The 57,671-nt window shown below is 42.5% G+C and carries 48 protein-coding genes and 1 pseudogene (1 of these 49 only partly in view); 18 read left to right on the forward strand and 31 right to left on the reverse strand.

Annotation, left to right across the window (positions count from 1 at the left end; translation table 11 throughout):
* Positions 1-511 carry the 3' portion of a hypothetical protein gene (locus ACEN9X_RS05895; RefSeq protein WP_413669514.1) on the forward strand. 635 nt of this gene lie to the left of the window's left edge, so 511 of the gene's 1,146 nt are visible here — the last part of the coding sequence; the start codon falls outside the window, past its left edge; it ends in the stop codon at positions 509-511.
* 518 nt (positions 512-1,029) lie between these two features.
* Here ACEN9X_RS05895 and ACEN9X_RS05900 read toward each other — a convergent pair.
* The 9 genes from ACEN9X_RS05900 to ACEN9X_RS05940 form a co-directional block, all read right to left on the reverse strand.
* Positions 1,030-1,827 carry a prolyl oligopeptidase family serine peptidase gene (locus ACEN9X_RS05900; RefSeq protein WP_413669515.1) on the reverse strand — a complete coding sequence of 266 codons (798 nt, stop codon included), beginning with the start codon at positions 1,825-1,827 and terminating at the stop codon, positions 1,030-1,032.
* 101 nt (positions 1,828-1,928) lie between these two features.
* On the reverse strand, positions 1,929-3,281 hold the full coding sequence (locus tag ACEN9X_RS05905; RefSeq protein WP_413669516.1) for a glucoamylase family protein: 1,353 nt from the start codon (positions 3,279-3,281) through the stop codon (positions 1,929-1,931).
* A 20-nt stretch (positions 3,282-3,301) separates the two neighbouring features.
* On the reverse strand, positions 3,302-4,966 hold the full coding sequence (locus ACEN9X_RS05910; protein ID WP_413669517.1) for a glucoamylase family protein: 1,665 nt from the start codon (positions 4,964-4,966) through the stop codon (positions 3,302-3,304).
* Positions 4,967-5,030: 64 nt separating this feature from the next.
* On the reverse strand, positions 5,031-5,906 hold the full coding sequence (locus tag ACEN9X_RS05915) for a LamG-like jellyroll fold domain-containing protein (protein ID WP_413669518.1): 876 nt from the start codon (positions 5,904-5,906) through the stop codon (positions 5,031-5,033).
* A 19-nt stretch (positions 5,907-5,925) separates the two neighbouring features.
* Complete coding sequence (locus ACEN9X_RS05920; protein ID WP_413669519.1) at positions 5,926-7,410, reverse strand: RagB/SusD family nutrient uptake outer membrane protein; 1,485 nt, start codon at positions 7,408-7,410, stop codon at positions 5,926-5,928.
* A gap of 11 nt (positions 7,411-7,421) precedes the next feature.
* Positions 7,422-10,448 carry a SusC/RagA family TonB-linked outer membrane protein gene (locus ACEN9X_RS05925; RefSeq protein WP_413669520.1) on the reverse strand — a complete coding sequence of 1,009 codons (3,027 nt, stop codon included), beginning with the start codon at positions 10,446-10,448 and terminating at the stop codon, positions 7,422-7,424.
* Between the two features lie 261 nt (positions 10,449-10,709).
* The gene (locus ACEN9X_RS05930) at positions 10,710-13,604 is read right to left on the reverse strand and encodes a triple tyrosine motif-containing protein (protein ID WP_413669521.1); all 2,895 of its coding nucleotides are present in this window, start codon (positions 13,602-13,604) and stop codon (positions 10,710-10,712) included.
* A gap of 118 nt (positions 13,605-13,722) precedes the next feature.
* Positions 13,723-14,679 (reverse strand): rhodanese-related sulfurtransferase, encoded by a 957-nt coding sequence (locus ACEN9X_RS05935; RefSeq protein ID WP_413669522.1) that lies wholly within the window; start codon positions 14,677-14,679, stop codon positions 13,723-13,725.
* A 173-nt stretch (positions 14,680-14,852) separates the two neighbouring features.
* Positions 14,853-17,333, reverse strand: a complete 2,481-nt coding sequence (locus ACEN9X_RS05940) for a DUF5686 and carboxypeptidase regulatory-like domain-containing protein (protein WP_413669523.1) — start codon at positions 17,331-17,333, stop codon at positions 14,853-14,855.
* Between the two features lie 130 nt (positions 17,334-17,463).
* On the opposite strand from ACEN9X_RS05940, the gene kbl reads away from it, so the two are divergent.
* From kbl to ACEN9X_RS05970, 6 genes are read left to right on the forward strand one after another with little or no spacing between them, the layout of a single operon-like run.
* Positions 17,464-18,654, forward strand: coding sequence for a glycine C-acetyltransferase (kbl, locus tag ACEN9X_RS05945; protein WP_413669524.1), 1,191 nt, complete (start codon positions 17,464-17,466; stop codon positions 18,652-18,654).
* Positions 18,655-18,694: 40 nt separating this feature from the next.
* Entirely contained in the window at positions 18,695-18,967 is a 273-nt protein-coding gene (locus ACEN9X_RS05950) for a DUF6364 family protein (protein ID WP_413669525.1), read from the forward strand.
* Positions 18,964-19,374, forward strand: coding sequence for a type II toxin-antitoxin system VapC family toxin (locus ACEN9X_RS05955; RefSeq protein WP_413669526.1), 411 nt, complete (start codon positions 18,964-18,966; stop codon positions 19,372-19,374). Before ACEN9X_RS05950 ends, ACEN9X_RS05955 begins: the two co-directional genes overlap by 4 nt.
* The gene (gene pheS / locus ACEN9X_RS05960) at positions 19,374-20,408 is read left to right on the forward strand and encodes a phenylalanine--tRNA ligase subunit alpha (RefSeq protein ID WP_413669527.1); all 1,035 of its coding nucleotides are present in this window, start codon (positions 19,374-19,376) and stop codon (positions 20,406-20,408) included. Before ACEN9X_RS05955 ends, pheS begins: the two co-directional genes overlap by 1 nt.
* Positions 20,405-20,818: a Rieske (2Fe-2S) protein gene (locus ACEN9X_RS05965; protein ID WP_413669528.1), complete on the forward strand. Its 414-nt coding sequence runs from the start codon at positions 20,405-20,407 to the stop codon at positions 20,816-20,818. Before pheS ends, ACEN9X_RS05965 begins: the two co-directional genes overlap by 4 nt.
* Positions 20,818-21,399 (forward strand): TetR/AcrR family transcriptional regulator, encoded by a 582-nt coding sequence (locus tag ACEN9X_RS05970; RefSeq protein WP_091220479.1) that lies wholly within the window; start codon positions 20,818-20,820, stop codon positions 21,397-21,399. The genes ACEN9X_RS05965 and ACEN9X_RS05970 overlap by 1 nt, the downstream gene beginning before the upstream one ends.
* On the opposite strand, the gene ACEN9X_RS05975 is transcribed toward ACEN9X_RS05970, so the two are convergent.
* On the reverse strand, positions 21,396-21,836 hold the full coding sequence (locus tag ACEN9X_RS05975) for a hypothetical protein (protein WP_413669529.1): 441 nt from the start codon (positions 21,834-21,836) through the stop codon (positions 21,396-21,398). The genes ACEN9X_RS05970 and ACEN9X_RS05975 overlap by 4 nt on opposite strands.
* 181 nt (positions 21,837-22,017) lie before the next feature.
* Between ACEN9X_RS05975 and creD the strand changes: the two genes are divergently transcribed.
* The 4 genes from creD (at position 22,018) to ACEN9X_RS05995 (ending at position 26,304) form a co-directional block, all read left to right on the forward strand.
* Positions 22,018-23,352, forward strand: a complete 1,335-nt coding sequence (gene creD, locus ACEN9X_RS05980) for a cell envelope integrity protein CreD (protein WP_413669530.1) — start codon at positions 22,018-22,020, stop codon at positions 23,350-23,352.
* Positions 23,353-23,688: 336 nt separating this feature from the next.
* Positions 23,689-25,095, forward strand: a complete 1,407-nt coding sequence (gene rlmD / locus ACEN9X_RS05985; RefSeq protein ID WP_413669531.1) for a 23S rRNA (uracil(1939)-C(5))-methyltransferase RlmD — start codon at positions 23,689-23,691, stop codon at positions 25,093-25,095.
* A gap of 192 nt (positions 25,096-25,287) precedes the next feature.
* Entirely contained in the window at positions 25,288-25,683 is a 396-nt protein-coding gene (locus ACEN9X_RS05990; RefSeq protein ID WP_413669532.1) for a hypothetical protein, read from the forward strand.
* Positions 25,684-25,791: 108 nt separating this feature from the next.
* Complete coding sequence (locus ACEN9X_RS05995; RefSeq protein ID WP_413669533.1) at positions 25,792-26,304, forward strand: phosphoribosyltransferase family protein; 513 nt, start codon at positions 25,792-25,794, stop codon at positions 26,302-26,304.
* Positions 26,305-26,428: 124 nt separating this feature from the next.
* Here ACEN9X_RS05995 and ACEN9X_RS06000 read toward each other — a convergent pair whose 3' ends face one another.
* The 4 genes from ACEN9X_RS06000 to ACEN9X_RS06015 all read right to left on the reverse strand — a co-directional run bounded on the left by ACEN9X_RS06000 (position 26,429) and on the right by ACEN9X_RS06015 (position 29,723).
* Positions 26,429-26,929 (reverse strand): shikimate kinase, encoded by a 501-nt coding sequence (locus ACEN9X_RS06000; RefSeq protein ID WP_413669534.1) that lies wholly within the window; start codon positions 26,927-26,929, stop codon positions 26,429-26,431.
* Between the two features lie 9 nt (positions 26,930-26,938).
* Entirely contained in the window at positions 26,939-27,997 is a 1,059-nt protein-coding gene (locus ACEN9X_RS06005) for an ABC transporter permease (protein WP_413669535.1), read from the reverse strand.
* A gap of 1 nt (position 27,998) precedes the next feature.
* Entirely contained in the window at positions 27,999-29,165 is a 1,167-nt protein-coding gene (locus tag ACEN9X_RS06010) for a BT_3928 family protein (protein WP_413669536.1), read from the reverse strand.
* 66 nt (positions 29,166-29,231) lie between these two features.
* Positions 29,232-29,723: a DUF1599 domain-containing protein gene (locus ACEN9X_RS06015; RefSeq protein WP_413669537.1), complete on the reverse strand. Its 492-nt coding sequence runs from the start codon at positions 29,721-29,723 to the stop codon at positions 29,232-29,234.
* A 168-nt stretch (positions 29,724-29,891) separates the two neighbouring features.
* Here ACEN9X_RS06015 and folP point away from each other — a divergent pair, with 168 nt between their 5' ends.
* Positions 29,892-30,743, forward strand: coding sequence for a dihydropteroate synthase (folP, locus tag ACEN9X_RS06020; protein WP_413671114.1), 852 nt, complete (start codon positions 29,892-29,894; stop codon positions 30,741-30,743).
* 178 nt (positions 30,744-30,921) lie between these two features.
* Here folP and ACEN9X_RS06025 read toward each other — a convergent pair whose 3' ends face one another.
* From ACEN9X_RS06025 to recJ, 3 genes are all read right to left on the reverse strand, one after another.
* Positions 30,922-32,466, reverse strand: coding sequence for a GH3 auxin-responsive promoter family protein (locus tag ACEN9X_RS06025; RefSeq protein WP_413669538.1), 1,545 nt, complete (start codon positions 32,464-32,466; stop codon positions 30,922-30,924).
* Between the two features lie 7 nt (positions 32,467-32,473).
* Complete coding sequence (gene lptB, locus ACEN9X_RS06030) at positions 32,474-33,214, reverse strand: LPS export ABC transporter ATP-binding protein (RefSeq protein ID WP_413669539.1); 741 nt, start codon at positions 33,212-33,214, stop codon at positions 32,474-32,476.
* Positions 33,215-33,367: 153 nt separating this feature from the next.
* The gene (gene recJ, locus ACEN9X_RS06035; protein ID WP_413669540.1) at positions 33,368-35,071 is read right to left on the reverse strand and encodes a single-stranded-DNA-specific exonuclease RecJ; all 1,704 of its coding nucleotides are present in this window, start codon (positions 35,069-35,071) and stop codon (positions 33,368-33,370) included.
* 83 nt (positions 35,072-35,154) lie between these two features.
* Between recJ and ACEN9X_RS06040 the strand changes: the two genes are divergently transcribed.
* Complete coding sequence (locus ACEN9X_RS06040; protein ID WP_413669541.1) at positions 35,155-35,928, forward strand: MBL fold metallo-hydrolase; 774 nt, start codon at positions 35,155-35,157, stop codon at positions 35,926-35,928.
* Here the strand turns inward: ACEN9X_RS06040 and ACEN9X_RS06045 are convergent.
* From ACEN9X_RS06045 to gcvP, 3 genes are all read right to left on the reverse strand, one after another.
* On the reverse strand, positions 35,925-36,344 hold the full coding sequence (locus tag ACEN9X_RS06045) for a response regulator (protein ID WP_091220449.1): 420 nt from the start codon (positions 36,342-36,344) through the stop codon (positions 35,925-35,927). The genes ACEN9X_RS06040 and ACEN9X_RS06045 overlap by 4 nt on opposite strands.
* A gap of 201 nt (positions 36,345-36,545) precedes the next feature.
* A complete protein-coding gene (locus ACEN9X_RS06050) occupies positions 36,546-36,887 on the reverse strand; it encodes an antibiotic biosynthesis monooxygenase family protein (RefSeq protein WP_413669542.1) in 342 nt (113 codons plus the stop codon).
* Between the two features lie 192 nt (positions 36,888-37,079).
* The gene (gene gcvP, locus ACEN9X_RS06055) at positions 37,080-39,971 is read right to left on the reverse strand and encodes an aminomethyl-transferring glycine dehydrogenase (protein ID WP_413669543.1); all 2,892 of its coding nucleotides are present in this window, start codon (positions 39,969-39,971) and stop codon (positions 37,080-37,082) included.
* A gap of 210 nt (positions 39,972-40,181) precedes the next feature.
* Here gcvP and ACEN9X_RS06060 point away from each other — a divergent pair, with 210 nt between their 5' ends.
* Positions 40,182-42,542, forward strand: a complete 2,361-nt coding sequence (locus ACEN9X_RS06060; RefSeq protein WP_413669544.1) for a gliding motility-associated C-terminal domain-containing protein — start codon at positions 40,182-40,184, stop codon at positions 42,540-42,542.
* Here ACEN9X_RS06060 and ACEN9X_RS06065 read toward each other — a convergent pair.
* Positions 42,532-43,254: a pyridoxine 5'-phosphate synthase gene (locus ACEN9X_RS06065; protein ID WP_413669545.1), complete on the reverse strand. Its 723-nt coding sequence runs from the start codon at positions 43,252-43,254 to the stop codon at positions 42,532-42,534. The genes ACEN9X_RS06060 and ACEN9X_RS06065 overlap by 11 nt on opposite strands.
* A gap of 158 nt (positions 43,255-43,412) precedes the next feature.
* Here ACEN9X_RS06065 and ACEN9X_RS06070 point away from each other — a divergent pair, with 158 nt between their 5' ends.
* Both ACEN9X_RS06070 and ACEN9X_RS06075 read left to right on the forward strand, forming a co-directional pair.
* On the forward strand, positions 43,413-43,853 hold the full coding sequence (locus ACEN9X_RS06070; protein ID WP_413669546.1) for a hypothetical protein: 441 nt from the start codon (positions 43,413-43,415) through the stop codon (positions 43,851-43,853).
* Entirely contained in the window at positions 43,834-44,832 is a 999-nt protein-coding gene (locus ACEN9X_RS06075) for a polysaccharide deacetylase (RefSeq protein ID WP_413669547.1), read from the forward strand. The genes ACEN9X_RS06070 and ACEN9X_RS06075 overlap by 20 nt, the downstream gene beginning before the upstream one ends.
* An 83-nt stretch (positions 44,833-44,915) precedes the next feature.
* On the opposite strand, the gene ACEN9X_RS06080 is transcribed toward ACEN9X_RS06075, so the two are convergent.
* The gene (locus ACEN9X_RS06080) at positions 44,916-45,512 is read right to left on the reverse strand and encodes a hypothetical protein (protein ID WP_413669548.1); all 597 of its coding nucleotides are present in this window, start codon (positions 45,510-45,512) and stop codon (positions 44,916-44,918) included.
* 480 nt (positions 45,513-45,992) lie between these two features.
* Positions 45,993-46,094 (reverse strand): annotated as a pseudogene (locus ACEN9X_RS06085) (adenosylhomocysteinase); the annotation flags it as partial.
* Between the two features lie 110 nt (positions 46,095-46,204).
* Between ACEN9X_RS06085 and ACEN9X_RS06090 the strand changes: the two are divergent.
* The gene (locus ACEN9X_RS06090; protein ID WP_413669549.1) at positions 46,205-48,211 is read left to right on the forward strand and encodes an NACHT domain-containing protein; all 2,007 of its coding nucleotides are present in this window, start codon (positions 46,205-46,207) and stop codon (positions 48,209-48,211) included.
* A gap of 162 nt (positions 48,212-48,373) precedes the next feature.
* On the opposite strand, the gene ahcY is transcribed toward ACEN9X_RS06090, so the two are convergent.
* From ahcY to ACEN9X_RS06120, 6 genes are all read right to left on the reverse strand, one after another.
* Positions 48,374-49,690, reverse strand: coding sequence for an adenosylhomocysteinase (ahcY, locus tag ACEN9X_RS06095; RefSeq protein WP_413669550.1), 1,317 nt, complete (start codon positions 49,688-49,690; stop codon positions 48,374-48,376).
* A gap of 186 nt (positions 49,691-49,876) precedes the next feature.
* Positions 49,877-49,933 carry a hypothetical protein gene (locus tag ACEN9X_RS06100; RefSeq protein ID WP_413671115.1) on the reverse strand — a complete coding sequence of 19 codons (57 nt, stop codon included), beginning with the start codon at positions 49,931-49,933 and terminating at the stop codon, positions 49,877-49,879.
* Entirely contained in the window at positions 49,930-50,265 is a 336-nt protein-coding gene (locus ACEN9X_RS06105) for a hypothetical protein (protein ID WP_413669551.1), read from the reverse strand. The genes ACEN9X_RS06100 and ACEN9X_RS06105 overlap by 4 nt, the downstream gene beginning before the upstream one ends.
* Positions 50,258-50,491 carry a UPF0175 family protein gene (locus ACEN9X_RS06110; RefSeq protein ID WP_413669552.1) on the reverse strand — a complete coding sequence of 78 codons (234 nt, stop codon included), beginning with the start codon at positions 50,489-50,491 and terminating at the stop codon, positions 50,258-50,260. Before ACEN9X_RS06110 ends, ACEN9X_RS06105 begins: the two co-directional genes overlap by 8 nt.
* Before the next feature lie 38 nt (positions 50,492-50,529).
* Positions 50,530-50,913 (reverse strand): bactofilin family protein, encoded by a 384-nt coding sequence (locus tag ACEN9X_RS06115; protein WP_413669553.1) that lies wholly within the window; start codon positions 50,911-50,913, stop codon positions 50,530-50,532.
* A gap of 120 nt (positions 50,914-51,033) precedes the next feature.
* Entirely contained in the window at positions 51,034-51,903 is an 870-nt protein-coding gene (locus tag ACEN9X_RS06120) for a M23 family metallopeptidase (RefSeq protein ID WP_413669554.1), read from the reverse strand.
* A 201-nt stretch (positions 51,904-52,104) separates the two neighbouring features.
* On the opposite strand from ACEN9X_RS06120, the gene ACEN9X_RS06125 reads away from it, so the two are divergent.
* A complete protein-coding gene (locus ACEN9X_RS06125) occupies positions 52,105-52,515 on the forward strand; it encodes a BrxA/BrxB family bacilliredoxin (protein WP_413671116.1) in 411 nt (136 codons plus the stop codon).
* A gap of 217 nt (positions 52,516-52,732) precedes the next feature.
* Here the strand turns inward: ACEN9X_RS06125 and ACEN9X_RS06130 are convergent, their stop codons facing one another.
* Complete coding sequence (locus ACEN9X_RS06130; protein ID WP_413669555.1) at positions 52,733-55,126, reverse strand: ABC transporter permease; 2,394 nt, start codon at positions 55,124-55,126, stop codon at positions 52,733-52,735.
* 92 nt (positions 55,127-55,218) lie between these two features.
* Positions 55,219-57,579, reverse strand: coding sequence for an ABC transporter permease (locus tag ACEN9X_RS06135; RefSeq protein WP_413669556.1), 2,361 nt, complete (start codon positions 57,577-57,579; stop codon positions 55,219-55,221).
* Positions 57,580-57,671: the final 92 nt, after the last annotated feature.

Genomic DNA, 57,671 nt, shown 5'->3' on the forward strand with positions numbered 1-57,671 from the left:
TCAAAGCCCCGCCGCAGAAACACCGGCACCTAAAATGGGCTTCAAGCCGCGCTTCAATCCGGCTATGGTCAAACCAAAGCCCGTAGAAAGCGAAGCAGCTGCTGAAGAAGAAAAACCTGCTGAAGAGCCAAAACCACAGGCATCCCAAGCACCTGCACCTAAAATGGGGTTCAAACCACGCTTTAACGCGGCTATGATGAAACCCAAACCGGCAGAACCGGAACAACCGGTTGAAGAGGTAAAATCATCAGCCGAATCTTCGCAGCCAGCCGTTGAAGAAGAAAAGCCTGCTTCTGAAACTCCTGCACCAAAGCTTGGCTTTAAGCCGCGATTTAACGCAGCCTCAAAGCCCAAAGCCCCTGAAGCTGAGGCGTCGCCGGAAGATAAAAAAGAGGATAAGCCAACTGAGGAAACTCAGTCGCCGGCAACGGAAGCACCTGCACCTAAATTGGGATTTAAGCCACGCTTCAACGCCAAGAACCTTCCTAAGAAATCAGAGGGGGAAGAATAGGCCGTTTCTTATCAACAAGCTTATTGTCATTTCGATACGAGGAACGAGTGAGAAATCTTATACGCCCTGCAGAGTCCGCGTGCTGATCGGACTTGCTTGGCGTATAAGATTTCTCACTCGCCCCAAAGCTATTGCCTTCCCCTGCTCAATCGAAATGACATTTTTATTTAAGACAACTTCGTTTAGCATAATTATAGCATAGCCGCCCTGTACAGCATGGATTGCTTTATCGTTTCTCCATAAGTGTTCGGAAGAAAATAAAAAGTTCAGGATTGTGCGATTCCCTCCCCTGGGAGGTGTAGGGAGGGGTTTCGCCGATATGTTTATTCGATTAAAATAGCGCATAAACCCCTCCCTGCTACTACACAACTCTGCCGCACCCCTCCCGAAGGAGGGAATTAAAAAATCTTCCGAACACCTGTGGTCGTTCCTCCTCGCAATGACATGGTTTTCTGTATTCCGCCACCGCCCGGCTCCTGCCGGGTGGTAACTATCCCCCGGCCTCTGGCCGAACCCTCCTACTTACTATGAGAAAACAGCCAGTGCAACAGATCAGGCTCATTAAAAGCGTTATCCCAGCTGTTGTGCCCGACACCGGGATATAAGGTAAACCTTGGTGTCCCTCCTGCTTCTTTAATAGCATCAACCATTACCTGCGAATGATCTGCCGGTACTACCGGGTCATTATTACCGTGGAAGATCCAGAGCGGAACTTTCCTGGCATATTTTTTTGCATTCAGGGTATTATCACCACCGCAAATGGCAAAAGCTGCTGCAAATACCTTCGGTTCGCGACCTATGATTTCAAAAGTACCCATACCGCCCATACTAAGCCCACCTACGTAAACCCGGTGTTTATCTACAAAAGGCTTATCTAAAAACTGGTCCACCAACCCCATCAGCATGATCATAGCCATGGTTGGCGGGGCATCTTCCTGGAAAATGAATTTGCGCTTATTGGTGGCCGAATCGGTAACCTGCTTCACATTACTCCAGTAGCTTTTTGCCGGGCACTGCGGGAAAACTACAATGGCCTCATAAATTTCGCGTACACTATCCTGTAAAAGCCTTTGTGCTCCGTAAGCAAGCTGCGATTCGTTATTGTTTCCACGTTCACCCGAGCCATGTAACACAAACAACAAAGGATACTTCTGTCCCGGGTTAAAATGTTTTGGGAATAATATACGATATGGCAACGTATCCACCTTAAAGATAAAGCTGCCCCTGTCAAACGAGGTCAAATTTTGGGATTTGGCTAAAAAAGAGAATGCTAAGAGCAAGCTTAGCATTCCTGTAATTCGTATTGTTTTGATCATGGGTTAAAATGTCTTCGTTTTACAACCGGCGTAAATATCGCCGTTGCATCAAAACAAATTTAACCTCTTTAACGGCCTTTTGTTTATTTTTTTATGCCGAATTAATTTTTTGCGATTGCCGGGCTCTCAAAACCAAGCTTTTTCAAGCCTCCTTGCACTTCAGGACAACTCATGAAAAGTTTCCACAACAGGCCGGTGCGATAATTTTCAATCATCACGACGATCGGCCCCTGATCAATAGCTAAATAGGAGTTTGCATACCAGTTATGCGATTCGCTGAAAGCATCGGTAAAACCATATTCGCCCCAGATCTTATCACCCAGGTCGTAATAAAAATGGCGTAATGCTTTCATCGAATATTCCGGAGTATATGGAAATGCCGAGAGCGCCGCCGTTGGTGTAATTACACCCAGGTCGTTAGTTGGCGAATGTGCGTTATATCCTTCAAAGTTATCGCTGGCAGTCAATCCCCAGCAATTTTCGCCGTAGCCTTTAAATTTCTTAGGATTATCAACACAGTACGCATGATTGATCAGCGTATGATTTTTGTTTTGTTCCCAATAGTCTGCATATTGATCTCTTAAGCCTTTAGGGTTTAAGCCAAGGAACGAGTACTGAGAAAAGAACAAGGGACCACCATAGTCAAATCCCAATGGCAATTTAAAGCCATAAAAAGTTCTTCCGTTTTTGAAGAAATCGCTTTGCGCCCAGCCATTATGGTAAACATTGGCACCAACCGGGTAACGCTCGGCAGATGCAGCAAGTACGTAAGTGATCAAACATTCGTTAAAACCGTGGATTGGGAAATTCATGGCCCAGCCATTGTTAGGGCTCCAGTGCCAGTAAAGGTAGTCGCGGCCATCACGGGTAAACCAACTCCATTCCATTTCGCCCCACATCCAGTTAATCACGTCACGGATCCGGCGTTCTTTGGGGTCATCGGCAGTAAAGTACTGCCTTGCACATAACAAACCCTGAAAAAGATAAGCCGACTCCACAATATCAGCCCCATCATCCTTACGGCCAAAGCGGATCACTTTACCGGTTTCACCGTTTAACCAGTGCGGGAAAGCACCATGAAAAGCATCGGCTTTGTATAAAAAGTTAACGATCTTCACCATACGGTCAACCGCCTGCTCATGGGTGATCCATTTGCGGCTATCAGCCACAATAAGCGACATGATACCGAAACCAGAACCTCCCGTAGTTACCACCTCATTTCCGTAGTCAAAAGAAGTGTTACTGCGCTCACGGGCCAGGCCGCTAACCGGGTGTCCAAAATCCCAAAAATAGCGGAAGGTTTGGCGCTGCACTACATCAAGCAGGGCGCTGTCTGTAAGGTTTTTGATAATGCCAACCGGCTTAATGCCATCTTCTGCTTTTTTTGCCGCCTTTTGGGCAAAAGCGCTCAGGGCAAGTATCATTAGCAAAGAGGGTAATATTAGTTTTTTCATTTAAGATATCATTAATCACATTATAAGTTCGGCCCGCTAAAGCCTAAATTTTTCATTCCCTTTTTTATTTCAGGCGCGCTCATAAACAGCCTCCAGAGCAGGCCGCTTCTGTAATTTTCGGTCATAACCACAATAGGTCCCTGATCAATCGCCAGGTATGAATCGGCAAACCAGGGATTGGTTAAATTAAAAGCATCGTAAAAGCCGTATTGTCCCCATAACTTATCGCCAAGTGTGTAGTAAAAAAAATGCAGGGCCGCCATTGATTGCGTTGGCGTATAGGGCAATGAAGCAATAGCAGCAGTAGGTGCAATTACTCCCACATCATTGGTTGGAGAGCTTGCTGTATATCCACCTTCAATATCACTTGCTGTTAGTCCCCAGCAATTAGCGCTGTAATCGCCATTACCAAGGGGATTTGCCACACAATAATTATAATTGATCATGGCGTGAGCTTTGGTTTGCGTTTCGTAATTGGCATATGCATCTGTTAAACCTGTTGGGTTAATACCCAAAAAAGAGTAATGCTCAAAAAACAACGGCCCGCCCCTGTCAGGCCCGAGCGGAAGGGTAACGCCATAAAAGCTTTTACCATTTTTAATACTGCCGCTACCCGCCCATCCCTGGTCATAAACTGACTTTGGAATGCTGTGTTTTGTTGACGAGGCACCAAGTACATAAACGATGAGGGCCTCATTCCAACCGGTTATTTTCATATTGATGGCCCAGCCCTGATCGGGGCTCCAATGCCAATACAATACATTCTGGTCATTTTGCCTGAACCAATCCCATTCCACACCGCTCCATAAGGTATTGATATCCGTACGTAATTGTGTTTCGGCTGTGTTAGCCGAACTGAAATACTGACGGGCAGTGATCAGTCCCTGCATCAGGTATGATGTCTCCACCAAATCGGCACCGTTATCCTGTGCGCTGAAAGGCACAACAGCACCGGTAGCCCCGTTTAACCAGTGTGGGAAAGCACCATGAAATTTTTGCGCTTTGGTGTTTAAAAAGCCTACTATCTTCTGCATCCGGGCCAAACCATCGGCATAAGAAATATAACCCCGGCTTATACCGGCAACGATAGCCATAATACCAAAACCCGAACCGCCCGAAGTAACTACATCGCCCGACGAATTACGCTCGCGGGCAAGGCCGCTGGTGGGATGCCCAAAATCGTAAAAGTACTTGAGTGTTTGCCTTTCAACCAGATCAAGCAGCTGTTCATCGGTTATGACAGGAAACTTAGCCGTGCTGTCAATAGCAGTGGTGAGCTGCACCTCAAGCGCCGATTGCAGGTTACTGCCTTTTGCAGACTTTAACGCTGTTGAAACTTTAAGCGAATATTGCGTAATGGGCTGAAGACCTGTTGGCGTTATTACAACTGTGCTGTCGTGATGCTGAAAAGTCACACTATAAGCTGCCGCTGCTCCGCCTTTGGTAGCAACGCTAACACTGCCCGTTACCGAAGTTTGGCTAAGCGGAGTTGAAAATGAAATGGCGATAGCCGGCTTTGTATTTACATTGGAATAGCTAAAACCATTGGACTGGCCGTTAACTTTAAGCGCGCTAAAGGTAAATGGCACAGGCGTAACCGGATCAGGATTATTTTTTGAACTTTTACCACAGGTAAAAAACAAAAAAACTGCCCCCAACGCCCAACTGTTCTTAAATTTCCTCATTCCGGTGCTTAAAAAAGGTTGCCTGCCTTTTGGGCAGGACAACCTAAATCAAATCAACTGTGTATTATCTTCCTAATTTTTCGAGATTATATAGAGCCGAGACCTGTGAAGCAGAAAGCGCTTTGTTATAAAACCTGATATTATCTAAAGTACCGGTAACAAAGCCTGCCCAATCCTGTGCGCCCGTGCTAATAGTAAGCGAGGGCGTTGTTTGAAATTGCAGTGTTCCGAAAACCATTTTTGATGCTTTACTCCAATCTATAGGTGCAAAACCTGCAACTGTATTTTTACCGGCCTGTGCGCCGTTATAGTAAACATATATTGTTGAGCTTGGTTCATCAAAAGTTACAGTAATATTGATCCATTGATTCCAGGGATTGTCAACACTATAGCCGCCTTCCCAGCCATCAATACCGGTTGAAACCCCCGGTTTGTTATAAGCGTGCACCTTAAGTACCCCTTTGGTTGAAGAACCGCCATTATCAAAAAATATGGCAAGGCTGCCCCAGAAACCGGGGTCACCGGCCTGGCTATTTTGAAGATCCAATAATCCGATAGCAGCAGTATTTTGAGGCATATTTACCCACAAGCTGGTAGTAAAGCTTTTTAATCCTTTAATTCCCGCTGGCGTATCATAAAGTGCATAAGCTTTATCGGCTCCTTTAAGGCCGTTACCGTTAAGCCCTTTAGCAAAGCTTGTTCCGGTAGCAACACCTGTAGCGCCTGTAAGACTATCAGCTAAACTACTGGTAAACGGAAAATAAGCAACAAGACTTGAAGGTTCAATATCCTTACTACTGCTGTAGCCACCAAACGTTGGCAATGGTTTTGAAGGTGCATAGGTTTTAGGATCAAAACCTTTATGACATGCTGTTATAGTTAAACTCGCAGCTGCACCCACCAGGAGCATAACTTTAAGTGATTTGTTAATTTTTTTCATCGCTGTTGAATTTGATAGATTAATAACCCGGGTTTTGTGTCAATGTACCTGCGCTCAAATCAATTTCGGTTTGAGGAACCGGCCATACTTCGTTTTTACCTGCTTTCCAGCCACGCGAACCGAATACTTCAGTACCACGTCCCTGACGGATCACATCAAAATAGCGATCAAACTCCATAGCAAACTCAACCCGTCTTTCTTTGTAAATAGCGGTGCGTAAAGCAGCCTGCTCTGTTGTGGTAACTTTTGGCAGTATAGCTGCATTGCCGCCCCTTGCCCGTGCACGTACCAGTTCAAGCGATGTTAACGCCGCCCCCGAATTACCCAACTCATTATTGGCTTCCGCATTCATCAACAATACTTCTGCGTAGCGCAAAACAATTTTATTTTGCTGACAGCCCTCATTAAAACCTGATACATACAATGCAAATGGTACGTATGATTTCTGGTTATACATCGGATTGTCACCATCGGCCGGGATCTTATCACCTTCGGGTGTTGTTTCGCCCCTGAATATAATAGTAGCATCACGGCGCGGATCACCGGTTTCATAGGCAGCAGCCAAATCGGCCGAAGGCACATTAAAGCCCCAGCCGCCACCGGTTACCCCCCGCACACCTTGAACTTGTGAATATTGGGAGTTAGAAGCCGCAGGATTATTAGGGATAAGCATACATTGGATCTCGAAGATTGATTCCTGGTTGTTTTTGTGCGTTGTGCGGAACATTTGCTCATAATCAGGATACAATGAATAACCCATGCCCATCACCTGAGTTGTGTAGGTAACTACATCGTTCCATTTTTTCTGATACAAAGCTACTTTTGCATGCAGAGCTAAAGCAGCCCCCTTGGTAGCATGACCTATATCTGCCGAGCTGTATGATTGAGGCAAAACACCGGCGGCATCATTCAGATCGGTTTCAATAGCAGCCCAAACCTGAGCCTTGGCTGTACGCGGCAAATTATAATCAGTAGCGCTTTTTGGCAGGCTTAAACGCAATGGAACATCACCAAAAGCCCTAACCAGCCTGAAATAAGCATAGGCCCTGATAAACTTTGCCTCGGCAAGATACCTTGCTTTCAACGATTCATCCATGTTGATACCTGGTACATTGCCCAGGATCTGGTTGGCGAAGTTGATAGTTTGGTATTGCCCCGCCCAAAAATCAGCAACCTGACCTTCACCGGCTGTAGCCGAAAAGTTATGAAAGTTATTCATAAAGGTAGCATCAGTAGGACTACTCCCTTTTTCAACGTCATCTGCTCCCATGCTTTCAACAGCAATTGGTGCAAAGGCAATGTTTTTCCACTCGTGCAGGTTAGCATACATAGCACCTACCGCGGCAGTAGCATCTGCCTGTGTTTTCCAGAATTGTGTGGCGGCCTGATTACCCGCCGGGTCCACATTTAAAAAGCTTTTTTTACAGCTTTGAAATGATATAGCAGTTGCAATAAAACCTAAAATAACGGCTTTGTGCAATATAGTTTTTTTACTGTTTTTCATCTTTATATTGATTAAAAAGTAACGTTAACACCAAAATTATAAGTAGCGTAAAGCGGATACACGCTGGCATCGATCCCCATGCTACCAACCGAGCCACCTACTTCAGGAGTAAAGCCCTTATAACCGAAGAAATTGAGCGCATTTTGTGCATTGGCATACAACCTTACGCGTTGTATTTTCCATTTGCTCAACAGGCTGCCAGGCAGGGTATAACCTAACTGAGCATTTCTAAGCCTGAAATAAGCGCCGCTTTCTACATAAAATGAATTTGGTTTAGCGTTATCAGTAGCACCAACGTTTACTGACGGGTAGGTATTTGAAGTACCCGGACCATGCCAGCGGTGATCATAAAAATCTTTAGTGAAGTTTTCGTTACCAAAGCGATAGGCTATGTTGGCATTATAAACACTAACATCTGCCGTTCCCTGAAAATCTAAAGCCAGGTCAAAGTTTTTGTAAGTGAACGAAGTGTTGATACCGTAATTATATTTTGGAAGCGGGCTGCCCAATACCACACGGTCTTTACTATCAATTACACCATCATTATTAGTGTCCTGGTAAATAAAGTCACCAGGATGTGCTGTTGTTTGTTTAGAGGCAGCTACCTCCTGCGCAGTTTGGAATATACCGGTAACCTTGTAGCCATAAAACTCGCCTATTGGCTCACCAACAACGGTACGTGTAGCCAGCTGGCCGTTTGCTATGCCGTTACCTCCCTGATAAATCGGGTTTTTACCACTCAATACGCTTAACACTTTATTGTTGTTGATGCCAAGGTTTGCACTTACGCTGAAGTAAAAATCTTTATTGACTTGTTGTTTCCAGCCTACCAGGAACTCAAAACCGCGGTTACGGATGCTGGCCTGGTTACCTATCAGGTTACTTCCGGTAGTACCTAATGATGAAGGGATAGGAATAGCGAATATTGCATCGCGGGTTTCCCTGTTATAATAGTCGGCCTCAAACGATAATTTGTTATCTAAAATTGCACCTTCGATACCAAAATCTGTAGCTACCGCTTTTTCCCAAACAATGGTTGGAGGCACTACGGTATTGATACTTGAACCCTGGGCGGCTGTTTGCGGGTTACCGAATATATAAGTCAGATAAGGATCAGATGATACCGTTTGCTGAGTAGGGTTAATAGGCACTACAGAGTTACCCACCTTACCCCAGCTTCCGCGAAGCTTCAGATTACTAAACACTTTTTGATTTTTCATGAAATCCTCGTTGGTAATAACCCAGCCGGCGCCCACCGAAGGGAAATATCCATAGGTATGGTTACCATAAAACTGCGAAGCGCCGTCACGACGGATAGATGCATTAAGCAGATACCTATCGTTAAATGAATAATTAACACGGGCAAATTGTGATACCGCACGGGTATGGATCTGTTGCGCAGGATCGCGGTAATAGGTTACGTTTGTAGTATCAGGAAACGAACTGTGCTGACTACCGCTGCTTGCATAAGGTACATTTTGTGCATGTGCATCCAATTGTTTTGCCCGGTTATTTTGCGCACTGTAACCTAATAACGCAGTGATCTTATGTTGTTTTATTTTAACGTCATAAGTCAGCGTGTTTTCCCAGATCCAGTTGCGGGTTTCAGTGTGGTTCACATCAAGGTTTGAATTCAGGCTTTTTTGAGCCAGTGTAGCGTAATAAACCGGAGTGTAACCTCTTACCTCAGCTTGGCCTATATCGCCGCCAAAGCTTGTTTTGAATTTAAAGTTTTTAAGAAACGATACCTCGCCATAAGCATTGTAAGTAAGGCGCAGGTTACGCGATTTCTGATTATAGAAATCAAGTGTTGCCTGCGGATTGTAGTTGTTACCATCACCTGTGTGGTAATCATTCGGATCGCCATAAGCACCATCTTTATAAAATACAGGCAATGTAGGCGCAACACCAAATAACTCATGAAAAATGCCGCCGTCTACGTCGTTTGATTTACCGGCAAGCCCGTTCAGTGTGTATCCAAGTTTAAGCGCTTTTACCGGCTTAAAATCATTTGATAAGTGAACGGTATAACGTTTGTAGTTGTTTGTTTTTGCCAAACCATCCTGGTCAAGGTACCCGAATGAATAGTTATAGGTCATTTTATCGGTACCACCGCTAACTGCTACCTGGTGACTGGTTACAAATGCATCACGCAAGATCTGAGCATACCAATCGGTACCCTTACCAAAGCTTGCAGGATCGTTGAATAATACCGGTGTGATGTTGTTGTAAGTATACAACTCGTTTATAGCAGTTGCGTATTCAGTTGCGTTGGCCATCTTAACCTGGTTTGTAACAGACTGCCAGCCGGCATATCCGTTATAGTTGATAACCGGTTTGCCTTTTGAACCTCTTTTAGTACTTACCAATACAACACCGTTTGCAGCACGGATACCATAAATTGCCGTACTTGATGCGTCTTTAAGGATAGATATATTTTCAATATCCTGCGGGTTAAGGAAACTGATATCGTTATACCAAACGCCATCAACAACAAACAACGGGCTTACATTACCATAAACAGTACCCAAACCACGAATGCTAACTGATGGTGATGAACCTGGCGCGCCGCTGTTGGTAATTTGCACACCGGCAACTTTACCCTGTAAACCACTTAATGGGTTAACAGAAGCCTGCTTTGCTATATCAGCACCTTTTACTGATGCAACGGAGCCCGTAACATCAAGCTTACGTTGGGTACCGTAACCAACAACAACAACCTGCGCCAGTTCATTGGCTTGTGCCTGTAATGTTACATTCAATGTGGTTTGTCCATTTACGGGTACAGACTTGGTTGCATAACCGATATAAGTAATGGTTAAGATTGCATTTTTTGATGCCTTAATGGAGTAAAGGCCGTTAACATCTGTTTGGGCTCCGTTAGTTGTTCCTTTTTCCTGAACCGATACGCCTATCAGGGCTTCGCCGGTGGCGGCGTCGGTAATTTTTCCTTTTACTGTAACGTTTTGTGCAAACGCAGCGTCAATGGAAAAAAGAAGCAATAACATCAACCCTGAAATAGTAAAAATTCTTTTCATAGTGGTTAATTAAATAAAAAGCGGATTAGAAATAATTGGTTTATTATTCTACAAAGCTGAACAGATAATGCTTTCTTAACAAATATTGATACTCAACATTAATACATCATCATAAAAATACTTTCTCAAAAGTTATTTTATTATTTTATAAAATATTGAAAATAAGATATTTATATACATAAAATGTATATATGACATACTACACAAACCGCTATGCCGGGCTTGTGCAGAAATAGCATCATGAGAGGTAATGATGTAGTGTTATAACTCGATGAGAAACTCGGTAAGGTTTTTATCATGCTCCAGATTGAGCTTTTTACGGAGCCTGTAACGCCGGATTTCGACACCACGCAATGAAATATTAAGCAGCGATGCCATCTCCTTACTGCTCATGTTCATGCGCAGGTAGGCGCATAATTTAAGGTCATTTGGCACCAGGTCGGGATGACCCGCTTTGAGTTTCTTAAAGAAATTTTCGTGCGCTTCGTTAAAACTGTTCTCAAAAATATTCCAGTCGCGGTCATCGCTCATGCCTTCATCAATCACTTTCTGGATGCGGCGCAATTGCTCGTCGGCAAGTTTTTTTCCACTGCTGTCTTTAAGGTGCCCGAGTTCATCGCTTATTTTTTGCAGCAGTTCATTTTTATAAACAATGTTCATGGCCGAGTTTGCCAGCTCGCGGCTTTTGCTTGCGAGATCAGCCTGTAGCTGTTCATTTTTTATATTGATGATGTGCTGCTCGTTAGCAATGGCTTCCTGCTTTAAAAACTCTTCTTTCTCTTTCTGAAGCTTTTGGTGGATGTGCTGCTGATGACGCTTTAGTTTAAGGCGATAATAATGCCTGATGATGTAATATGACAGTACGATCAACAGCAGATAAAAAACCATGGCTATCTTGCCGGCATACCATGGAGGTAATATGGTAAAGGTAAACACAGTTTCGGCCGATACCTGCTGATCATTGATCTTGGCGCGTACTTTAAAATGGTAGGTTCCCTGATCGAGGTTGGTAAACTCTTTTTGGCTTTGCGATGTCCAATCGCTCCACTGGTGCGAATAACCGTCGAGATAATATTGGAATTTGATCTTAGCCTGCCTGAAATACGGCAACGAATAAGCTATACGGATGTTGTTTTGGGCGTAGGGTATTTCAATTGCATCTTTGCTAAAACCATCCTCGCTTATTAATGATACCTTATCGGTCACATTCTCAACCCGCCTGATGAGTACGCTGGGGATATTGATACTACTACCGCGCAATGCATCATCATCATTGAGTATTACAAAGCCGTCATCAACACTAATGAGGTAAGTTGAGTTATTAATGCGGTTTATGGTTTCATAATGCTGCACCATTTGCCCGCTTAGTATGGTGAAGCGATTGGTATCGATAGTTAATTTCCCCGGCACCGAAAGATCGGCAAGGGCAACCCTGCCCTGGTTAATGAACCAATACTTTTTGCCTATAGCTTTTATGATTTTGCTTGAAGTGGCAAACGTACCCAGCTTTTTATTCAGCTGCTGGTATTTGTAAAAACGATCAGTAATATCATCATACACATAAAATCCCGAATCGGATGAAAAAACGATGCGGTTGTCCAGGTCAAATACATTGATATTATAGCTACCAGGCAGGCCATAACTTTTATCATAATAAACACGTGATACAGCCTTTTTTTGGTCGGCGCTGAGGGAAAGCTTATAGATGCCTTTATAAGCATGGCTTACCCAGATCTGCCCTTTACTATCTCGTTCAACGTAGCGCGAGGGTTCGCCGAAATCGGCCAGTTTATGGTTAAAATGCCAGTTCCCCGCCGCATCTTTTTTATAGATGACCAAGCCCGTGTAAGTACCCTGGATCAGCATATCCGGAGCTATTTTTTTGATGGTCCAGCCGCCCGTGATATCCGAGATCTTAGTTATTGAGCTACCGGTTACCTGGTAAGTACCATCGTTGTGGCCGCACAGCAGTCGCCCATCCTGCAGGGAAAGGTCCCACACCTGCCCCTGTGAACCGGGGATCAGCTTAAAATCAAATGACTGAAAAGGCCCTTTGTTACTCTCGGGTAGCCAATCGCTGTAAAACAAGCCCTGGTTAGTGCCGAGGTAGATCTTCTTATCAAAAATAATACTGGCGTAAACGGTACCGAACTTGCCTGTTTTATCAAAATAAAAATACAATGGTGAGTTAACCTCAATACGGTCGATGCCATTATCAAGCCCTGCCCAAAGATTTTGCTCTGTATCGGTATATAAACTCAATACCGTATTGTTTTGCATGCCGCTGGCTTTGTTAATGTGTTGTACTACCCTACCCGCGGTATCAACTATTACAATGCCGTTAAGAATGGTTCCGTAAGCAAGATATCTGCCTGCAATAGCCACCCCGTTATTAAGCTGATAAGTTTTTAAAAAGTCGTTACATTGATTGGCCCAGGGTTTAATAGTTTCCCCATCGTAAATAAACAAACCACTTTTGGCCGTACCAATAATGTATTTATTATGCTGAAAAGGCAGGATAGACAATACGCCACTTCCACCAAGAATATCGCTGCCCTTTACATACTCTAACTTTGAGCCCTTAAGCTCAAACAGTCCTTTTAACAGCTGCTCTATAAAAAAGCGGTTGCCCGCTTTAAAGAGAAAGAGGTAAGGCTGTCGCGTTTTTACAACTTCGATCTTCCCTTTTGAGTAAATATAGATGGAGCCGAAAGCCTGGAACAAGATCCTGTCTTTTTCGCAGTAGATCTTCCAAACCTCCTCATTTATGGGCAAAAACTTTTTAGGTACCAGGTTTACGAGCGATGTATATTTTAAAAAACCTTTGTCGTCATTTTCCCAGTAGCCAAATTCACCATAACCGCCTGCATAAATTTTTCCTTTACCATCGGCAGTTACCGCCCGCACTATTAACCCGTTAGGCATATGGTACTGCTGCCAGTATTTACCGTCAAAAGCAAGCAGGCCCTGTGCATTACCAAAATACATAATGCCATGCTCATCGCGCGTTACCGACCAGTTTTGATTACCAAACTGGTAAAGAGCCTTGGTATAATTTTGCACATACGGAACCCCTATGCTCTTAATATCAACCGCAAATGTTTGCCAAACCGAAAAACAAAGCAGGTAAATAAAAACTAACAGGGGTTTACGCATGGTTAAAATAAAATGATGCTAATGTAATCAAGTTACGAAAGTAATGTTTGAGCCCGATAAAAGAAAAAAGCCTACCCTTGCGGATAAGCTTCGTATCATCTATTGGATTTAGCTAATTTCAATCGGCCAGTTGCAACTTGCTTTTGCTCACGTTTACTGGTTGAGGTACTTTTACATAATACCCGGTGCCATCATAAACACGTTTGCGCGGATGAGATTTACATTCTTCGCTGCAGCAGCCATCCATAGCGGTTCCGCATTCGTCGCATTGGGTAAAATGCTCATTACACTCCGGGTTGGCACAATTGATCATTTTAGGCGTGGTTTTACCGCAATTTAAGCAGGTTGAAATAACAACCGGGTTAACGCTGTTCACATCAACCGAAAGGCGGTTATCAAACACATAACATTTGCCTTCAAAATCCTCGCCACCTGCTTCTTTGCCATATTTAATGATACCGCCGTGCAGCTGGTATACTTCAGGGAAACCTTCGTGCAAAAGCAATGCCGAAGCTTTTTCACATTTGATACCACCGGTGCAGTAAGTAAGGATCTTTTTATCCTTGTATTGCGCCAACTCATTGATCATAGCCGGAAAATCACGAAAGTTATCGATATCAAGGGTTACGGCGTTTTTGAATTTGCCTAAAGAATGCTCATAGTTTGAGCGAACATCCAATACAACAACATCATCCCTGTCCTTCATCGCCAAAAACTCTTTCGGCTCCAGGTGTTTGCCTGTTTTTTGTTTTGGGTCGATAACGTTAGGATCACGCAAGCCTGAGTGTACGATCTCTGATTTATAACGTACGTGCATTTTCACGAACGATGGTGTATCTACCTCATCGATCTTAAACTCGGTTTTGGCGAAACGTTCGTCGGCGTGTACGGTATCCATATAGGTTTTACAAGCCTCAACAGATCCTGAAACAGTACCATTAAGACCTTCATCGGCTACAATAATGCGCCCGGTTAAACCTAAGCTTTTACAAAATTTTAAATGATCGGCAGCAAATTGCTCCGCATTAGCTATTGTTGAATAACAATAGTATAGTAGGGTATTATACATTTCCATAAAATCATTGATACTGCTGCAAACAGTGTTAAATGAGCGGCGCAAAGATACGAACTTTGTTCGTAGTCCGAAAGTCTGAAGTCAGAAAGTCCGTAAGTAGAATTTCAGCAATTAAAATGGCTACTCAAAAACTTTCGGACTTATGCGGACTTTCCGACTTCCAGACTGAAATACTATCTTATCCCGTAAAAGATCCTGAAGCCCTGGATGTATTTTTTATCGCCGGCATAGGAGATACCATAATCAACCCGGAAGATGAGGCGCTGCACACCTACGTAAAACTCGCGGTAATTGCGGTTGTTTTTGGTGGTGAGATAGTTGGCGCCGATGATTTCTTCAAGCTTCAATTTTCTTAACAGCGGGATGCGGTTAAATAACGAACCTGCAAAGTTATGCTGATAATGTGCTTCTAAAAATGCACCGTTGGTGCTGTAGGTATAAAACGGCAGGAAATGGAAGCTACCCACATAGGAAGGATCGAAAGTGGTACCCTGGTTACCTAAAAAGTGATTGTAATCCATATAGTACAGGGTGTTGTTATTGAAAAAACCTCCGCCTGATACTTTGAATGATGAATAGCCGGAAAGGCCCACACGGATATGGTCCTGCGAAAGATCGACAGAGGCAAAATCATAATCTACATCCGAACCAATGATGTTTTTAAATCCTTTACGGTAGTTTACCGTTAACGTTGGATATTTTGATGGCAGATTGAACTTACCTGTAGGCCTGGTTTCGTACCGCTGATCGAACGTAAAAGTAGCCGTCGCATTAAATACTAATGCCTGGTTATCCGGGAACAGGAAGGAATGATCATCGGCCGGGGTACCCGGCGGAGCTAACGGATTATTTGATGTAAACTGGCGATCTTTAATATCCTTTATCTTACTGAAAGATGTATTATACAATTGTGAACGGCTGGAATAAGAAAGCCCCCCTTTTAAAAACACACCATTCAATATTTCGCGCTGATAACCAAAATCGCCATAGTGGCTACGGTAATATTTAACGTAATTGTTCTCGCTAAGAAGGGTACTCAGCGTATTGAAATATAACGAACGCGTACCGACATTATTAAGGTCGAGCACATCGCTCCCAAAATCGGCATAAAACTTAGCATTATGGAAAGGGTCATTCTTATAGTCGATCCCCATGTTGGCGCTGAAGACCTTGTTGGAGAAACCATAACGTAAGGCTGGTGTAATTGTTAATGAATGAAAATCATCAATGGTGCGGATATAACTCACTTTGGCGTTAATGCCGAAACCCTCAACCGTATTATAATAAAAGGTTTGTATAAACGGGAAGATGTATAATGAGTCCCTGGCGCTTTTATTGCTGGCCGCATAGCCAAAAATCAGGTAACCCGGATAATTAATATGATTTTTATGATGCTGAAGCGAATCAAGGTAGGTATCTGTCTTTTTGTATTCTTCAAAGGCATCCTTTTTTTTGTAATCACGATCTTCAAATGCAGTTAAGGGTATAGGCCGCGAGTTAGACCAGTAATCGGGCTTTTTACTGTTTGCTACTGTGTCAATTTTTAAGATCTCGCCGGTAAAAAAATCATCCGGAAAAGTTGGATTGATTTTATAGTTATTATAAACAGCAGCATAATAACCGCCAAATTTAAATCCGAAAACGGCCCCTTTAAAATTGTATTGGGTTGATGCCGGCATCCATACACTATCGGTAATGGCAACATACTGCTGCCTGATCTTTAAAGTATCAACCAGGTTAAGATTGCTTGTTTTATTTTCAACAAATAGGTCAATGCTGTAAATGCGCCAGTCGCCGTCAACAATATAAATATCACCCTGAAAATACTGGCCATGACCGCGTTTAGGGGTTATGTGGATCTTATGGATAGTATGCCCGTTTTCAACAGAGGTTCCCAGCAATTTGTAATTATAAAACCTGGGACCATATGACGCAACCGGCGATACGAAGCCTCTTGTTGCCAATCCGTTGATGATAAATACATTCTGATAAAAATTGGCCTGCAAATCGGAGGCTTTTTTATAACCGAACGCAGTATTCTGGCCTGCCATGCGGTTGGCAATTGTAATTTCCCGAACCTTATTGGGTTTCTGAAAATTGTATTCGGACAGTGATTCGGATTGATAGAGGATACCGCGACCGTTTGTATCCAGATCGAGGGTTTTCCTTACCTCCTGCCCCAACAATGACTTAGGTACGCTCAATAACTTTTGTACCCCTTTAATATAAACTGCGCATGAGTATGACGTGGCTTCCTCGATATAGTATTTTCGCTTTTTTAACACTTGCTTCATGATAGTATCAGCAGCATCACGATTTTTGCGGTAAGTTTCGGCTACCCTGCCGGTGGCAAACACCTCGTCGGCCATTTGTACATCGTGTTCCTGATCATGATCGGCTATCGTAACCTCTTCAATTTTTTCGGTATAACCAACATAGCGATAAATCACATTGTAAGTACCCGGATTAAGCTTAAGCTGGTAAATACCGTTTTCATTGGCGGTGGTGCCGTATGTTGAATTGCGGATATAAACAGAAACAAACGGGATAACCTGTCCATTTTTATCGGTTATCTTCCCTGTTAAAAGTGATTGCTGTGCAGAGGCTGTTATTACGCTGAAAGCAGTGATTAATAGTAGTATATATTTTCTCATATGTTACTTATGGGTAATGTGTTATGGCCTAAAAATGTTTTATTATTCACTTAATAATTATTTAAGGTTTAATAAACCCAACCAAATGCCCGCGAATGCTTAATTTTGTACCCTTTAAAACACGCACGCTATGTACAACACACTAAAGCCGGTTTTACAGCAGGAACTAACCGAAATTGAAAACGCAGGGTTATACAAAAAAGAACGGATCATTACCTCGCCACAGGGTGCCGATATCACGGTGCAAAGCGGTGCCGAAGTAATTAACTTTTGCGCTAATAACTACCTGGGCCTATCGGGCAATGCCAAAGTGATTGAAGCTGCCAAAGCGGCAATGGATACCCATGGTTATGGCTTATCATCTGTACGCTTTATTTGCGGTACACAGGATATTCATAAAGAACTTGAAAAGAAGATAGCCGAATTTTTAGGCACTGAAGATACTATCCTTTACGCAGCGGCTTTTGATGCCAACGGCGGCGTGTTTGAACCATTGTTTAATGATCAGGATGCTATTATTTCTGACGAGTTGAACCATGCCTCGATCATCGACGGTGTACGCCTGTGCAAAGCCCAGCGTTACCGCTATAAACATGATGACATGGCCGACCTGGAAGAAAAACTGAAAGCTACACTGGGATTACGTCACCGCATTATTGTAACCGATGGTGCTTTCAGCATGGATGGTACTATTGCTCAACTGGAAAAAATTTGTGACCTGGCCGATAAATACAATGCGCTGGTAATGATCGATGAGAGTCATTGCTCAGGTTTTATGGGCAAAAACGGTCGTGGTACGCATGAACACCATAATGTTATGGGCAGGATTGATATCATTACGGGTACATTGGGCAAAGCTTTAGGTGGCGCGTCGGGTGGTTTTACATCGGGGCGTAAGGAGATCATTGATATGTTGCGCCAGCGCTCACGTCCATATTTATTCTCTAATACATTAGCACCGGCCATTACAGGGGCATCGATAGCGGTGCTGGATATGCTAAGCGAAACCACCGAACTGCGCGATAAACTGGAAACCAATACGCAATATTTCCGTAAAAAAATGACTGAAGCTGGTTTTGACATTAAACCTGGCGTGCATCCTATAGTCCCAGTGATGTTGTATGATGCCAAGCTGGCCCAGGAGTTTGCTGCGAAAATGCTTGATGAAGGTATTTATGTGATCGGTTTTTACTACCCGGTTGTTCCGCAAGGCAAAGCGAGGATCAGGGTACAGATCTCAGCAGCGCATGATATGCACCACCTGGATAAGGCTATTGCAGCATTTACCAAGGTGGGTAAGGAGCTGGGAGTATTAAAATAAGGTAATTTGTCGTATTTTTGTGTTTTGACAATTGAAAGTTATGGCAAAGTTAATTTTAGATATTGAGCCGGATGTTTTAAAACAGGCAGAGCTTTATGCCGATGAAACGCATACCAATCTGTCTAAGTTAATTGAACGTTATTTAAAAAGGGTTACAACCAGCGTTACTGCTATTGAAGAGCCTAAGACAAACGTAAAAACTATAGAAATAGCAGATTGGGTTAAAAAACTAACACTATCAAAAACGCCGACTCCTGATTTTGACGCGAAAGCAGAGTACCATAAGCATCTCGATGAAAAATACGGCTTATGAAATTGGCCTTTATTGATTCAGATGTTTTGCTTGACGTTATTTTAAATAGGCCGACCTTTTATAGCGCATCTGCACAAATTCTATCGTTACCCATAGATAGCGGATATAATTTTTGCACAGCGGTACATACCCTCATTAATGTTCACTACTTTACAAAGAAACACTTAGGAGCAGAAACCGCGATCGAAGCTATAAAATTACTGTCGAAACAGCTACGGGTGTTAGGCGAAGACGCCACAACTATAAATGATGCGATAGCTTCGGACTTTAAAGATTTTGAAGATGCCGTTCAATATTTTGCCGCCAAAAATGCGGGAGTAGATCTAATCATCACCCGAAATATAAAAGACTATAAAAACTCAACAATACCGGTTTTAACAGCCGAACAATTTTTAAATACATTATAATGCAAGCTCAGATAGACCAATATACCGCCGAGATCAATGCCTTTTCGCCTGCCAATGCCGACGAACTGGAAGCGTTCCGTATTAAATTTTTAGGCACTAAGGGTATTATTAAAGACCTTTTTGAGCAGTTTAAAAGTGTTAGTCCGGAAGAGAAACGCACTTTCGGTAAAGTACTTAATGAGTTTAAACAACTGGCCGAGGCTAAGTATAACGAACTGAAAGAAAACATTGGCTCAGGCCCGCAAAGCAAAGGCAATGATCTTGACCTTACTTTACCCGGCGATGGCTTTACTGTTGGCTCACGCCATCCGTTATCATTGGTTCGTAACGAGATCATCGATATTTTTAAGCGCTTAGGTTTCGTTGTTGCTGAAGGCCCGGAAATTGAAGACGACTGGCATAACTTCTCGGCCCTGAACTTCCCGGATGAGCACCCGGCACGTGATATGCAGGATACCTTCTTCATTAAAAAGAATAATGGCAAAGATGATATCGCCCTGCGTACCCACACCTCATCGGTACAGGTTCGGATGATGGAAGCAGGCAAACCACCGTTCCGCGCTATTATGCCGGGCAGGGTTTATCGTAATGAGGCTATTTCGGCCCGTGCGCATTGCTTTTTCCACCAGGTTGAAGGTTTATATGTTGATGAGAATGTATCTTTCTCCGATCTGAAGCAAACGCTTTACCACTTCGTTCAGGAGCTTTATGGCGAAGGCACCAGGGTTCGCTTCCGCCCGTCGTACTTCCCGTTTACCGAACCATCGGCCGAGATGGATATTTCATGTACCATTTGCGGCGGTGCCGGTTGCAATATGTGTAAGCACAGCGGTTGGGTAGAGATTTTAGGCTGCGGCATGGTAGATCCCAACGTTTTGGAAAACTGCGGTATCGACAGTAAAAAATATACCGGCTTTGCCTTTGGTATGGGTATGGAACGTATTGCCAACCTAAAATATGTGATCCGCGATCTGCGCCTGTTCTCAGAGAACGACGTACGTTTCCTTAAACAGTTCCAAACAGAAATGTTATGAGGAAACTCGCAATAATATTACTGGTAGTTATCAGTTGCTTTTCGTGCGGAAAATCAACTGATAACGTACCAAGTGTACCTGTAAATTTCCAGGCAGCATTGGGTACACCGGCATTGAGCCCATTAAATGTTTCGGGCGGTGCAGTTGCGATTAATGGTTATGGTGTGGCCGGACTAATCATTTACCGTAAAGTGAATGGCACTTATGCAGCTTATGACAGGTGCAGCAGTTATCAGCCCGAAAAAAAATGTGCAGTAACAATTGATAATACGGGCTTTACAGTAACCGACCCCTGCAGCGGTTCAAAATTTAGCCTTGAAGATGGCACACCGGTAAAAGCCCCGGCAACAAAGGCATTAAGATCATATAGGGTAGCCGTTACCCAGTTTGAAATTCAAGTAACTAATTAATGGAAGCCGATAAAATAAAAGATAGTATTAAGCGGGCGGCGCAGGAACTTTTCCGCAAATTCGGTTACCATAAAACCAGTGTTAATGAGATTGCCAAAAAGGCTAAAATTGCCAAGGCAACTATTTATAAATACTTCGACAGCAAAGAGGCCGTGTTACACGTGCTGCTGATGGATTACATCAAAGCCAGTGTTGATGACCTGGTACAAGTCAATTCAAACGATATTGATGAAGAGGCTTACCTCAACAACCTCATCATGAAAACCTGCCGCCTCTCCTACACCGTTTGTAACGAGTTTATCGGTTGGGACTTTATCCGCGAATCAACCAATTCACAGGATTTTTTAAAAAACCTCTCCAACGAACTCGAAGAACTGCTCATGGCATCATTTATCCAGTTACCGGGCATTCGCAAGCACGAAACTTACCAGCAACGCTTACGCTTTTTGATCAAGTGCAGTAAAAGCATTGTATTCAGCTTCGCCTTTACTTCAGTAAGCGACTCGGATGTACGGAAAAATTTTGTCTCTTTCCAGAAAGAGATTTTGCCTTATTTGGTTAAGGCTGCGGTTTCGGTTTAGGGAACTAATTGGCAGCACATTAATAAAATATTATGCAACAAATTATGGTCATAACCATCGTAGGTATGAAACACATACCTGTTGCTTTGTTTATCTGATATTGTCAATTCATCCCAATCTAATTTACTCTTCTTTGTTATCCAAAACGGATAGGTTTCAATCTCAAATATATCCTCAAAATCAATACAGAACACTCTTTCACCCGAATAACCGACAACACGTTTTGTGCAAAGCAAAGTCCATTGATTTGATGGTTTAGAAAAGAAAATTACGGGAATGCCCCTTAAATATTCTTTAAGATCCGTTTTTAAGTGCCCTTTTATTGATTCAGGAAGCTCATCGAAGAAAAATGTGTATCCGTTTGATCTTTTATAAATCCCATGCCTGCCAGCTTTCCATTTAATTCGGTTCAGCATATATTCATCTGTCTTCTTCATCAGGTATAAAACTATCAAAAAATGATAACCTAACATTATTGACATTGCGATTCGCAAATAAAAAACAGAACATAAACTTTGAAATACAAAGTACTTTATATTATATTTGTACAGGCTTAAATCAGGCCTTTCTTTTTAAATAATAACTTTGAAATACAAAGTACTTTATATCTAAACAATCATGATAGAGGAACAAACACCAAAACAAACAACATTAGGCTGGCTCAGGGAGTCGGCAACGTTTAAATTAATCTTCATCGGCTTACTCACCTTACTGCTGTTGATACCTTCGGCGTTTATCCGCGACCTCATTAATGAGCGGGCCAACACGCAAAACGAAACTATTAAAGAAGTATCAGACAGTTGGTCGGGCAGTCAGATCATCAAAGGCCCGGTATTGGTTATCCCTTATAAAAAAGGGATAAATATGACTGATACGGCGAGGCAACAAGCTACGGAAAACCTGTATATACTACCAGATAACCTGCATATCAAGGCTGGTCTTACAACACAGATCCTGCATCGTGGCATTTTTGATGTAGCTGTATATAATACCCAGGTAAAAGTAAGCGGCAACTTTGCCAAACTCGATCTTTCATCTCTCGGTATAAATATCAACCAGCTTATTTTAAACAAAGCCCGGTTTGAATTTAGCGTAAGCGACCTGAAAGGTTTAAAAAGTAACCCTATTATAAAAACAACACAACCAACACTCAGCGCCGAACCTTCGTTTGATTCTGTATTTGGTAATGGCTTACAGGCCGCTGTTGACCTTTCCTCAATAAGCAATAATGAAGTTCCTTTTGATTACACGCTTGATTTAAAAGGTAGCGAGGGGCTAAGCTTTTTACAGCTTGGCAAAACCACTGATGTGCAGGTTAATGGCAACTGGAGCAGCCCCAGCTTTGATGGCAATCACCTGCCCGATGAGCGTAAAATTGATACCGGTGGTTTTAGCGCCAGCTGGCGAATGATGTACTATAACAGACCTTTTCCGCAACAGTGGGCGGGCGCAGAAAAAAAGTTGGATAACGATAAGAAACTTGAGGATGCTACCTTTGGTGTGAAGCTTCGCCTCCCTGTTGATCAGTACCAGAAAACCATGCGTACCAGCAAGTATGCCATATTTATCATACTACTCACTTTCATCTCCCTATTTTTAACCGAAGTTATCCGTAAGCAACCGATACATATGTTTAATTACATACTCATTGGTGCTGCTATGGTTATTTACTATACACTGTTGCTATCGTTTTCGGAACAGGTTGGATATAATTTTGCTTACCTCATCGCATCTGCGTCAACAATAGCACTCATATCTGTATTCATATCGTCCCTGCTAAAAAACGGAAAGGCAGCAGTATTGTTTGCCTTTATTTTAGCGGTGTTTTACGCGTTCATCTTTGTGATCATTCAACTGGAAGATCTTGCTTTAATGGTTGGTAGTATCGCGCTATTCATCATTATAGCTATACTGATGTATTTTTCGCGCAAAATAAACTGGGATAAAAATTAATCACTACGGGCGTTAATCAGCAAAGGTTTCGGCGATCTTTGCTGATTACAAATTAAACCTTATACCAACTTGGTTTTTAGTTTAAAATTTACTATGTTAGCATAGTAAATTTTTTGTTTTATGAGCCGCGAACTAACAGAACTTTCAGACCTGATTGATGAGCAATTTGAGATAGAAGATATTACCGTTGACGATAACATGGTTAATTATCTGCTGAGTTTATTTGCTTAGAAATCCTGCTTCAACATCGTAACGCCTTTGAAAGGCGACCGGCTTTTTTTTGCCTTTCCCTTCCCATTTTCAGGATTAAATAAATAGGGTTAACTTTGCAGCCTGATGAGTAAAGCTAACAAACCAAAGTTTTTTGAGAACGTACAGATCATTGATATTGCCGAAGAAGGCAAAGGCGTAGGCAAAGCAGATGATTTTGTTCTTTTTGTAGACAAGGCCGTACCCGGTGATATTGCCGATGTACAAGTGTACCGGAGTAAGAAAAACTTCGGCGAGGGTAAGATCACCGAATTAAAACAAGCTTCAGAATACCGTACAACTGCTTTTTGCGAACACTTCGGTACCTGCGGGGGCTGCAAATGGCAGCACATGACCTACGAGGCCCAGCTTAAATTCAAACAAAAATCGGTTGTTGATGCCTTAAGTCGTTTAGCTAAGATCAACGTTGACGGCATTATGCCAATCGTCCCCTCTCCTGCTGATAGATATTATCGCAATAAACTTGAGTTTACTTTCTCCAATAAACGCTGGCTTTACGATGGCGAAAACAAGGAAGACGGCACGCTGAATATGAATGCCCTGGGTTTCCACATTCCTGGCCGCTTTGATAAGATATTAGACGTAAATCACTGCTATTTGCAAGCCGAACCATCCAACAGTTTGCGTAACGAGATCCGAGATTTTACCATTCAGCAGGGATATACCTATTATGATCTGCGTAATCACAGCGGCATGCTCCGCAATTTGGTTGTGCGTACCTCTTCAACCGGCGAGATCATGGTAATTGTAGTTTTTTCTTATGCTGAGCAAGACGAGATCGATAAGCTGATGAGCCATATTGATACCCGTTTCCCCAAGATCACCTCGCTGCTGTACATTGTAAACCATAAAAAGAACGATACTATATTTGACCAGGATGTTATAGCCTTTAAAGGTCCTGAATACATCCACGAAGAAATGAACGGGATCAAGTTCCGTATAGGGCCAAAATCATTTTACCAAACCAACTCGGTACAGGCACTTCGCCTGTATGAAATAACCCGCGATTTTGCCGAATTTAAAGGCGATGAGCTGGTGTACGACCTCTACACAGGCGCAGGTACCATTGCTAACTTTGTCGCAGGTCATGTGCGTGAAGTAGTTGGCGTTGAATACGTACCTACTGCCATTGAAGACGCCAAAGTAAATTCAGCCATCAATAACATTACCAATACCAAGTTTTACGCCGGTGATATGAAAGATGTGCTGGTAGCCGGTTTCGTAGCCGAACACGGCAAACCGGACGTGATCATCACCGATCCGCCGCGTGCAGGTATGCACCCGGATGTAGTAGCCCGCCTCATGGAAATTGAAGCACCTAAAATTGTTTATGTAAGCTGCAACGCCGCCACCCAGGCCCGCGATTTGCTGGTGTTAAAAGAAAAATATGACACCGTAAAGATTCAACCGGTGGATATGTTTCCGCATACCCAGCACGTGGAGAATGTGGTGTTGCTTGTTTTGAGAGGTTAGGGATTGGAGATAAGAGGTTAGTTGTAGTTGGCTTATAGTTCATGGTTAATAGTTCATAGCCGAAGCCTCATCAGCGAAATCAACATAATCAAAAAACATCAACGGTCAAAATCGGTGTAATCATCCAAGAATCGGTGAAATCACAAAACAAAAAAATCAACGAAATCATCGTAATCAAAAAAATCAACGGTTATGAACCCTGAAGAACTGCTTAACGAAGGAAACGAACGTAATAAACCGGCGGCTGATAGTCCGCTGATAAGTTTGGAGCGCGACCTGAAATATTTTAATGAATCGATCAAAGAGGTAGCTGAAGAGATCATGAACGAAGGGCTTTCGTCCTATCCTATTTTTATAGCACATCAACATGAATTAAGTCTTGGTGAACTGATCCTTGACCGCCATGATTTAAATTCGGAATGGAGCATTCACGCTTCTACATTGGAAGAATTTGTAGAACGTGACGTTATAAAACCAGTGTTAAAAGAACGCTTTGTAAAAAGCTATAAAGACCCATATCAATATATGTGCGTTTTTGTTGTCGTTCCGGAGGGCGCAAACTTTGTGTTTTTCCCTTACGCTAAGTAAGTTTTATTTATATAAATTTGAGACGTGCGGGAAATAAACCTAATGCAGTTTTATCACTATTCCGCATAAATGCTCTTCTAAAAAGAGCACCAAATAACGCTGATAAAAATGCCTGAAAAAAAGCTTCTCATATTAAATAAGCAACAGATCCAGCAAAAACTCGACAGGATGGCCTACCAGATCCTGGAGGATAATTTTGACGAGGAAGAAATATTAATAGCAGGTATCCTGCCTCGCGGTAACCACATTGCCGAGCGCCTGAAAACGATTCTTGACGGTATTGCACCCTTTAAAAGCCGCATACTTACCATCGAACTCGAAAAACAAAGCAGCAGCCTGAGCGCCAACATTGATTTTGAAGTTGAAGAATGCAGCAACAAAGTAGTGGTACTGGTTGATGACGTGCTGAACAGCGGCAAAACCCTTGCTTATGGCTTTGGGGTATTTTTAGATGTGCCGTTGAAAAAGCTTCGCACCGCGGTGTTGGTTGACCGTAACCATAAAAGCTTCCCGATAACGACTGATTTTGCAGGAGTAGCCCTTTCAACTGTTATTAAAGAGCATGTTGATGTGGTGCTTGATGAAGAAGACGGCGAAGAGGATGCGGTTTATTTGAGGTAGAATAGCTAAATATAAAACTCATGTCATTGCGAGCGTAACGTGGCAACCGCACGTAAGCAAATCCGCCCGGTATAGCATGCGATTACCACGCTGCGCTCGCAATGACATAGTGGAGATTATTTATTTATACCCCCAACGCCTCTTCCAATTTCTCAACCGACATATCTATCCCCTCAACAATATTGCTTGCCTGCAAGTAAAAGCCTTCACGCTCGGCCAGTTTACCAGTTATAAACTCAACAAGCTCTTCACCTTTTTTACCTTGTAGTACAGGACGGATAGTTTTACTGTTCTCCAGCCGGTCGGCAAGTGTTTTGGGCGATAATTTTATATACAAGGTTTTGCCATTGGCGTTCATCCAATCCATATGGTCAAAAAAGCAAGGCAGTCCTCCGCCTGTTGATACCACTGTATTTTCAGGATAATCAGTTTCCTTCAGCACCTGCGATTCCAGCTTGCGGAAGGCATCTTCGCCAAAAGATGAAAAATATTCGGCTATGCTCATACCCGCTTTGGCTTCGAGCACATGATCGAGATCAATAAATTCGTAGCCCCATTTGGCGGCCAGTTTGCGGCTCCAGGTTGTTTTGCCACAGCCCATAAAGCCCACAATAAAGTATTTCATAAAATTTCTTCAGCTTAATTTTACCCGCGGATCAATCCAAACATAGATAACATCCACCAGGATACTGATCACCACAAATATAAACGCGATAAACAATATAGAGCCCATCACCACCGGAAAATCCGACATTTCCAGCGCATCTACAGTAGCTTTGCCTAATCCGTTGTAACCAAAAATGTATTCCACAAAAAATGAACCTGCCAGCAGCGATGCAAACCAGTTGGCTATAGCGGTAATAACCGGGTTCATGGCATTCTTTAACGCATGGCGATAAATGATTGTCCGATTGCTCAAACCTTTTGCTTTGGCTGTACGGATATAGTCCTGCCCCAAAACATCCAGCATAGCATTACGGGTAAGCTGCACAATAATTGCCAGCGGCCGTAAGCCCAAAGTAATAACCGGCAATACAAGGTTTTTCAGTGTAATCACTTCGCCTTTAAAAGGATCATAACTATACAAACTGCCCGACATGTTGAGATGCGTGTAATTACTGAGCACAAAACCAAAAACCCAGGCAATGATGATCCCCGCAAAAAAAGACGGGGCCGAAATACCGAGCGTTGAAAAACTCAGCGCCAGCTTATCAATCCAGGTATCTTTATTCACCGCACTCGCCACGCCCAAAAACACACCGATAATGATAGCAAAGATCATAGCTGCCGCGGCAAGCACTAATGTATTAGGGATCACCTCCATGAGCAATGAAGCCACATCCTTGCGGGTTTGGTATGAACGCCTCAGATAAGGCCATTTCAGCGCCAACACCTTACTTTTGCTCACCGGGAACAGTTTTACATAGCCGTATCGCTGTTGCTCGTCAACCGTATTAAGATGAATACCTACAGGCGAAAGATCATTCAAATAATAGGCAAACTGCATAGGTACTGGTTTATCCAGCCCGAACTCTTTACGTACTGCCTGTAATGATTGCACATCAGCACGCTGCCCCTGGGTCATACGGGCCGGGTCGACAGGCAGGATATTGAACAGAAAAAAAACGACAACCACTACTCCCAGCATTACTGCCAGTCCGTATACTAATTTTCGGAGCAGGTAGGGAATCATTTTATTGTTTCTGCAAATATTGTTTTACGATGTCCTCATACTTAGGTACCGAATGATAATGCCATTTGTTAACCACGGTACCATTCTTCATCAGCAAAACTCCCGGGTTAGAACGCACCATTGATTTCAGCGGAACACCATCAGCATAAAAAATCTCGCTGATCAATTTATGCTCTTTTGCAAACGCCTTGGCATCAGCAGCTGAATTTGAGGTAAGCAGTATGGTACGAATATTATAATTATCGGTAAGATTAATGGCCAATGCGTTTAAGCGATTAATAGCATCCTTGTCTGTTTCGCTCAAATCATAAGCAACAATGAACAGGCTATAAAAAGGGCTTGAAAGCAACTCCTTGGTATAATCGTTCCGTTGCGCATCCTGGATAGCCAGGTCACGGATTTTGGGCTCATATCCTTTTTTCACCAGGCGATTTTCCGGATCGCCGACAACTTCCCAGTCGGCATCTTTCCAAATATTGGATTTAAGATATTCTTTATCATTCATCACCTTGGTGGCGCCTGTCTTTTTATTTTTAAGGTGATAGGTCAACTCAAATTCATCAAGCGGGGCACCCGGCGGAATTTTCATTTCATCGGGCAGGTTAGCGCCTATTTTGTACGGCAGAAAATCAATAACCGGCGAAAAGTTATAGGTGTACACACCAAATCCTATCGAAACAATTGCAGCACAGATTAACCATTTATCGCCAACCTTTGCGTTGAACAAAGGAGCGATCTGCTTACGCTTAACAAACAATATCAGCACCAAAGCCAGCAATACCATATCCTTAATGAACGACTGCCATGGTGTTAGCGGAATAGCATCGCCAAAGCAACCACAGGTTTGCACCACTTTAAAAAAAGCCGAATAAAAGGTTAAGAAGCCAAAAAAAATGATCAGCAATAATAATCCCCAGGCAACTTTGACAGCCCTTGCACCGATAAGCAATGCAAAGCCTAACAACATTTCAAGCGCGCACAGCACTATAGCCATGGTAAGCGCCAGGCCGTTTAGGAATGTGATATGAAATACCTCAAAATACTCAACCAGCTTGTACGAAAAACCAAGCGGGTCATTAGCTTTGATCGCTCCCGAAAATATAAACAGTAAGCCCACCAATAAGCGGGGAATCCATATAACGGCACTATTCGATGATGTATTTTTCATAAGCCCCCTCTAAATCTCCTCCGCCAACCGGCAGATGGACTTAAATTTTATAATTAATAAAGCGTTTTATTTACTATGATGAACATTGAGCTTAATCAACGCAAAAACGGCATAGTTCAGCATGTCCTGATAATTGGCTTTCACGCCTTCTGATGCTTCGGTAAGGCCCTGATTATCTTCTATCTGTTTTACACGCAGCAGTTTCATTAATATCAGATCAGTCAATGAACTGATCCTCATATCGCGCCAGGCTTCGCCGTAATCGTGGTTTTTGGCAAACATCAGCTCTTTGGTCTCGTTCACCTTTTCATCAAACATTTCGCTTACATGGTCAGGATTAAGTTCGGTCGACATCTCCGGGCCGCATTCCAGCTGCATCATGGCTATTACACAATAGTTAACAATGCCAATGTATTCGCCGGTAATATCGTCACCCACTTTAGATATTTTTTTTTCTTCGAGGGTGCGGATACGTTGAGCTTTAATAAAAATCTGATCGGTAATGGATTGCGGACGGAGGATGCGCCATGCGGTACCATAATCGCGGGTCTTTTTCATGAAAAGGCCTTTACATATATTAATTACGCCTTCGTATTCTGCTGCTGTATTAGTCAAAAGATGATGTGTTTGAATGTTGTAAAGTTTAAATGTTGCAGGGTTGTGAAGCCCGTGCTTACAAAGTTAATTAACTTTACCACATTCAAACTTTACAACACCCAACTAACCGTGGTAAAAGATACATTTTTCCGTAAAAAAGTTACTATCAATACAGGTGGCCGATTGTTAGATCTTTCATCGACCAGGGTGATGGGCATCATCAATATTACCCCCGATTCATTTTTTGCAGATAGCCGTAAACCCGGCGTTGAGGAAGCCCTGCTTCAGGCACAAAAAATGCTGACCGATGGTGCAACATTTCTGGATATCGGCGCATATTCGTCGCGCCCCGGAGCTGTTGATATTTCGGCACAGGAAGAAACAGACAGGCTATTGCCTGCTGTTGAAGCCATTGCCGCGCAATTCCCGGAAGCTATTATGTCGATAGATACTTTTCGCGCCGGTGTTGCCGAAGCTGCTATTAAAGGCGGCGCACATATCATCAACGATATTTCGGGCGGTACACTTGATGCTGATATGTTTAGTACGGCTGCCCGCTTAAATGTGCCTTATATCCTGATGCACATGAAAGGCACCCCGCAAACCATGAACCAATTGGCCGAATATGACGATATTTTCAGCGAAGTGTTTGATTATTTTGTATCAAAATACAGCGAATTAAAACGGCTTGGCGTACATGATGTGATCCTTGATCCCGGCTTCGGCTTTGCTAAAAAATCGGAACACAGCTATGAGCTGATGAGCCGCATGGATGAGTTTGATCTGCTGGGTTTGCCTATACTTGCCGGCATCTCCCGTAAAAGGATGATCTATGGTTTGTTGGGCAATACTGCTGCCGAAGCTTTGAATGGTACTACTGTTTTGAATACCATTGCGCTCATGAAAGGGGCGAATATTTTAAGGGTGCATGATGTGAAAGAGGCTGTGGAGGCTGTGAAGATTTGGGAGGCTTGCCATTAAGTTTCGAGTAAACAAAAAACCTTGTCATTTCGACGAGGAACGAGGAGAAATCTTATACGCCCTGTAAACCGGGCTGTGCAAATTCGTTTTGCCGGGCGTATAAGATTTCTCTTTCGCCCCTGCGCTCATTCCCCGCTCGCTCCATCGAAATGACATTGCTTGGTATCTTTCTCGCTTCTTAATTCTTGTAGTCCTGCCTCTGAACCCCTACCAGCTCCATCATCTTCAAAATACCATCAACGTACTCCCGGTCATTTGCCAGCCTTGGTACTTTATGCTGACCTCCCAACTTTCCCTTTTCCCGCATCCAGTTAAAGAAGGTGCCATCAGGTGCGCGACGAACTATCGGGCGGCGCAGGGCAAGGTCTTTGAAACGTTTGGCGTCATAATCTGAATTGATACGGCGCAGGGTTTCATCCAGCAGGTCAACAAAACGTTCAAACTCGGCTGGTCTCTTTTCAAACTCAATTATCCATTCATGAGCACCGCAGTCATCGCCGTTAAAATAGACGGGCGCAGCAGTATATTCCCTGATCACAGCACCCGTTTGCGTACATGCCTCTTCCAGTGCACGCTCGGCATTATCAATGATCACCTCCTCGCCAAAGGCATTAATAAAATGTTTTGTCCTGCCGGTGATCTGGATCCTGAATGGCGAAAGCGATGAAAACTTAATGGTATCCCCTATCATGTACCTCCATAAACCGGCGTTGGTTGAAATGATAAGCGCGTAGTTTTTATTCAACTCAACCTCATCAAGCGTTAGCGTTGCAGGATTTTCGTCATGCAGGTTTTCAAGTGGTAAAAACTCATAAAAAATACCGTAGTCCAGCATCAGCAGCATATCGCCGGGCTCTTTGGTATCCTGTATACCAAAAAAGCCTTCGGATGCATTATAGTTTTCGAGGTAATACATATCCTCGTTCGGAATCAGTTTTTTAAACTGCTCGCGGTAAGGTGTAAAGTTTACCGCGCCATGAAAGTACATTTCCAGGTTAGGCCAAACTTCCAATAAGTTCTTTTTGCCGGTTATCTCCAGGATGCGTTTAAACAATACCAGGTTCCAGGTGGGTACGCCACTGATACTGGTAACGTTCACATCCTTGGTAGCGTGGGCTATCTTTTCTATCTTTTCCTCAAAATTTTCGAGTAAAGCGATATCCAAATGCGGTGTGCGATGAAACTCGGCCCAGTAAGGCAGATTTTTCATGATCACCGCCGAAAGATCACCGAATGAAGTATCCTGACTTAGCTGACTGATCTGGTGGCTGCCGCCAAGCGTAAGTATCTTCCCCGTAAACATACGAGGGTTAGGCTGGTTATTAAAATAAATGGTAAGCAAATCTTTGCCGCCTTTAAAGTGGCATTCTTCAAGCGCTTCCTCGCTTACCGGGATAAACTTGCTCCTGTCGCTGGTGGTGCCCGATGATTTGGCAAACCAGCGGATCTCCGAAGGCCACAGCACATTTTTTTCGCCCTTGAGCATCCGCTCAATAAAGGGCTTTAAAGTATCGTAGTTTTGTATAGGGACCCGCTCCTTAAACTGGCCCAGGTTCTCGATACTTTTATAATGATGTTTTTTGCCCCACTCTGTATTCTCGGCAACTGAAACCAGTTGTTCAAACCATTCTTCCTGCACTTCATTCGGGTATTTCATAAAAAGCTCTATCTGGTGGATACGCTTTTTCATGAACCAGGTAAATACGGAGTTAAAGAGGGTCATAGGGTTGTTATTGAGGAAAAACCTTTCGTTTAAGCACAAAGTTCGACCCAAGATACACTTTCCTCACCATTTCATTCTCAGCCAATACCTCGGGGAAGCCCGATTCTAATATTTTACCTTCAAAAAGCAGGTAGGCACGGTCAGTAATTGACAATGTTTCCTGCACATTGTGGTCGGTAATCAGGATGCCGATGTTGCGGGTACGCAATTTAACCACCATAGCCTGAATTTCTTCAACCGCAATAGGGTCAACACCTGCAAAGGGCTCATCAAGCAGGATAAAGTTAGGTTCTGCAGCCAAAGCACGGGCAATTTCTGTACGACGCCGTTCACCACCCGATAGCAGGTCGCCCCGGTTTTTGCGTACCTTATGTAAGCTGAATTCATCAATCAACTCTTCCAGCTTATCTCTTTGCTTTTCTTTAGACATATCGCCCATTTCAAGCACTGCCTTGATATTATCCTCAACCGAAAGCTTCCTGAACACCGATGCTTCCTGTGCCAGGTAACCTATGCCTTTTTGTGCGCGACGGTACATCGGGTCCTGCGTAATATTTTCATTATCCAGGTGTATAGTACCTTCGTTAGGTTTTATCAAACCTACAATCATATAAAATGAGGTTGTTTTACCGGCACCATTAGGACCAAGCAAACCAACAATCTCGCCCTGCGCCACATCAAACGATACATCGTTAACGACGGTACGCTGCTTGTATTTTTTAACTAAATTATCTGCTCTTAGTATCATTATTTGTCTGAACCATGATTTATGGGATTCATGGATTACCCTGATATTTAACCGTTGATTTTTTTGATTTCGATGATTTCGTTGATTAGGACCTGCCGGCTATGAACCATGATCTATCAACTATGAACCAGACTAATCTCCAATCACTAACCTCTAATCACTAAATCGTATCCCCTTCACATTTAACTGAATCGTTCTTCTTTCGCGCCAAACGTTTTCCTCTATTGAATAGCACATTTCAAACGGAACACCGGGCCGCAATTGCTCCAGGTATTGCCCGTGATTAAAGGCTATGCAATCAAACGCTGCCGATCCCTCTTGCATTACGCTCATTTTTATATGCGAGCCGCCAACCAGGCCGGCGTTACCACTAACATACACATTTTTACTTATGAAAACAGGCGCCATATTTTCGGGGCCGAAAGGTGCAAACTGATTCAAGATCCTGAAAAATTTTGGTTCTATCTGGCTTAAACGTAATTCGGCGTCAATTTGTATTTGCTGTATCAATTGTTCGGGTTTTATAGTTGAGCTTACCACTTCCTCAAACCTTTCAATAAATGCCTCGAGGTTTTCGGGTTCCATAGTCAAACCGGCAGCGTACTTGTGCCCTCCAAACTGGATCAACAAGTCTTTACAACCGCAAAGCGCCTCGTACAAGTCGTACCCCAAAACAGAACGTGCCGAACCGGCCACATGCCCGTTCGAGCGGGTAAGCACAATGGTTGGACGGTAATACTTTTCAGTAAGGCGCGAAGCCACGATGCCGATAACGCCCTTGTGCCAGTCTTCATTAAACACCACGGTTGATTTACGGGCAATCAGGACCTCGTCACTTTCTATCATGCCAAGCGCTTCATCGGTAATGTTAAGATCATGCCCTTTTCGCTCGGTATTACGCACGTTGATCATGGCGCTTTTTTCTTTGGCAACATCCTTATCTGTAGCTATCAGCAGTTCAACAGCGTGTTTGGCATCATCTATCCTGCCGGCTGCATTAATGCGCGGACCAAGCGAAAACACTAAATCCGATATGGTATACGTTCCGGTACGGCCGGCTATTTCCATTAATGCCTTAACACCGATACACGGATCAGTATTGATTTTTTGCAAACCGAAATGTGCCAGTACCCTGTTTTCGCCGGTGATATGAACGATATCGCAAGAGATGCTGATCACCACCAGGTCGAGATAACAATTTACTTCTTCAACCGGGATATTATTCTTTTCGGCGTAGGCCTGGATCAGCTTGAAACCAATACCACAGCCGGACAATTCTTTATAGGGATATTCGCAATCTTCGCGTTTAGGGTCAAGCACCGCTACCGCATTCGGAATAGATGCCCCCGGTAAATGGTGGTCACAAATAATAAAATCGATATTTCTTTCATTGGCATAGTCAATTTTATCAATTGATTTAATACCACAGTCAAGCGCTATGATCAGGGTAATACCATGCTCGGCAGCATAATCAATCCCCTGGGTTGAAATGCCATAACCTTCCTTGTAACGATCCGGGATATAATAATCTATATTATCATAAAGCTTCTTGAAGAAACTGTAAGTTAACGCAACAGCAGTAGTGCCATCCACATCATAATCACCATAAATCATGATCTTTTCGCCAGCCACCATGGCCTGCTCAATACGAAGGATAGCTTTTTCCATATCCTTCATCAGGAACGGATCATGCAGGTGCCGGTAATCGGGCCTGAAAAAATAGCGGGCATCTTCAAAGGTGGTGATACCGCGCTGCACAAGCATAGTGCTTAAAACGGTATCGATATTAAGTTCGGCGGCTAATTTTATTACATCATCATGGTTTGTATTATCCTTTAGCGCCCAACGTTTATTCATATCTTTGCAGCTTGAAACAGTAAATATACTTATGCTCTGTTAAAGAGCCAAAGTTACATTCAAAATCTGATACTACGTTTACTATGGAATTTTTTGCTTTAGGTGAAGGCTCTTATTCGGTTGATGCAACCAAGAAATTTATCCCGTTCAACCCGGAAACTGATAACCCCAAAGATCGTCCGGCTTCGTTGTTCATCCACGTTAACCCCTTCCTCATCAAAACAAAAACCGATTTGATAGTATTAGATACCGGTCTTGGCTTTAAAGATACCCGCGATGAACTGATGTTGCACCAGAACATTCGCAAAGCAGGCTTCGATCCGGATGATGTTACGCTGGTAATGATGTCGCACCTGCATTATGACCATTCGGGCGGTTTGGTAGTTGAGCGTAACGGCAAATTAGTGCCCAGCTTTCCGCAGGCCGAGCATGTAATCAATAAACAGGAATGGGAATTTGGCATAAGTGGCAAGGGCTCATCATATCATGTTGAAATATTTGAAGCTTTACAGGCCAGCGCTAAAATCACTTTTATTGAAGGTAATGGTGAGTTTAAACCGGGTATCAGGTATGAACACTCGGGCGGTCACTGCCCTGCACACCAGGTATTTTGGTTTGATATGGAAGGCGAAAAGGTATTCTTTGGCGGCGATGAGCTTCCTGAACCGGAACAGTTACTAAGAAAATTCATAGCCAAATACGATATGGATGGCCGTAAAGCTATGATGCTGCGCGAAGAGTATGGTAAAAAGGCCGCTGCCGAAGGCTGGAAATGCCTGTTTTACCATTCCAAGTCATTTGCCATTGGAACGGTAGAAACAGAAGGCGATCATTTTAAAGTTAAACCGGTTTATTAATGTTCGGTAGGAACCTCAAATAATTCTTTTATTTTTTCAACATTAAGGGGCTTTGAAATAAAATCTTTCACCAGCGGATATGAACGTGCCTTGTTAATATCGTTGCTGAAAACCGATGATGAAATAATGTAGATCTTGCTTTTGCCCAGTGGGTCGAGGTTGAGGCGCTTATACTCATCCAAAAATTCCCAGCCATTCATAATGGGCATATTAATATCAAGTAAAATATAATCGGGCAGTTTATTAGGATCTTTACGCTGAATATCAGAAAGTTGCTCAATAGCATACTTTCCGTTCAGGCAGGCCATAATTTCAGTATTAAGTAAAGCTTTCTTTATCAGTTTTATGGAGATGAAGTTATTTATCTCGTCGTCATCAACCAGTAATACACTAATGGCTTTATTGTTAATATTCATATCTATAATTTAAGCGCTGTATCTTTATACGAGGCCTTGATTTAAAAAGTTATATTCCCTTTAGTTGTAAATCTATAAATAATATCCCCGCGACACTTAATTAAATAACCATAACAGAGGATATTTATTTTAATCAGGAAATTAAATAAAGATCAGCATACAGGAAACTCCATGTAAAAACTAACCGTTGAATATTATATTTTAAAAAGTATAATCACGCTCAACCCTGCAAATACGTACTTTATAGGCCTGGTACCATTTATCGCGGCCCCGTTGCTGGGCAAACAGGTGGCGGGCATTAGCTTTCCAATTCCTGATCGCTTCTTCCGATTGCCAATAAGACACCGTTATTCCGACATTGTTACGGGCCGACTCAACACCCAAAAAGCCTTCCTGCTCCTTTGCAAGCGCCTCCATTTCTACAGCCATATCACCATAGCCATCATCTCCCGGGGTGCGTACAGAGGTAAATATCACCGCATAATAAGGAGGTTGAGGAGTTGGGGCGATAAGCTCCTCTGATTTTAGATGTGCAGATTCCAAATGTGCAAATTATTAAAGGTGAGACAATAGATTAACGAGACGAAATATGCAAATTATTAACGTACCAGATTTCAGATATAAAAATAAACAAAAGAGGTCGCGTAACAGTTTTCAGACTGCGAAGAAAAAAAATGTGCAGGCAATTATCATCACCTGCACATTTGCACATCTATAATCTGCACATTTTAAAACTTATTCTATCACACTTTCTTCAAACTCATACTCTTCTAACGGAGGGCATGAGCAAATCAGCGTTCTGTCGCCGTAAGTGTCATTCACCCTGCCTACTGAAGGCCAGAATTTATTGGCAGCTACATAAGGCAGCGGGAATGCCGCTTTTTGACGGGTATAAGGATGCTCCCATTCGTTGCCGGTAATTACAGCTACTGTATGAGGCGCATTTTTTAACGGATTGTTTGTTTTATCGGATAAACCATCAACTACATCAGCAATTTCATGGCGGATAGAGATCATGGCATCGCAGAAACGGTCGAGCTCATGCTTAGGCTCCGATTCGGTTGGCTCAACCATTACAGTACCCGCAACCGGGAACGACACAGTTGGCGCATGGAACCCGTAGTCCATTAAACGCTTGGCGATATCAGTTACCTCAATGCCTGCCGATTTAAATGAGCGGCAATCCAATATCATTTCGTGTGCACAACGACCGTTAGCACCTGTGTATAACACCGGATAATGCTCCTTTAATCTTGTTTTGATGTAATTGGCATTCAGGATAGCATAACGGGTTGCATTAGTTAAACCTTCGGCACCCATCATAGCTATGTAAGCATGTGAAATGATCAGGATAGAAGCCGAGCCCCACGGCGCTGCCGAAACAGCATGAATTGATTTGCCCCTGTCGATATCAACCACAGCATGACCAGGCAGATAAGGAACCAAATGTTTTGCAACACCGATCGGGCCCATACCGGGGCCACCACCACCGTGCGGGATACAGAAAGTTTTATGCAGGTTAAGGTGACAAACATCGGCACCGATATTGGCCGGGCTTGTTAAACCTACCTGTGCATTCATATTAGCACCGTCCATATAAACCTGGCCGCCGTTTTCATGGATAATTTCGCAGATTTCGATAATGCTTTCTTCAAACACGCCATGTGTTGACGGGTAAGTAACCATCAAACATGAAAGCTCATTTTTGTATTGCTCGGCTTTAGCGCGCATATCGGCAACGTCGATGTTACCATTGTCATCACATTTAACCACTACTATCTTCATGCCGGCCATTGCTGCTGACGCAGGGTTGGTACCGTGCGCAGATGAAGGGATCAAAGCAATATTACGATGAGCGTCACCCCTATCCAAATGATAAGCGCGGATAACCATTAAACCGGCATATTCGCCCTGTGCACCGGCGTTTGGCTGCAGGCTCATGGCTGCAAAACCGGTAATTTCGCTTAACCAGTTATTGATCTCATCAAACAACTGCATATAACCGCCAACCTGGTCGGTTGGGGCAAATGGGTGAATTTTGCTGAACTCGGCCCAGGTAACAGGCACCATTTCGGTAGTAGCGTTCAGCTTCATGGTACATGAACCTAAAGCTATCATTGAATGACATAAAGAAAGGTCTTTTGCCTCTAATGATTTGATATAACGCAGCATCTCATGTTCAGACCGGTGGGTATTGAACAAGCTATGTGTTAAGTAAGCCGAAGTACGCTGAAGCTCTGTAGGGATAGCAGTTTCAAGACCGGCATTAATGCCGTCAAAATCAACATCATTAAGGGTTTTGCCTTTTACTTTGGCAAAGAACCTTACGATTGTTTTGATATCTTCAACCGAAGTTGTTTCATCGACAGAGATAGTAACTATTGAACCTTCATAGTTCAGGTTCATTTCGTTGTTTAAAGCCTCTGAGTGAATTGGGCCTGCCAAATGGGCTACATCAAATTTAACGGTATCGAAATATGATTCGTTAAGCTGTTCGTAACCCAGCTGCCCTAAAGTTTTAGCTAATAATACAGCTAATCCGTGAATCCTTTCGGCAATTAACTTAATACCATCCGGACCATGATATACGGCGTACATACCAGCCATGATAGCCAATAGTGCCTGCGCGGTACAAATATTTGAAGTTGCTTTATCGCGGCGGATGTGCTGCTCGCGGGTTTGAAGCGCCATACGCAGCGCATAGTTATTAGCGCTGTCGATAGTAACACCAATGATACGGCCAGGGATAGAACGTTTATATTCTTCTTTAGTTGCAAAGAATGCAGCATGCGGGCCACCAAAGCCCATTGGTACGCCGAAACGCTGTGACGAGCCAACAACAATGTCGGCCCCCCATTCGCCCGGAGGCGTTAACAGGGCAAGGCTCATGATATCGGCAACAACGGTAAGTTTAATACCTTTTTCGTGACCTTTAGCTGCAAAGTCGGCATAGTTATAAACCGCGCCGTCACCGGCAGGGTATTGTACAATGGCGCCGAACATATCGTCGGTTAATTCAACGGTACGGTGATCGCCTATTCTTAGCTCAATGCCATAAGGCTCTGAGCGGGTTTTTAAGATATCAATAGTTTGGGGAAACACTTCTTCCGAAACGAAGAATACGTTGGCATTGTTATTTTTACGCAAGGTGTATTGCATAAACATAGCTTCGGCAGCAGCTGTACCTTCGTCAAGCAATGAAGCATTCGCAATTTCCATGCCTGTAAGGTCAATAACCATGGTTTGGAAATTTAACAAAGCCTGCAAACGGCCCTGTGCAATTTCGGCCTGGTACGGAGTATACTGCGTATACCATCCCGGATTTTCAAGAATGTTACGCTGAATAACACCCGGTACAATTACATCATAGTAACCTTTACCAATGAACGACTTGAAAACTTTGTTTTTTGAAGCAGTTTGCTTTAGGGTGTTCAGGTAATCGAACTCGCTTTTTGCTGCGGGCAGGTTAAGCGGTTTGGTAAGCCTGATCTTTTGCGGTATTGTTTGCCCTATTAATTCATCAAGCGTACTTACACCGATGGTTTTTAACATTTTGGCCGTGTCGGCCGCACTTGGAGCAATGTGCCTCGACTGAAACTGCTCCTGATAGGTTGTATTCAACTTCATGAATTAATCGTCCCTCTTAAATTTACCGCAAAGGTACGATTTTACAAATTGAGTAACAATGAGGTAATATGATATTGACAATGCATTTACAGGGAAAAAATGTAAATCAATTTGGTTAGTATAACCTTTATTTAAATCCGGGGCAAAATCGTAAATTGCTATCGGGCAACATAACCAATTACACCCTGATTGTTAACTTCCCGGCAACCAATGATCACAGGTTACAAACTATTGTGGCTTACTTTACTTTTGCTCTGCATTTATATAAATGCAGAGGCAACTGTGTTTACGGTTACAAGTAATGCCGATACCGGACCGGGCACATTGCGTGATGCTCTTACCGAAGCAGCAGCTAACGGTACAGTTCAGCAGGATGTTATTAATTTTAATTTGTCGGCCGGCGTGATCATAACACTTTTCACCCAGTTCCCCGAGGTTACTTCAAATTTAATTATCGACGGCAGCACGCAGCCTACACCCAAACTCGGCAGAAGTGATGCCAGGGTTTATATCGTACCGGATATCAGTTATACTTTTCCGGGGACAAAGGCAGCTGCCTTGTTGATGACCGAAGTTACCAATGTGGAGATCTATGGCTTATGCATAAAAGGTTACAGCAGCAAACTCACAAACTTTAACGGCAACCTGCTTTTCACTGCTATATCGGCTTATGATTGTACCAATATTACCGTAGGCGCACCGGATAAAGGAAATGTTTTTTGTGATAACATCTATGGTGTTTATTGCGGTACCAACTCGCTAACCGACTCAAAGAATAATAATAATATCCTTATCCAATCAAACTTTATTGGTTATGATGAATCAGGAACAAATGTAGTTGAATTAGGGTATGCACTTGATATCACTGCCGATAATTCGACGGTTGGCGGTCCTGCTTTGAAAGAAAGAAACTTTTTTGCCACCGCGATAGCCCTGAACGGGATTGATAATAAATTTATCAACAACTCGCTTTCTCTTGATGTGAACGGCCAGGATAACCGCGGAGTAGCTTCAATTCTTTTACACTTTCAGGGAAGCAACACGCAGGTAACCGACAATGATTTCTGTGCTACCACGTTCCAGTTTGTATCAGTTAACGGCTTTTCCTTTCTGCGTAATAAACAAAGCAATATACCTGGTAATTCGGGCATGTCGCTATTTAAATGTGACAATGCTTTTATAGGCGATGATAACGATAATGATATCAACATTTTCAGTAATGACGGCGGTGCATTTTACGCGGTCGAATCAACCAATATTACTATAGCTAAAAACAGCATCTCATGTAATACAACGCCATACCTTATATCAAGTGGCACAGCCATCCCTAATATTAATGTGCTTGTAAATAGCGCCTCCGAATTTTCAGGGACAGCATCGCCCGGAGCAGCGGTTTATATTTATAATGATAATACTGATTGTAATGTTTGCAACCCGGTACAATACCTTACTACAATTACTGCTGACGCGGCGGGCAACTGGAAGTTTACCGGCGATCTGCATAATAAAAAACTGGTGGCCAATGCTACGCTTAATAACAGCTCGTCTGAATATACGCAGCCGGTGATTTCAACATCAGCCGCCGATTATATCAAAGTTAATCCAACCTGCTTCAAAAATAACGGATCAATTACCCTGCAAAACTTAAAGAATGTTATCGGGGTTGACTGGTATAACGATCAGGACCAATTGGTACAATCCGGCGGCCCTAAACTGGATGGTGTTGGCATTGGTACTTATTACGCCAAATGCTATAATGGAAATTGCTTTGCAAAATCTATTCTCATAACCTTAACCAGTTCAAATCCCGGCATTGATGATACAGGGCTTCAAAAAGTAAATGCTTCCTGCGATGCAGCCAACGGGAGCATCAGTAACTTAAAACTAATTAATACCAACGGTACTACACCACCATTAAGGTGGACAAATGAAGCGGGGGAGATAATACGCAATACACTGGATATCGACGGGCTTGCCGGCGGAACATATACCCTTACCATAGATCCGGATGGTTGCGCTGTACCCTACCATGTTACCCTGCTTAACCAGGAGCTTGTTCTCGATCCGCCGGTGATCAGTAGCTTTCAGTTATGTGGGCCGGGAGAGACGATAATACCTGTAAATAATCCGGTAGCAACATCAACCTACAGGCTTTATGATAGTGAAAGCAGTACTACTCCGCTTGATGAGGAACCTAATGGTAAGTTTAAAGTAAATGTTACCGCCAACCGAAGCTATTTTATAAGCCGTTTTAGTAACGCCTGTGAAAGCACCCGCACAAAGGTTGATGTGAGCGTAGGCCTTTCAAGCCTCAATATTGCCAATGTAATTACCCCCAATAATGACGGTATAAACGATTATTGGCAAATAGCAGGCATGGAAAATTATCCATCAGCAACCGTAAAAATATTTAATCGCTATGGAAAAAACATTTTTAGCTCAATAGGATATAGCCACCCGTTCAATGGCGCTTATAATGGCAGGCCATTACCCTCGGGCAGCTATTATTATATCATTAATCTAAGCTCAGGTTGTGGCTTATTATCAGGCAGCTTAAGTATTATCCGTTAGTTAATTGCCTCAGGTACATTTGGATGGTATTTTCCAAACCATAGTACAAGGCATCGCTTACCAGTGCATGACCAATGCTTACTTCGAGCAGGCCAGGTATATTTTCGGCAAAATATTTCAGGTTATGTAAATCCAGGTCATGACCGGCGTTAAGGCCCAATCCTGCCTGTTGCGCGGCTTTTGCAGCCTCAATATACGGAGCAATGGCGAGTTCTTTTCCCTGCGGAAAATGAGTAGCATAACCTTCAGTATAAAGCTCTACACGATCGGTACCGGTTTTGGCAGCTCCTTCAACCATTGCAGGAATAGGGTCAACAAAAATAGATACACGGATGCCGGCTTCTTTAAACACAGCTATCATATCTTTTAAATAATGATAGTTGGTGATAGTATCCCAGCCATGATTTGAAGTGATCTGCCCCAACACATCGGGCACCAGGGTAACCTGCTCGGGCTTATTGGCCAGCACCAAATCGATAAATTTTTGCTCCTGGCAATTGCCTTCTATATTGAACTCGGTAGTAACAATTTTCTTGAGCTCAAATACATCGTTATAACGGATGTGGCGCTCATCTGGTCGCGGGTGCACTGTTATTCCCTGCGCACCAAAACGTTCACAATCTTTAGCAACCTGGATCAGGTCGGGATTATTACCACCGCGCGAATTACGCAGCGTGGCTATTTTGTTGATATTGACAGATAGACGGGTCATATATTTCAAAGTTAGATATCATTTAGATAAAATGCCCGATATATTTAACTTTAGGTCATGAAGCCTAAACAAATTATTATCGAGTTATGTGTGCTAATTGCCATATATATACTGGCCTTTTTTGTTGGCCTGTTTTGTTAGGGACGATATACGGCAATATGACACTTGATATAAACCTGCACGATACTTATTTTGTGATGTCAGCATCCCCCTTTCAACTCCTGGTACTGGGGACTTTTTCCATTTTGACTACGCTGATCTATTTTATCCGTGCTATTGTTAAACGTTATAAAAACAAAATAGTCAATATCGTTTTAATAACAAGCGACTTTTTGCTGATTATTATGCTGATAAGGATATACCGGGTGATTTTGCTTTTGGAGCAAACACTGGGTACAAACGCTACAGGTGGCTGGACGATATACCCGCCGCTTTCGGCTTTAGGTCACCAATCTCCATCTGCTGAAATAACCAGGCATCCGCATTTTGATAATTACATGTTTATTCCGATAACCATTTTTATGTTGATATTAGTTGCAAGTAGTATACTTACCGGCAAAAACTGGAAAACAAACGTCCATGAACAAACAATTTCTTAGAATATTTCTATCGTTTTTTATTCTGCTACCCTTTTGTCGCGACGCTTTTGCGCAAACTATCTACCGTAAAATAGAAAACTATAAAGTGTACTACGGATGGGCTCATAATTATCCTCAGGATTGGATGATCCTTCGCCGCTTTGATAACGAGGGCCGTAATTACCTGCTAATGGTGAACCCGCAAACGCTGGAAACTAAAATAAATGAAAGCAGTTTTTACCAGATCAAACCTATGACGGTGGAGCAGGCGCGTGAGTTTTTTAAAAGTACGCCCTATCAAAAAGCGCTCAGTAAAGCCGAAAAACAGTCGATCAATATTCAGGATGCAGGGATTGAAAGCGGGATCCCCAAACAAACAGGCATCAGCCTTACCGCCGACCTGTGCCCCTCGCACCGCCCGCTGGATAAGCGCATTTTCACTGATATTTTCACCGAATTTAAAAAGGTGGAGCGCCCTGTACCTATCGCACTTTCGGTAACCGGCATCTGGATGCGCCAGCACCCGCAAGACCTGACCTGGCTTAAACAAATGCAGGCCAACCGCGAAATCTACATCACCTGGATTAACCATTCCTTCAATCACAGGGTAAGCCTTAAAGCCCCGCTTAAAGAAAACTTTTTGTTAGAGCCCGGCACTGATATCAATTACGAAGTGCTGGAAACGGAACAGGCAATGTTGCATAACGGCTTGTTGCCTTCTGTATTTTTCCGCTTTCCGGGCCTGGTATCCGACCAGCAGTTGGTTTACCAGATCACCAATTTCGGGCTTATACCTGTAGGTACCGATGCCTGGCTTGCTAAAGGCCAGCAGCCTCAAAATGGCAGCATTGTATTGATACATGGTAACGGCAACGAACCTGTAGGCGTTAATGATTTTATTAAACTGCTGCAATCAAAAACACGATCAATAGCCGGTAAGCAATGGTTGTTATATGATCTGCGCGAAAGTGTGGATGAAGAGTTTAGCGAAACGCCCTGAGTTCAGTTGGCGGTTTGCAGTTGGCAGTTTCAAATCCGCAGACTTACGAAGTTTTTCAAAACTTCGTAAGTCTTTTTTCCATATCATAAACTCTTATCAAGCTCATCCAGCTGCACCCAAACTTTATGATCGTAAGGTTGCGGTGATGCCTCAAAATAAACAGCAGTAACATTACTGCCAGATTTCGCTTTTTTAACGTGGATCCGGAAGTTAAGGATAAGCGGATCCTGTGTCATATAATCGGTCATCTCTGCTTTGCCTTCAAAAGTCTGAATATCCCTCTCAGCTGCTTGGGTATTTTGAAGTTTTACTTTTACAGGTGCAGCTATTGCGGTATCAATTTTTGCTCCTTTTAAATTGGCCTTTATCAGGCCCGTATAATAATCGCACATGTATTTTTCAAGTTGAGTTTTGGTAAAAACGGCCTTGGGGTTAATTATCCATAAAAAAGCATAAGTCCAGTAACCTTCCGATCTCTTTTTTGCCCAGTCGGGCGAAAAGCGAATATCCTCGGTACCTTTAACGGGCAAGGTAGCCGCAAATTGCGGAGGAAGCGCAAATGTTTCGGTATGCCAGTTTTCGGGTTTAAGCAAAGTATATGCAGGCGCAGTTTCCTGGCTATAACAGGTACATTTTAATAAAATGAACAACAAGCAGATAAATAGCAATTTAATACGCATGGCAGTTTAGATTTGTGATTAAAGTTAAGATAAAGGGATCAGGCTATTTGTTAAAAAAGTTAAGAGCAAAGGATAAAATAAAAGCCCCATAGCACTCGCTGCATGGGGCTTTAAACCTAAACCTTATCACAAATCCGGGTGTAGATACCCGTTATTGAATTGTAAATATAATATGAATTTTAGTAAAATGTATCACATTTGTTACATTTATCTCATTTATATCATATCACATCTACTGATACGGATTTCTCAGTTATTTGTTACGAAAAGAATATTTTTTGCACTAAAAGGGCTTTCCTTTAAAAACCTGTATTTAGCTTTTTTGCATTAAATAGAGCGCAAATGTCCATCACTATTCCCGTCATACAACGCTTACACTATTGACTGTTAATAAAAGTAAAAAAGGCATGGTTTTGCGACCATGCTTTTTTATCTCCAACAGCAAAAAACCTTTCAGCTTTCGCCTTTAACCTTAAAAAATTAATAACAGTAGTACTCCGATTTAAACGGACCTTCAACAGTTACGCCAATGTATTCAGCCTGATCCTGGTCAAGTACTCCCAGCTCAACACCAATTTTAGCAAGGTATAATCTATTTTATAACACTCTATCATATATAAATCGAAAAAATTCAATCACCTACAGAATAAAGTCCAAATTAATATTACATTTAAAATACCTAAAATATTATCATGGCAGATAACCTTGCAACCAAAGATATAATAACAGCTTCAGCTCCCATTATAAAGCTTTTTGTCGATACATTTTTATCAAAAAAACTTGAAAAGGTTAAAGATGAATTATCCTTAGAATACAAGAAAAACATTATTGGAATTGAAAAATATTTAACAGAATATTTTGAAAGGACATATACTAAATACTCTGTGATAAACACCTTGGTCTTTAGTAACTCAGAAAAACTATTAAAAGATCTTTTTATACCTCTTACTATTAAAGAAGTATCCGAAAAAGAAAGAAAAAAAAAATATAAAATAGATGGCTTCCCCATTCAATTAGCAATCAAATATAAAAAAGTGCTAATTACAGATACCGCGGGCATGGGAAAATCGACATTGGTTAAAAGAATCCTTTTAGACGTTATTGATAACTCAATTGGCATTCCCATTATTATTGAATTGAGACGTCTAAATAAAGACAAAACCATTCTCAAAGAATTACATGAGCAACTCAGCTCTATTAATAAGCTATTTGATGAAAAGCTGCTTCTCGAACTTCTTACGCAGGGCGATTTTATTTTTTTCTTAGACGGATTCGACGAAATCCCCCTATCAGATAGAGATAAAGTTGCTCAAGACTTACAACAATTCACTTCAAAAGCCAACGGAAACAGATTCTTTATGACTTCAAGACCAGAAAGCGCGCTGTCTGGATTTGGCGAATTTCAACAATTCTCTATCGAACCCTTAAATAAAAACGAGGCATATAAGCTCTTAAAAAATTATGATAAAAATGGAAAAATTTCTACGCTTTTAATTAAAAAATTAAAGGAGACCGAATTTAGAAATATTGAAGAATTCTTAGTAAACCCTCTTCTTGTATCATTACTTTTTACAGCTTTTGAATATAAACAAGTCATTCCTTTTAAGAAACATTTATTTTATAGACAAGTATATGACGCAAATTTTGAATCCCATGATTTAACCAAAGGAGATTCATACATGCATGATAAATACAGCAAATTAGATATAGACGACTTCCACCGAGTACTTCGATTTATTGGATATTCTTGTTTGCAAGTTCAAAAAATCGAATTTAGCAAGGACGAACTGTTAAATCTAATTTCGAAAAGTTTAGATTTTTGTAGCGGGTTAAAATTTAAAGAATCTGATTTCCTAAAAGATGTAATAAGCACCGTTCCTCTTTTCACTAAGGATGGTATCTATTATAGATGGTCTCATAAATCGTTACAAGAATATTTTGCTGCTCAGTTTATTTACCTTGATTCGAAGCAGATGCAAACAAAAATCTTGGAAAAGATATCTCAAAATAGGGATACGGATACCTACTATAATGTTTTAGATATATACTATGATATTGATTATAAATCATTTAGGGACATAATAATATTCCCTTTGTTAAAGGAGTTAATATCTCGTCAAGAAAAATTACAGGCAATAAGAAGTGATGTAATTGAAGACGAGTTAATTACCTTCAATGAATGCACATTTTCCACTTCAGGACAGATTTTATATGTAGGAGATGATTGGCAGTTTGAAGACGAGCCTGCTCACTCGTTTATGAAAAAACATGCGAAGAATAACAATGGCGTGCAAATCGCACATAGGCTCCTATCTGATACAGCAAATCATAAAGAGTTAGAAATAGCGTCCTTACAAGCTGTAGATAATCGCAGATTAAATATACTTTTAATTCTTCGCTCAAAGAAAAGTGAAATATTGAAATATCGAAAATACAGCAAAGACAGCTTGCGTATCGAATACCCTTTATTAACCAAATTTCGTTTATTGATTGATAGGGGCTATTTAGTAATAGATGATGACTCTATCCTAAAAAACACTTTGATTCTTGATAATTTAAACTTGATAAATAAAATTTTAATCGACGCTGTCATTTTTGAAACTGAGTTATCTTATATTAAAGCGAAAGAAATGATTAAACTGATTGAACAGGAAACAACCTCTCAAAGTAACACAGAATCTTTGCTTAGCGGCCTATAATCGAATGATATGGTAAAGGTTCAAAAAAAATTGATTTCAAATAATTACAACACATCCCAAACACCGATATAGCAATAAAAAAGGCATGATTTTTAAAACCATGCCTCTCATATTGTCAAAGCAAAAAACCTTTCGGCTTTCGCCTTTATCCTTTAACCTAATTTAGTACCTGTAGTACTCCGGTTTAAACGGACCTTCAACAGTTACGCCAATGTACTCGGCCTGATCCTGGTCAAGTACTTCCAACTCAACACCAATTTTAGCAAGGTGTAAGCGGGCTACTTTTTCATCAAGGTGTTTTGGCAGGGTGTAAACTTTGTTTTCGTAAGCAGCACCGTTTGTCCAAAGCTCCAATTGTGCTAAAGTTTGGTTGGTGAACGAGTTACTCATTACGAAGCTAGGATGGCCGGTTGCGCAACCTAAGTTAACCAAACGACCTTCGGCTAATACAATAACGTCTTTACCTTCGATAGTATATTTATCAACCTGTGGTTTAATCTCCACTTTGGTATTGCCATAAGCACCGTTTAACCAGGCCATGTCAATCTCATTGTCAAAGTGACCGATGTTACAAACGATAGCTTTATCTTTCAATGCACGGAAGTGTTGCTCACGTACAATGTTTTTGTTACCTGTAGCAGTAACTACGATATCAGCTTCAGTGATAGCAGTGCTTAGTTTTTTAACTTCAAAACCTTCCATTGCAGCTTGCAAAGCACAAATCGGGTCAATTTCGGTAACAATAACACGTACACCTGAGTTGCGTAATGAATCGGCAGATCCTTTACCCACGTCACCATAACCACAAACAACGGCTACTTTACCGGCCATCATTACGTCGGTAGCACGACGGATAGCATCAACTAATGATTCGCGGCAACCGTATTTGTTATCAAATTTCGATTTGGTAACCGAATCGTTAACGTTAATTGCCGGCATTGGCAGGGTACCTGCTTTCATGCGCTCATATAAACGGTGTACACCGGTAGTAGTTTCTTCAGATAAACCTTTGATAGCAGCAACCAGCTCAGGATATTTATCCAGTACCATGTTGGTTAAATCGCCACCATCATCAAGGATCATGTTAAGTGGCTGGCGTTCTTCGCCAAAAAATAAAGTTTGCTCAATGCACCAGTCAAACTCTTCGGCATTCATACCTTTCCAGGCATAAACAGAAATACCTGCAGCAGCAATAGCAGCAGCAGCGTGATCCTGGGTTGAGAATATATTACATGACGACCAGGTAACTTCGGCACCAAGTGCAATCAGCGTTTCAATTAAAACAGCGGTTTGGATGGTCATGTGTAAGCAGCCGGCAATCCTTGCACCTTTAAGCGGCTGGCTCGGACCGTACTCTTTACGCAAAGCCATCAGGCCAGGCATCTCAGCCTCAGCCAGTTCAATTTCCTTACGGCCCCACTCTGCCAGCGACAGATCTTTTACTTTGTATTTAACGAATGCAGTTTCTACTGATGACATATCGATTTTATTTTTGAGAGTGCAAAGTTAACTTATATCCTCGTGAAAATGAAATGTTTGGTTTGGGTGCTTGAGGATACCAATAAATTAACCGGTAACAAAAAAAGCCAAACAGGTATTAATTTTCTAAATCTTTCAATATCTGTTCTAACAATAATGGATCAATTCGAAAATTAGTCGACTTAATCAATTCAAATATGGCCTTAGCGAAGGAATTTTATTTTGCTGTTTAGCCGCGATCAAAACACCCAGGGTGCCTGTGAATTTAATATTAAGTGGGCGGCGAGACGCCTGCCTTTAAAATCATCTACGATAAGTAACGCATCAGGAAGCTCCTGAGCTAAAGCTATAGCACTTGCTTCACCTAAATCAACTTGCAAACTGTAAGTATCTATTAATTGACTGTTTTTTACCGGCATTACCTGAATCCATTCGGGCAGAGATTTTTTAAACTCAGCAGCGACTTGCGGCGTAGTTAAGATATGATTGTAAACGGATTGAAGAATGTGGAGTGCTTGAATATTATCTAACAAAATCAAACAGCTGGCATCGGTAATAACAGCATATTCAACCATTGATCCGGGCTATATCTGCCAATATATCATCGTAGCTGTATTGTATATAGTTTACATTAAACTCAGCTAATACTGCCGGAAAATCAACTTTAGACAGTCCACACATTTCGGCAGCCTGCCCCAATGATAATTTACCCGCTTCATATAACTTTGCGGCAAGAAAACGCACAGTTTCATCATGCTCTTTTTCAAGCGCATCCGGTACATTTAAAGTCATCGTAGTCATAATAAAATAAAGATACGACTTTTAACTTAAAATAAGCCTTACGCCTGCAACTGCTTTTGAGCCTCCGCCTGTTGCATAGTGAGGTTGCCATTATATACCCCGCCGTTTTCAACGGCCAGATTCTGGGTTTTAATGTCGCCGGTAACACGGCCGGTAGCTTTTATTTCAAGCGATGCGGTGTTGATATCACCCCTCACCGTACCGTAAACAAATATCTCTTTGGTATTGATGTTACCCCTAACCTCTCCTTTTTCGCCAAGGATCAGGCCTTCATCAACCGTGACATCACCGTTAACCAATCCGTCAATGCGTGCAAAAGCAGGGGCTTTCAGGTGGCCGTCAAGTATACTGCCTGCACTAATAAGGGTTGAAATTGCCTGCAGATCAAGCGCAACCTTGTCTTTTTTTGAAAAAATAGCCATGTTTTTCTAAGTCTTAAGTTTAAAGTGATAAGCCTTAAGTCAAATACTGTTAATCGCCTGGTTGCAAATAATCTGCCAACAGAGTTTTCGACTAACGACTTAAGACTTCCGACTTAAAACTTATTTATTCAGGGTTAAGAAATTTACAGGATTAACAGGCTTGCCATTTTTGCGCACCTCATAGTGCAGGTGTGTACCTGTTGAATGGCCGGTTGAGCCTACTTTACCGATATTATCGCCAACCGTAACCTCCTGACCAACCTTTACTTCAATTTTTGAAAGGTGTCCGTACAATGTTTCCAGGTTATTGATGTGTTTTATGCGGATACAATTACCATAACCACCTGCCCATCCTGCAAAAACAACTTTGCCGCTGGCCGTACATTTTACCTCATCGCCACGATGGCCCTGAAAATCAATACCAGGGTGAAACTCGGCATGTTCCGAATCAAAAGGGTCGCTCCTGTAACCAAAAAATGAGGTAAAAGAGCTAATCCTCGGGTAACCCATCGGGGTAAATGCTATAGTGCTTGTTAAATGCTTCAGATAATCATCATAAAGGCTGTAAGCTTCGGTATCCGGAAGTTTAGCTGCTTCATTATTGCCGCTGCCACCAGTGCCTTTTATGGCAAAGCCCTTCAGTCCGCGCCTTCTTAAATATTCGTTAATGGTTTTAAGCTTAACCTCGATAGACTGGATGTATGATTGCGCATTACCTTGTGTATTAGCCTGCGCCTTAACAGCTACGGGCATGGTACCTTTTAGTTTAGCTATCTGGGCTTGCAATTTTTGGTTTTCGGTCTCCTGTGCAGCGCTTTTTTGATGAAGATAAAACACCAAACCACTCAGTACCGCAACAACAGCTGCAATGCTCCATGCATAGTGTTTAAGCCTGTTAAGGTGTTTGGTTTTTATTTGTAATGATTTTGTATGCTGTTGATTTTTGTTGATGATAACAACAGTACTAATATCAGATGTTTTAAGTTTCATCAAATTCAAATAAGTTAGGGAATGCAAGTTAAAAATTACTGTTAATAAAACAATATTAAATGTATGTAAACAGGTTATCAATAGAATAGCCTTCTACGTTATTCGTCAACCAATTGTTATTATTGCGTTTTTATAAACGTAAAACAAGTATCATTTCTTATTTTTGTAACACTGATTTTATTGTAAAGCAAAAAAGAAATGATGTATCCTGAATATTTAGTAGCCCCGATGCGGGAAGATCTGACGAGGGTTGGTTTTGAGGAATTAAAAGATGCCGATGCTGTAAAAAGCGCTATTGAAAGCGAAGGTACAGTATTTGTAATGGTTAACTCGGTATGCGGTTGTGCTGCAGCAAATGCACGCCCGGCTGCTAAAATTGCCGCTGCAAACGGCAAACACCCTGATAAACTGGTAACTGTTTTTGCAGGCATGGAAAAAGAAGCAGTTGATGCTGCACGTAACTATATGCTGCCTTATCCACCGTCGTCACCGGCTATGGCGCTGTTTAAAGATGGCAAACTGGTTCATATTATTGAGCGCTACCAGATTGAAGGTCGCCCGGCGCAAATGATTGCCGATAACCTGATCGATGCGTTTGAACAATACTGCTAATTAAGCTGAAAGCCTAAAGCAGAAAGCTAAAAAACAAAAAAGAGCTGAGGGAAAATCCTTCAGCTCTTTTTTTGATGCTGTCTGAACTCGAATTTATTGAATTAAAGAATTTATAGAATTCTCTGTTCTCCTATTCTAATAATTCATTAATTCAATAAATTCAGGTTCAGACAATTCCGAAATCCATCTAACCTCTAATCTCCAACCACTAGTCTCTCTACTCTGTTTTCAAACTCTTCACCGGGTTCATAGAGGCTGCTTTTATACTTTGATAACTTACAGTCAGCAGTGTTATTGCAATAGCTCCTATTGCGGTAAGGCCAAATATCCACCATGATAATACGGCGCGATACTTATATTCCTGCAACCAGCCCTCCATAAAGTAGTAAGCTGTTGGGATAGCAAATAATAAAGATATTGACACAAGGATCACAAACTCCTTCGACATCAGCTGCCACAAACTAAATACCGATGCGCCCAGCACTTTGCGTACGCCAATTTCCTTGGTGCGTTGTTCGGCCATGAATGATGCCATACCGAATAAACCCATACAACTGATAAAAATAGCCAGCAAGGTAAAGAATCCTGCCAGTTTGCCTATACGTTCCTCATTGGTGAATTTACGGGCATACTCTTCGTCGGTAAACTTATATTCGAAAGGGCTGCCCGGGGCATACTGTTTAAAAGCGGTCTCAATTTGGGCAATGGCATCGTGGGCACTCATTTTGGGATTTAAACGGATATCGACAAGCCCGCCCGGATCATTATCCAGCACAAAAATCGACGACTTAACCGGCTCATATGGCGACGACATGATCATATCCTTTATCACACCTATGATCTTGTATTTTTTGCCCCAGTCTATCGTTTCGCCAACAGCGTGCTTAAAATTCATGAAACGGGCGGCAGTTTCATTTACAATCATGCTTGACGAGTCGCCCACTTTATTGCGTTCAAAATCGCGGCCTTCAATTAATTTCCACTGGGCAACTTTGCCAAACTCCGGACTAAGGGTTATCGTGGCGAAGTCATCCTGCAAACCGGCCGGTTTGCCACGCCAATTCAAGCCGCTATTGTTTGAATACACCGCGGTAAGCGGGCTGCCCGACTCGGCAATTTCAATAATAGCACCCGATTTAAGCAGATCGTTCCTCACGGCTTCAAAATGTTTATGAATTTCATCAGTACGCATATCTATCTGCACCAACCCTGTACGCTCATAACCAATAGGCCTGTTCTTGGTGAACTGCACCTGCCTGAAAACTATGACAGTACCGATGATCAACGTAACCGACACAGCAAACTGTAATACCACCAGCACCTTACGCGGCACTGCCGCATAACGGCCGGCCTTGAATGTGCCCTTCAAAACCTTAACCGGCTGAAAGGACGACAGATAAAATGCCGGGTAACTCCCTGCAATTAACCCGGTAATAATACTGAAACTTAAACCCAGCAGCCAGAAAACGGCGTTACCCCAAAGGATGTGCATGGTTTTATCGGCCACGCCATTGAACCACGACAGTGTAAGCTGCGCCAGCAAAACCGAAATTAAAAAAGCGAACAAAGCCAATATTACCGACTCAATAAAAAACTGGCTGATCAGCTGACTTCTTAACGAGCCTACCGTTTTGCGGATCCCCACTTCCTTGGCACGTTTTTCACTACGGGCAGTACTCAGGTTCATGAAGTTAATGCAGGCCAGCATCAGCACAAATACGCCGATAATGCCAAACATCCACACAAACTTGATATCGCCGCCAACATTAAAGCCATCTTTAAAGTTGGAGTAAAGATGCCATTTACTCATAGGATGCAGAAACACAACCGGTTTAAAGCTGGCGCCAACATCATCGCCCTGGGCTTTGATAGCATGCAATTTAAGATCTTTGATCTCGGCCGATACTTTGTTAGCGTCAACCCCGGGTTTCAGCTGCGCAAAGATTTGCCATGAGTTATTGCCCCAGCGTGTTTCAGCCCGTTTTAACCACGGGGCGGTGGTCATATACAAATCCCATGGCGCGATAAAACCAAGTTCGCGAAATTCGGAATTATGCGGCATGTCTTCGTAAACCCCGGTCACCTTAACGTTCCATACATTATCAATTTTGATGGTTTTAAGCATGGGATCGGCATCACCAAACAAAGCCTTAGCCAATGAAGCAGAAAGTAAAACAGATGATGGGTCAGTTAAGCCCGAACGCGTGCCCTTCAGCATTTTTAAAGTTAGCAGATCAGGAGCCTCGGCTTGCATATAACTTCCATCCTTAGTAAGTTTTTTGTCGCCATAGGCCATGATATGCCCATAGTTCCAGGAAGAGAGCACTACATATTTAAAATCGTGCTTGTAATCATTTCGCAACTTATAACCTAAAGGTATCGGCATGGCCGTTTGTGAGCCGGTTACACCATTAAAAGTTTGATTTTGCCATACCTGAACAATACGGTCATAATTATCGAAATTTTTATTGTACGATAATTCATCCCAGATCCAGAGCCCAATGAGCATAGCCACCGCCATCCCTACCGACAGGCCTGTGATATTGATAAGCGTATGCGCCTTGTTCTTAACAAGGTTTCGCCACGCAATGGTTAAATAGTTTTTAAACATTTACCCCTCCTAACCTCCCCAAAGGGGAGGGATCTTTGATTTTAATAATAATAATTTGTAGCCCTCTCCTTTGGAGAGGGTTGGGTGAGGTCTTATTCACTCCTCAAATTCTTAACCGGGTTGGCCAGCGCTGCTTTTATAGCATGGTAACTAACTGTTAATAAAGTTATAACTACAGCCCCTGCTCCTGACGCCGCGAAAATCCACCATGTTATGGCCGACCGGTATTCATACTTGAGCAGCCAGTTGCTCATGTAATAATAAGCAGCCGGTATGGCGATAAACAGCGATACGGTTACCAGCACCACAAACTCGGTTGAGAGTAACCGCCACAGATTGGCTACTGATGCGCCAAGCACCTTGCGTACGCCGATTTCTTTAATGCGCTGCTCGGCCACAAATGAGGCCAGGCCAAACAAGCCAAGGCATGATATAAATATGGCCAACACCGCAAATATGGTAGCCAGGTTACCTATCCGCTGCTCGTCCGAAAACTTGCTGGCATACTCGTCATCATTAAACTTAAAATCAAACGGACTGCCAGGATTATACTTTTTAAATACCGGTTCGATCTTTTTCAGAGCTTCCTGCATAGGCATAGTTGGCTTAACCCTTAAGGTTATAAAGTTAACCCAACCCGGAATCATCATAAATATTGAAGCAACCGGCTTGTTATAGGGCGATTCCATAACCATATCCTTAACAACCCCGGTAACCAAATGGGACTTGCCGCCCCAGCGGATCACCCTACCTACCGGATTTTTAAGACCAGTCATTTTCACTGCCGATTCGTTCATGATAAAACCGCCGGTATCAGTAGGGAAATTCCTCGAAAAATCGCGGCCCTGGGTAATTTTCCAGCCTACAGTGTGCCCATAATCGTAAGTTACGGCAATTGAAGCAAACGTTGGTTCAAATTTGGGGTCCTTACCCTCCCATTCAAAGCCGCCGTTACGTGCCCAGATCTCGTTGGTTGTGCTGTTAGATTCGGCCATATCTTCAACTGCTCCCGTTTGGATCAGGTCGTTACGCATAGCTTCATAATGTCCGTAAATTTCGGGGGTATTCATTTCGATGGTTAACAGTCCCGCCCGCGAATAGCCAACAGGCCGGTTCTTGGCATATTGAATCTGCCTGAAAACAACGATGGTACCTATAATAAGCGTTATCGATACGGTGAACTGTACAACAACCAATACCTTTCGCGGCAACGAGGCAAAACGACCGGCCTTAAATGTTCCTTTCAAAACCTTCACAGGCTCAAATGACGACAGATAAAACGCCGGATAGCTGCCGGCAACAATACCGGTGAACAATGTAAAACTTAAAATCATCAGCCAAAACCACGTATTGCCCCAGGGTAGTGCTATTTGTTTATCAGCAATGTGATTGAATGACGGCAGCGCTATCAAAATTATCCCGATGGTGGCTACCAACGCCAGGCAGGAAAACACTACAGATTCGCTCAGGAACTGGTTAATCAACTGCGAGCGTAACGAACCGATGGACTTTCTGATCCCTACCTCTTTAGCACGTTTTTCGCTGCGCGCAGTGCTCAGATTCATGAAATTGATACAGGCCAGCAACAGTACAAACACACCGATGATACCAAATAACCATACCATTTCAATTCGGCCCCCTACGGGCTTCCTGTTCTTAAAATCACTGTACAGGTGCCATTTACTCATGGGATGAACCTGTATAGTTTCATCATAGGACTTGAAATGCGCTTTGGTCACATTACTTATCTTAGCCGAAACTTTATCAAAGTCGGCTTTATTAGCCAGTTGAACATATAACGAACAACCATGATTATCCCAGGCAGCAGTTTGAGTGCTCCACCAGTTGTTTTTGTTAAAAAAAGGCATCAGGAACCGCGTTTCGCAAAAGGTAGTATTGCGCGGCAGATCTTCATAAACACCGATAACCTTCAGGTTAGTTTTATTATCGGCCTTGATAGTTTTATTGATCGGGTCGGCATCACCAAACAACGCTTTGGCAATTGACTGGGAGATGATCATAGACGAAGGATCCTTAAACCCGGCGTAACCGCCTTTAACCATTTTCAACGCCAGCATTACCGGCAGATCTGCTTCTGCCCAACCGCCGGTTTGCGTTATTTTTTGATCGCCAACTGCGAGAATATGTGCCCCGGGCCAGAAAAGAGAAATCCGCTTAAAATCGCTGCCATAGCGGGTGCGTAATTCGGCGCTTAACGGTACTACGGTCGAATTGAAAGTAATTGTTTCGCCGTTCGACACCTGGTTTACCATAATTTTTCCCATACTGTTGTATGTACTATGGTACTTATCAAACGACAGCTCATCCCAGATCCAGAGACCGATAAGCATAGCCACCGCCATACCTACCGATAAGCCCGCAATGTTAATAAAGGCATGTACCTTGTTTTTAACAATGTTGCGAAACGCGATTTTAAGGTAATTTTTTAACATGACTTAGTTCATTGGTTCACTTGTTCATTAGTTCATTGGTATTTGCTACATATCTTTGCAAGCGTAGCGTGGCAACCTCGTTGCGTTTAGCC

It is taken from the genome of Mucilaginibacter sp. Mucisp86, assembly GCF_047324315.1.
In the GTDB taxonomy this organism is placed as follows: domain Bacteria; phylum Bacteroidota; class Bacteroidia; order Sphingobacteriales; family Sphingobacteriaceae; genus Mucilaginibacter.

Bases quoted from the DNA above. Each gene is read 5' to 3' on its own strand.
- ACEN9X_RS06110 (WP_413669552.1), bottom strand. From the start codon at position 50,491: ATGACTACGATGACTTTAAATGTACCGGATGCGCTTGAAAAAGAGCAT.
- recJ (WP_413669540.1), bottom strand. From the start codon at position 35,071: ATGAATAAACGTTGGGCGCTAAAGGATAATACAAACCATGATGATGTA.
- ACEN9X_RS05955 (WP_413669526.1), top strand. From the start codon at position 18,964: ATGAAATTGGCCTTTATTGATTCAGATGTTTTGCTTGACGTTATTTTA.
- ahcY (WP_413669550.1), bottom strand. From the start codon at position 49,690: ATGTCATCAGTAGAAACTGCATTCGTTAAATACAAAGTAAAAGATCTG.
- ACEN9X_RS05920 (WP_413669519.1), bottom strand. From the start codon at position 7,410: ATGAAAAACAGTAAAAAAACTATATTGCACAAAGCCGTTATTTTAGGT.
- ACEN9X_RS06060 (WP_413669544.1), top strand. From the start codon at position 40,182: ATGATCACAGGTTACAAACTATTGTGGCTTACTTTACTTTTGCTCTGC.
- ACEN9X_RS06000 (WP_413669534.1), bottom strand. From the start codon at position 26,929: ATGAAATACTTTATTGTGGGCTTTATGGGCTGTGGCAAAACAACCTGG.
- ACEN9X_RS06010 (WP_413669536.1), bottom strand. From the start codon at position 29,165: ATGAAAAATACATCATCGAATAGTGCCGTTATATGGATTCCCCGCTTA.
- ACEN9X_RS06075 (WP_413669547.1), top strand. From the start codon at position 43,834: ATGAACAAACAATTTCTTAGAATATTTCTATCGTTTTTTATTCTGCTA.
- ACEN9X_RS06040 (WP_413669541.1), top strand. From the start codon at position 35,155: ATGGAATTTTTTGCTTTAGGTGAAGGCTCTTATTCGGTTGATGCAACC.
- gcvP (WP_413669543.1), bottom strand. From the start codon at position 39,971: ATGAAGTTGAATACAACCTATCAGGAGCAGTTTCAGTCGAGGCACATT.
- pheS (WP_413669527.1), top strand. From the start codon at position 19,374: ATGCAAGCTCAGATAGACCAATATACCGCCGAGATCAATGCCTTTTCG.
- ACEN9X_RS05965 (WP_413669528.1), top strand. From the start codon at position 20,405: ATGAGGAAACTCGCAATAATATTACTGGTAGTTATCAGTTGCTTTTCG.
- ACEN9X_RS06115 (WP_413669553.1), bottom strand. From the start codon at position 50,913: ATGGCTATTTTTTCAAAAAAAGACAAGGTTGCGCTTGATCTGCAGGCA.
- ACEN9X_RS06125 (WP_413671116.1), top strand. From the start codon at position 52,105: ATGTATCCTGAATATTTAGTAGCCCCGATGCGGGAAGATCTGACGAGG.
- ACEN9X_RS05910 (WP_413669517.1), bottom strand. From the start codon at position 4,966: ATGAGGAAATTTAAGAACAGTTGGGCGTTGGGGGCAGTTTTTTTGTTT.
- ACEN9X_RS05970 (WP_091220479.1), top strand. From the start codon at position 20,818: ATGGAAGCCGATAAAATAAAAGATAGTATTAAGCGGGCGGCGCAGGAA.
- ACEN9X_RS05995 (WP_413669533.1), top strand. From the start codon at position 25,792: ATGCCTGAAAAAAAGCTTCTCATATTAAATAAGCAACAGATCCAGCAA.
- ACEN9X_RS05975 (WP_413669529.1), bottom strand. From the start codon at position 21,836: ATGAAGAAGACAGATGAATATATGCTGAACCGAATTAAATGGAAAGCT.
- ACEN9X_RS06090 (WP_413669549.1), top strand. From the start codon at position 46,205: ATGGCAGATAACCTTGCAACCAAAGATATAATAACAGCTTCAGCTCCC.
- ACEN9X_RS05930 (WP_413669521.1), bottom strand. From the start codon at position 13,604: ATGCGTAAACCCCTGTTAGTTTTTATTTACCTGCTTTGTTTTTCGGTT.
- ACEN9X_RS06120 (WP_413669554.1), bottom strand. From the start codon at position 51,903: ATGAAACTTAAAACATCTGATATTAGTACTGTTGTTATCATCAACAAA.
- ACEN9X_RS06065 (WP_413669545.1), bottom strand. From the start codon at position 43,254: ATGACCCGTCTATCTGTCAATATCAACAAAATAGCCACGCTGCGTAAT.
- ACEN9X_RS05990 (WP_413669532.1), top strand. From the start codon at position 25,288: ATGAACCCTGAAGAACTGCTTAACGAAGGAAACGAACGTAATAAACCG.
- kbl (WP_413669524.1), top strand. From the start codon at position 17,464: ATGTACAACACACTAAAGCCGGTTTTACAGCAGGAACTAACCGAAATT.
- ACEN9X_RS06130 (WP_413669555.1), bottom strand. From the start codon at position 55,126: ATGTTTAAAAACTATTTAACCATTGCGTGGCGAAACCTTGTTAAGAAC.
- ACEN9X_RS05905 (WP_413669516.1), bottom strand. From the start codon at position 3,281: ATGAAAAAACTAATATTACCCTCTTTGCTAATGATACTTGCCCTGAGC.
- ACEN9X_RS06105 (WP_413669551.1), bottom strand. From the start codon at position 50,265: ATGGTTGAATATGCTGTTATTACCGATGCCAGCTGTTTGATTTTGTTA.
- ACEN9X_RS06005 (WP_413669535.1), bottom strand. From the start codon at position 27,997: ATGATTCCCTACCTGCTCCGAAAATTAGTATACGGACTGGCAGTAATG.
- ACEN9X_RS05950 (WP_413669525.1), top strand. From the start codon at position 18,695: ATGGCAAAGTTAATTTTAGATATTGAGCCGGATGTTTTAAAACAGGCA.
- ACEN9X_RS06015 (WP_413669537.1), bottom strand. From the start codon at position 29,723: ATGAAAAAGACCCGCGATTATGGTACCGCATGGCGCATCCTCCGTCCG.
- ACEN9X_RS05925 (WP_413669520.1), bottom strand. From the start codon at position 10,448: ATGAAAAGAATTTTTACTATTTCAGGGTTGATGTTATTGCTTCTTTTT.
- rlmD (WP_413669531.1), top strand. From the start codon at position 23,689: ATGAGTAAAGCTAACAAACCAAAGTTTTTTGAGAACGTACAGATCATT.
- ACEN9X_RS05935 (WP_413669522.1), bottom strand. From the start codon at position 14,679: ATGGAAATGTATAATACCCTACTATACTATTGTTATTCAACAATAGCT.
- ACEN9X_RS05915 (WP_413669518.1), bottom strand. From the start codon at position 5,906: ATGAAAAAAATTAACAAATCACTTAAAGTTATGCTCCTGGTGGGTGCA.
- ACEN9X_RS05940 (WP_413669523.1), bottom strand. From the start codon at position 17,333: ATGAGAAAATATATACTACTATTAATCACTGCTTTCAGCGTAATAACA.
- ACEN9X_RS06135 (WP_413669556.1), bottom strand. From the start codon at position 57,579: ATGTTAAAAAATTACCTTAAAATCGCGTTTCGCAACATTGTTAAAAAC.
- ACEN9X_RS06045 (WP_091220449.1), bottom strand. From the start codon at position 36,344: ATGAATATTAACAATAAAGCCATTAGTGTATTACTGGTTGATGACGAC.
- creD (WP_413669530.1), top strand. From the start codon at position 22,018: ATGATAGAGGAACAAACACCAAAACAAACAACATTAGGCTGGCTCAGG.
- ACEN9X_RS06080 (WP_413669548.1), bottom strand. From the start codon at position 45,512: ATGCGTATTAAATTGCTATTTATCTGCTTGTTGTTCATTTTATTAAAA.
- ACEN9X_RS06070 (WP_413669546.1), top strand. From the start codon at position 43,413: ATGACACTTGATATAAACCTGCACGATACTTATTTTGTGATGTCAGCA.
- lptB (WP_413669539.1), bottom strand. From the start codon at position 33,214: ATGATACTAAGAGCAGATAATTTAGTTAAAAAATACAAGCAGCGTACC.
- ACEN9X_RS06025 (WP_413669538.1), bottom strand. From the start codon at position 32,466: ATGACCCTCTTTAACTCCGTATTTACCTGGTTCATGAAAAAGCGTATC.
- ACEN9X_RS05900 (WP_413669515.1), bottom strand. From the start codon at position 1,827: ATGATCAAAACAATACGAATTACAGGAATGCTAAGCTTGCTCTTAGCA.